Origin of the sequence: Thermodesulfovibrio sp. Kuro-1 (assembly GCF_006538445.1) — a bacterium.
In the GTDB taxonomy this organism is placed as follows: domain Bacteria; phylum Nitrospirota; class Thermodesulfovibrionia; order Thermodesulfovibrionales; family Thermodesulfovibrionaceae; genus Thermodesulfovibrio; species Thermodesulfovibrio yellowstonii.
Window position 1 is genome coordinate 17,501 of the sequence record NZ_BJKS01000004.1, and the last position, 57,671, is coordinate 75,171.

Genomic DNA, 57,671 nt, shown 5'->3' on the forward strand with positions numbered 1-57,671 from the left:
TTTAAAACTGCCAATTAGATCTCCCATATACTGAATTCCTCAATGAGCCTGATACCCATATAATAACAGCACATTTCATGGTCAAGATTATTAATAAAAGATCTTTCTATACCATCCTCAAAAAGAATTCTTACAAGACATAGACCTCCTGGTAGATGTGAATTCTTCTCTTCAATAACCTCTCCTATGCCCCAATAAGCATAGTTTAAATGTCTTACTCTATCACCTATTTTTAAATAAGTCCGTATACGCATTTTTTAATTATACCATTTGCAACACAGAGGCAAATAGACTTAAAATACAGTAATGGAAAATATTCTTATTCGTGGTGTTAACTGGCTTGGCGATGCTGTGATGAGCCTGCCTGCAGTAAGGGCTATCAGAAAACTTCATCCAACATCAAATATTTCCATTCTTATTAAAGAAAAAATTGCCGATTTATTTAGATGGGAGAATACTATTGATGAAGTGATTATTTATAGTGAAGGATTTACAGGAAAAATAAAAACAATTAAAGAATTAAAAAATAAAAAATTTAAAAGAGCTTATCTGCTTCAGAATGCTTTGGATGCTGCTTTAATAACAACTGTTGCAGGAATTCCTGAAAGAGTTGGATGGAATAGAGACTGTAGAAGAATTTTTCTGACTCATCCTGTGCCATATCATGGTGAAGATAGAAAAATTCATCATATTGACTATTTTTTTGAAATTCCAAAAAGATTTAATCCTTCCCTGTTACCTGACTATCCATGGATAAATCCTTCTTTAAAGGAACGATTATCTGCAAGAAAAGAACTAAAAAACCTTAAAAGACCTATCCTTGCACTCTCTCCCGGAGCAAAGTATGGAGATACAAAAAAATGGGAAGCTGAAAAATTTATTGAAGTATCTAAAAAATTTATTGGGGAATATGGTTCAGTTGTACTTTTTGGGAGCCAAGGAGAAGATTTAGAAATCAAAGATTCCGGTATTTATAATTTTATTGGCAAAACTTCTTTAAGAGAATTAATTTGTCTTCTTGCAGAATGCGATATCTTATTATGTAATGATTCAGGCATCATGCATCTTGGTTATGCTTTAGGAGTACCCTTAGTTGCAATTTTTGGGTCAACTTCTCCAGAACTTACAGGACCTCCAAAATTTGCAGGCAAGGTAATAAGGGCTCAGGTAGAATGTAGTCCATGTTTTAAAAATAGATGTCCTGATATAAAATGCATGAAATCAATTGAGGTTGAAGATGTATGGAGTGCTTTAAATGAAATTATTCCTTCAAAAAAAGCTGTTTTTTTTGATAGAGACGGTACTCTCTGTAAAGATGCGAACTATTTAAGTAAATGGGAAGATTTTGAAGTTTTTCCCTTTATTGAAACATTGAAAGAGTTAAAAAATCTTGGATTTCTCCTCATTGGAATTTCTAATCAGTCTGGGATTGCAAGAGGAATTATAAGGGAAGATTTTGTAAAGGAAGTCAATCAATTTTTTATTGATAAATACGGATTTGATGACTTCTTTTATTGCCCCCATCATCCTGATGAAAGATGTTTCTGCAGAAAACCAAACCCTGGAATGCCTTTGATAGCTCGCTACAAATATGGTATTGATTTTAGGAATTCTTATGTGGTTGGAGACAAAGATATAGACATGCAATTAGCCCAAATGATTGGTGCAAAAGGTATTTTAATTAGCAAAGATGCTAAAAATTTAAAAGAAGTTGTGGAAATTATAAAAAGGGATATAAATGCTTAAGGGCAATGAGAAAATTCTTATTGTCAAACCGAGTTCTCTTGGTGATATTGTTCTATCACTTCCTTTTTTGAATGTATTAAAAGAGAATTTTCCTTATATTCAAATTCACTGGATTGTTGCTAAAGAATTTGAGAAGCTTTTGAACAAACATCCGATGATAGAGAAAGTTTTTGTAATTGATAAAAACAAATGGAAATCAATTAAACATTTTCCCGAGACTATAAAAGAATTTTGTAATATAGGTAAAGAATTAAAAAATGAGAAATATGACTTAGTTGTTGACCTTCAAGGACTATTAAGAAGTGGAATTATTACATGGCTAAGCAAAGCACCTATTAAAGTCGGATTTAAAGAGGCAAGAGAATTTAGCTCATTTTTTTACAATAAAAAATTTTCTGTTCCAATTGATAAACATGCAATTTTAAGATATCTTGAGATAGCTAAGGAACTGGGATGTAAAATTAATTCAATAAAATTTCCTCTACCAGACCCAGAGGAACCCTCATGGCTCAGAGATTTTAAAGATTTTGTTGTAATAATTCCGTCGGCAAGATGGCAGTCAAAAAACTGGACTATACCATACTTTGTTGAACTTATAAAAATGTTGCCCTACAATTTCTTAGTTGTAGGTTCAAAGTCTGACAAAGCTGATGCCCTTAAAATTGAAGAGTACGCAAAAGGCAAAGCTATTTCAGTAGCGGGAAAAACAACTCTCATAGAATTAATTGAAGTTTTTAAAAAATCTCTTTTTGTTATAACTCCTGATACAGGAACAATGCATCTTGCTGTAGCGTGTGGTAAAAAAGTTGTTGCTATATTTGGACCTACTGATCCTGCAAGAACAGGTCCGTTCGGCAATGGACACCTTGTAATAAAATCAAATTTATCCTGTAGTCCCTGTTTTAGAAAATTCTGTCATGAGCAGAAATGCATGAGAGATATTTCTCCTGAAATGGTATATGATAAGATAAAAAATTTTAAAATTATTTAGGAGGGCAATAAAATGAAATATCAAACTGGAAAAACTGGTAGAATATTTGTAGCAAAATTTGAAGATGGAGAAGATCCTTTGATTGAGCTTACAGAGCTTGCGAAAAAAGAAAATATTCATTCTGCAGTTTTCTGGCTAATAGGCGGACTTAAAGAAGGAAAATTCGTTGTTGGACCAGAAGATGACAGTCTTCCACCTCGTCCAATATGGCGAGAAATAAAGGGAAACAATGAAATATTAGGAACTGGAACAATTTTCTGGCATAATGATGAACCAAAGGTGCATCTACACGGTGTTTATGGTAGAGAAGATTCTGTTAAAATGGGATGTTTAAGGGAAAACCCAGAAGTATTTCTTGTTCTTGAATCAATAATAATGGAAATTACTGATGTTAAAGTAACTCGAGAAATTGATGATAAATCAAAGATGATATTAATGAAAGTTTAATGATAAGAGTCAAGATTTGTGGTATTACAAATATTGATGATGCTTTATGGGCTACTGAATGCGGGGCTGATGCATTAGGTTTTATTTTTTATAAAAAAAGTCAGAGATATATAGACCCTCAAAAGGCAAAAGAAATAATCAAAGCTCTCCCACCATTTGTGAATTTAGTTGGAGTATTTGTAAACGAAACAGTAGAAAATATTAAAGAAATAATGGCAATCACTGGTATTGATACAGTGCAGTTACATGGAGATGAAACATCAGAATTTTGTTTGAATTTCAGGAAAGTTATAAAAGCTTTCAGGGTTGACAACAGAGGATATCTTCCAAATGGTAAATCTTTAAAAGATATTTTACCCAAGTATAAAGTTTCAGCTTTTTTACTTGACAGTTTCAGTGAAAATGAATATGGTGGAACAGGAAAAACATTTAACTGGGATGTGGCTTTAAAAGCAAAAGAATACGGCACGATTATTCTTTCAGGTGGATTAAATGTATTCAACATAGATGAAGCTATAAAAAAAGTATTTCCATATGCTGTTGATGTCAGTAGCGGAGTTGAACTTTATAAAGGGAAAAAAGACCCTGAACTTGTAAAAAAATTTATTGAAAAGGCAAAATTAAAAAAAATTAAAGGAGAACACGATGATTAAATGGTTACCTTACAACAAAGAATCTTTCCAAAAAGCAGAACTTGAAAACAAACCAATTTTTTTACATATTTTTGCAAAGTGGAGTAGTTACTGCAAAAAAATAAAAGAAGATTTTTTTGATGATCCTGAAATAGGTGAAATTATTAATGAAAATTTTATTCCAATTTTGGTTAACCGAGATGAAAGACCAGATATAGATTCAATTTATCAGAAGGCTTCCTATATTATTGGACAAGGAAGTGGTTGGCCATTAAATCTTTTTTTGAATACAGAGGGAAAACCTTTTGCCGGAATTACTTATAAAATGAATGAGGGAAAGGATTATTTTAAGACAATGATAGATAAAGCTATTGAACTTTATAAAACTAACTATGAAAAAGTTTTATCTCGATCTCAAGTAATCATTGATGCAATAAAACCAGTTGAAGTCGTCCCTTCAGAGATTAGGGAAGAGTTACTGCAAAATCCTGAAGAGGACATCGTAAAAGAAATAGATTTTGAATATGGAGGTTTTAAAAAAACACCAAAGTTTCCTCCTTTTGCTCATATTGACCTTCTTTTATGGAAATACTGGATAAGACCAAAACCTTGGGTTTTGAATGCAATAGAAAAAACGCTAAAAGGAATGATATATGGAGGACTTTACGATAATATTGAAGGCGGATTTCACAGATATTGTATAGATAACGCATGGATGATTCCTCATTTTGAAAAACTTGCTGTAGATAATGCATGGCATATTATCAATTTTCTTGATGCCTATATTATATTGAAGGATCCATTCTATAGAGAGATAGCAATTGAAACCATTGATTATATAAGAAAAAATCTCTTTTCAGAAGAAGGTTTCTTTTGTCCGAGTCAATTTGCCGATAGTTTTTACTATACATGGGAAGAGAATGAACTTCAAGAAATTTCTCCTATGACCATAGCTCTTGTAGACGGAAAATCAATGGTAGATGGAAGATTTATTCTGATTGGTAGAGACAGAGAATTAATTAAGCAATTAAGAGATAAATTTTTATTAAAAAGAAAGCAAAAATCATACCCTGAAATAGATAAAACCCTTTATTCTTATGTAAATGGCATATGTGCAGAAGCATTTATTAAAGCATGGAGAGTAATAAAAGATAAAGACTTATTAAATAAAGCTATTATGGCTATTGATAAAACTCTTTCATATTTATTTGCTGGTGAAAATTTCTATAGAACTAAAGAAAATAGCCCTGCTTTGATAGATGATTATGCTTACATAATTTCAGCATTGATTTCTGCTTATGAAGTTTCAGGAGAACAAAAATATATTGATAAAGCAGTTAATTTAATGGATTTAGCTTTGGAAAATCTCTGGGATGGAGAAAACGGTGGTTTTTATGAGTCTCCAGAGGCAATTCTTTCAATAAAACAGAAAAATATTCATGATACTCCCTATCCTTCCTCAAATTCAATAATGATAATCAATTTATTAAAGCTTTATGCGATAACAGGAAGTGAAAGATTTATAAATCTTTCATCTGTCGCATTAAAAGCCTTCTCCAATCTGTCTTCAGCCTACCTTTCTCCTTACTATGTAAAGGCTTTACTCAGTTATTTTGATTTACTTACTTTAAATTTATATACATCAATAGATTCTTCAATCGGCAAAGCAGCAATTCACCAAATAACACCATTTACAGTTATTGCCCATAGAACAATAGAAGGTGAATACATAATCCCTTCTGTCGGAACCAAAATGTTTGATCCAATAAAAACTCCTGAGGACTTGTCAAAATTTCTGAGATTATGATATTTTAAATAAAAAAATTTTTATGGGAGGTTTTTATGGATATAAAAATTCTTGGTCCTGGCTGTGCTAATTGTTACAAGGTTGAAGAAACAGTTAAAAAAGTCGTGTCTCAACTTGGAATTCAGGCTGAGATAAGCCATATAAAAGATATGAAAGAGATCTTCAAATACACGCAGGTTACTCCTGGAATTCTTATTAATGGAAAGCTTAAACATTCAGGCTTTCCTCTTCCATCAGAAGACAAAATAAGAAACATTTTAATTGAAGAACTTAGTTCAAAATAATTTTATCTATAAATAAAAAATTTTAATTTGCAATTGGTTGGAAAATCAGATAAAATGGGTCAATGTTTGATTTTCTTACATATACATTCCCTATTTCTGGAGTTACAACAAATATCCTTATACCTCCACTTGTAGCTTTTATTGTTTCTTTTTTTACATCAATGGGTGGTGTATCGGGTGCTTTTTTACTTTTACCATTTCAGGTGAGCGCCCTTAACTATACATCTCCAGGAGTAAGTGGAACAAACTTTATCTTTAATGTAGTTGCTATTCCTTCAGGTGTTTATAGATATCATAAGGAAAAACGAATCCCTTGGCCACTTGCATGGGTTATTATGATCGGAACAGTCCCAGGCATAATCATTGGCTATTATATAAGAATAAAAATTCTTCCAGATCCAAAATCTTTCAAATTTTTTGTTGGACTTGTATTACTTTATATTGGAGTAAGGCTTTTCTTTGATGTTTTGAAAAAGAAAAAAGCAACTGCACAGAAAAAGTTTGACCAGAAACTTACAAAAGAAGCTACTGTTAAAACAATATCTTTTTCATTGAAAAAAACTGTGTATGAATTCTGGGGTGAGAGATTTTCATTTAGCACAATTTGGGTATTCCTTCTTGCTTTTGTGATAGGAGTTATAGGTGGTGCTTATGGTATAGGCGGTGGCGCAATTATGTCGCCATTTTTAGTAACATTTTTTAAACTTCCTGTTCACAGCATAGCAGGAGCATGTCTTATGGGGACAGCTACAGCTTCTGTTTTCGGGGTTCTTTATTACGCAATACTGCCTTCGCCTGAGGGAATGCAGACAAGTCCTGATTGGTTACTTGGCTTACTTTTTGGATTGGGTGGTGCCTTTGGAATATATTTAGGTGCAAGAGTACAAAAACATGTTCCACAAAAATATATAAAGCTTATTTTAAGTATTTTAATAGTTTATGTTGCCTTAAGATATATAATTCAATTCTTTTATTAAATTGCTCTTGCCAGTGTTATGGCATGAACTTCTTTTATTCCTGCTTTTTTTAATGTTTTTGCACATTCCATTAAAGTTGCTCCAGTTGTTACAACATCATCCACAAGCCCTACTTTTATTCCTTTCATCAAGCCTGTTACCTTATAAGCATTTTTTACATTACTGTGTCTATCTCTTGCTTCCAGTGAAGCCTGATCCTTTGTCTCTTTAACTTTAATAAGCAACGTAAGTGATAAAGGAATTTTCCATGCATCTGCACACTGTTTTGCAAGAATCGCTGATTGATTAAACTCTCTTTTACGAAGCTTATTTATATGTAGTGGAACAGGAATTAAGAGGTCAATTTTTGGTGGTGTAATTGAAGCAAGTAATTTACCAAGTTCTCTGCCAACTCTTTTGATTCCACCGTATTTAAAACAGTGTATAGCTTCTTTAAGTAATCCTTCATATGCTCCAAATGAATTTAATGAAACTATATAGTTCCAGAAATCATTATAAAACTTTCCTCTAACAATCCTGTGTGAGCTGAAAGCTTCTATTTTATTCCAGCAGAACTCACAAAAAGGGGAATATTTAAAATGTGAATCTCCATTACAAACAGGACATTTTTCATGAAAAACTAAATCATAAAGGAGACTCCTTAATGATAATTTCATCTCTCTTTTGACCTGTTGATATTATTTGTATTTTAACTTTTAAGGAATCTTCAATAAATTTAAGATATTTTTTTGCATTATCTGGAAGTTTTTCATAATTCTTTATTCCTGCAGTGCTTTCCTTCCAGCCCTGAAATTCTTCATATACAGGCATGCAGTCTTCAAGAATCTGAATTTCCTTAGGAAAATCCTCTAAGATTGAGTTTCCATATTTATATCCAACACAAACTTTTAATTTTTCTATGCCATCAAGAATGTCAAGTTTTGTTATTGCAAGCCCTGTAAAACCATTAACTCTAACAGCATGTCTAAGCCCAACAAGATCAAGCCATCCACATCTACGAGGTCTTCCTGTAGTCGCCCCGTATTCTCCGCCTCTTTTTCTAATTTCTTCGCCGAGGGAGTCTTTTATCTCTGTAGGAAAAGGTCCTTCTCCAACTCTTGTAGTATAAGCTTTTACAATACCTATTATATTATCAATTTTTCTTGGACTTACACCTGCTCCTGTGCAGGCACCACCAGCTATAGTATTTGAAGAAGTAACATAAGGATATGTTCCATGATCAATATCAAGAAGCGTACCCTGAGCACCCTCAAAAAGAACTTTTTTACCACTGTCTATAGCCTTATTTATTAAAATATCAGCATCAGCAATATATTTTTTAAGTTTCTCAGCATAATTTAAATACTGAGTAAGTATCTCAGTCTCATCTAATGTTTCTGCATTATATAAATTTTTGAGTAAAAAATTGATTATTTCAAGATTTGCTCTAATTTTATTTTTGAGAACATCAGGATAAAGCAGATCAATCATTCTAACTCCGTTTCTCGCAATTTTATCTGTGTAACACGGACCTATACCCTTTTTAGTTGTCCCTATTTTTTTCTTTTTTTCAGACTGCTCTTCTATGGCAATATGATAAGGCATTATAAGATGGCAGTGTTTTGCAATATAAAGATTGTTGTCTATTTCTACACCCTTTTGTGTAAGTGTCTCAATTTCCTTTAATAAACCCGAAGGGTCTAAGACTACTCCATTACCTATAATGCATTTTTTATTCTTATGCAAAATTCCTGAAGGGATAAGGTGAAGTATATACTTTTCCTCTCCTACTACAACAGTGTGACCTGCGTTACAACCTCCTTGAAATCTCACTACATAATCACATTTTTCTGTTAAAAAATCAACTATTTTACCTTTTCCTTCATCTCCCCATTGCGCTCCTATAATAACAACTGTGGACATAATTAGCCTCTCCTTTTAACTGATTTAATGAACAGAAATATAAACTGGTCTTACTTCCAGAACATTAGGAAGTTGTTTAATTTTTTCAATAATATCATCTGTAAGTGTAGCATCAACGCTTATAACAGAAAAAGCTATACCACCTGCTTCCTTTCTCCCAAAATGCATATGTCCAATATTGATATTATTCTGTCCAAGAAGTGTTCCTATATTGCCAATGACACCTGGGCGATCATGATTTCTTAAGAAAATCATATTCCCCTCAGGTATAATTTCCATAGAAATATCATTAATCTGAACTATTCGTGGATCTTTTCTGCTTAGAAGTGTCCCAGCTATAACCGCCCTATCATCCTTAGATATCAATGTTATTCTAACAAGGCTCTGGTAATCCCCAGCTTCTTTACCTTTTATCTCTCTAACTTCTATACCTCTTTCTTTTGCAATGAATGAAGCATTAACATAGTTGACAGGTTCCCCAAGTATTGGATCTAAAATCCCCTTTAATGCTGCAGCAGTTAAGGCTTGAGTATTAAGATTTGAAATTTCACCAAGATATTCAATTTGAACTTGCTTTATGCTCTTAGTGAATATCTGCGATACAAAGCTTCCCATTCTTTCAAGAAGTACAAGATAAGGGCGAATAAGCGGTACCTGATCAAAAGGAATTGATGGGAAGTTTACAGCGTTTCTAATAGTTCCATTGATTAAATAGTCTACAACTTGTTCTGCGATGGCAACAGCAACATTTTCCTGAGCTTCTAATGTAGAAGCACCAAGATGAGGCGTACATATTACCCTCTCGTCTGTAATAAGTGCATAGCCTTCTTCAGGTGGTTCTTTTTCAAAAACATCAAGGGCTGCACCGGCTACTTTTCCTGACTGAATTGCGTCATAAAGGTCTTTTTCATTAACTATTCCGCCACGTGCACAGTTAATTATATAAACTCCTTTTTTCATCTTTTCAATTGTATTTTTGTTTATCAAATATTTTGTTTCAGAAGTTAATGGAGTATGAATTGTTATAAAATCAGCTTCAGCAAATATCTTGTCAAGGTCTGTTTTTGTTATTCCAAGCTCTTCTGCTCTTTCATCACTTAGAAAAGGGTCATAAGCTAAAACATTCATTCCCATGCACTGAGTTCTTTTTGCAACTTCAGAACCTATTCTTCCGAGTCCGATGATTCCTATGGTTTTATTATAAAGTTCAACTCCCATAAATTTTTTCTTTTCCCATTTGCCTGATTTCATAGATGCTGTAGCCTGAGGAATTCTTCGTGCAAGAGAAAAGAGCATCGCAATAGCATGTTCAGCAGTTGTAATAGTATTTCCACCTGGAGTGTTCATTACAACAATTCCTTTTTTAGTGGCAGCAATTTTATCTACATTATCAACACCTGTCCCAGCTCTACCAATGACTTTAAGTTTATCTGCAGCATCTATGATTTCAGCTGTTACTTTTGTTGCACTCCTAATAATTAAAGCATCATATTCACCTATGATGGATTTTAGCTCTTCTGGTTTAAGTCCTGTTTTGACATCAACTTCAAAGCCTGCTTTTTTTAAAATTTCCACTCCTTTAGAAGAAATGCTGTCGCTAACAAGAACTTTCACTTTTTATCCTCCTTAGAGAAAATTTCTTCTGCCTTTGCAACTCCTTTACCAAAAGTAACAGGATATCCGAGTTCGTTTAATGTCATTTCAAGAGCTGAAATACCCACAATTACATCAAATTTATCAGCATATCCAAGATGAGCAAAACGAAAAACTTTACCTTTAAGTTTATCCTGTCCTCCAGCTGCTGTAATACCATGTTTTTCCCTTAAAGTTTTATATATAACCTGTCCATCAATTCCTTGTGGTGCTTCTATAGCAGTAACAGCATTGCTTGGAACTCCTTTTGGAAATAGTTTTAATCCAATTTCTTTTACAGCTTCTCTTGTTGCATGAGCCAAAATAGAATGTCTACGGAATATGTTTTCAAGTCCTTCTTTCTGCATAAGTTTTAATGCTTCATTAAGACCAATAATTAGAGATACAGCTGATGTAAAGTTTGTTTGATTTTTAGCAAGATTTTCTCTTTCTTTTTTTAGATTGAAATAAAATCTTGGAGTTTTTGATTTCTCATTTCTTTTCCATGCCTTGTCACTTACACTTATAAAAGCAAGCCCCGGAGGTAACATAAATCCTTTCTGTGAACCACTTACCATTACATCAATTGCCCACTCATCAGTTTTTATATCATGGGCAACGAGAGCAGATATAGAGTCTACTATAAAGAGTGTGTCCTCATAATTTTTGACTATTTTTCCAACAGATTCAATATCATGATAAACTCCTGTGGAAGTTTCGCTTGCCTGAATCAAAACACCCTTAATATCAGAATGTTTTTTTAATTCCTCTTCAACCTTATTAACATCAACAGAGTATCCCCATTCTACAGGTATTTCTATAACTTCTAATCCATAAGCCTGAGCAATCTTAACCCATCTTTCGCCAAATTTACCACCATTTATTACAAGAACCTTTTCGCCAGGAGAAAAAAAGTTATTTACAGCAGCAACCATTGCACCTGTACCGGTGGAACAGAGAATTAAAACATCATTTTTTGTTTGATAAATCCACTGTAGCCCTCTTTTAGCTGAATCAAGAATAGGTAAAAAATCAGGGCTACGATGGTGAATAACTGGCATTGCCATACTGAGAAGAACTTCTGGTGGAACTGGTGTGGGTCCGGGTGCAAGTAAATATCTTTTCAAAATCATTTTCGCCTCCTTTTATGTAAATAGTTTGGTAATAAAATATATTACCATAAGTCAGGCTTTTTAAAATACTGAAAAAACTTCATGTAATTCGCTACGAGAAAAATATAATATTTTTAAAAATATTATGCTTGAAAATAGATTTCAAAAAAGCTTAAAATTTACAACATGAAAATCTTAAACACCAAAAATTCCATAAGGAATTTGACATCTGGAGAGTATATTATTGGAGTAGAAAATACAGGTTCGCATGCATGTTATATGATCTATGGAGTCTTAAAATCTGAAGACAAACCAAGACTTATTAAACCAGGGAAAGGACATGAAGAAATAGTTCTGATACTAAGTGGTAGAGTAAAATTTAATGATAAAATTCTTGAAGCAGGAGATTCATTTCATATTGTAGAAGAAGAATCCTGCTTTATTGAAAATATTGGCGACTCAGAAGTTATATACATTATTTCAGGTGGTCATTCAGAAAAGGGACATCACTTTTCCAGCACATAAAAGAAATATTTTTTAATAAACAGAACTTTTTCAGACAGGGAAAATTATTTAGCTTCTTTTTAAATTACTTTTATTATTGCTTCATCAATGCTTTTAATTTTCTTTGGATAAGGAGTTTCATCAGGATAACCTATGCCAATGCAGGCAACAACTCTAAGATTCTCTGGAATATCAATTAGACTTCTCACATAGTTTTCTCTATCTCTATTTTCTGGATTATAAATCGCACCCCAACAGGCTCCTAATCCTAATGAATGAGCTTCAAGTAAAAATGCCATTAATGCACATCCCATATCCTCAAGCCAATGATTACTCTTTTTATCGTCTGCAATCGCTACAACTACATAAGGAGCAGCTTCAAGAAACTTTGTAAATGGTTGAGCTTTTGCAAGTTCTTTAATTTTTTCTCTATCTTTAATAAGCATAAAATACCACGGTTGTGAATTTTTTGCTGAAGGAGCATAAAGTGCTGCTTCAATGCATTTTTTAATTAAATCCTCTGGAGGAATTTCTTTTTTATATTTTCTGATGCTTCTACGAGTTTTTATTATTTCAAAAATATCTTGCATAAAAAATTATATCATTTCTTCACATATTTTATGAATATTTAAAAACTTATGTTATAATTTCATAAAAACTTTCAAGGAGGAGCAAAATGTTTAAAGGTTCAATGGTAGCAATTGTGACTCCCTTTAAAAAAGGAAAAATTGATGAGAAAGCCTTTGAAAAACTCATAGAATGGCATATTAAAGAAGGAACTCATGGAATTGTTCCTTGTGGTACAACAGGTGAGGCTTCTACTCTTGACTATGAAGAACATTATAAGGTTATTGAAATTACTGTAAAAGTTGTTAACAAACGAATTCCTGTTATTGCAGGCACAGGTTCAAACTCAACTGATGAAGCAATAATGATTACAAAAAAAGCAGAAAAACTTGGTGCAGATGCTGCTTTACTTGTAACACCTTACTATAATAAGCCAACTCAGGAAGGGCTCTATCGTCATTACAAAGAAATCGCTGATAAAACAGGAATTCCACTTATTCTTTACAATGTTCCTGGAAGAACTTCAGTCAATATACTGCCTCAAACAGTAGCACGACTTGCTGAACATCCAAGAATTGTCGGAATAAAAGAAGCTACAGGAGATATGAAACAGGTAAGTGAACTTATAAGACTATGTGGTGATAAAATTACAGTTCTTAGCGGAGATGATTTTACAAATCTCACACTTCTTGCACTTGGTGGCAAAGGTGCTATTTCTGTTACAGCAAATATCTGCCCTAAGGACATGGCAGAACTCTTTAATGCATGGGAAAAAGGAGACATTGAACATGCAAGAAAGCTTCATTACAAACTTGAACCATTAAATAAAGCTATGTTCATTGAGACAAATCCTATTCCAGTTAAAACAGCTCTCGCAATGATGGGTAAAATAAAAGAAGAATTTAGACTTCCTCTCTGTGAAATGTCTCAGACAAATAAAGAAAAACTTGCAGAGGTTCTGCGTAGCGCTGGTTTAATTAAATAATTTTTAAACAAAGTTGAATAACTATAATTTTGATGATTGAAGAACTGAGAATCAAAAATTTTGCAATAATTGATAGTCTTGTAGTTCCGTTAAGTAAAGGTTTTAATGTCATTACTGGTGAAACAGGAGCAGGAAAGTCAATTATTGTAGATGCCATTGGTATTTTACTAAAGGAAAAAGTTCCTGCAGTTGATTTTATTAAACATGGTAAAAATGAGGCAAATATTGAAGTTATTATTTATGATACAAATGAAAAAGAATCGGTATTTGAAGATGAAGCCTTAATTTTAAAAAAGATTCTCAGCATTCAGGGCAAAACAAAAACATACATAAATGATTCTGCTTTTACAGTTAATGAATTTGTAAAAATTGCTTCCAGACTGATAAACATTCATGGACAACATGAGCATACTCATCTTTTAAAAAAAGAAAATCACATACTATTCTTTGATACTATTGCTAAGTTAAAACAAGAAGTGGAAAGATTTAATCAACTTTACATGGATGTTCAATCACTCAAACAGGAATTGGAAAAAATAAGTAAAGAGATTGCATTAAAAAAGCAAAGAATAGAACTTTTGCAGTTTCAGGTTGCAGAAATAAAAAATGCAAAGTTAAAAGAAGGAGAGGAAGAAGAACTTATAGAACAAAGACAGATTCTTAAAAATGTTCTAAAACTTAAAGAACTCGCAGAATCAAGCTTTAGCCTTCTTTACGAAGATAGAAATTCAGTGCATACTAATCTATCAAAAATTTTAAATCTTCTTAAGGAGTTATCAAAATTTGATTCAAAAGCAGAGGAAGTAAAAAGTTTGATTGAATCAGCTCTGACACAAAGCGAAGAAGCAGTCTATATGTTAAGAAAACTTAAAGAAACTTATGAGCCAGACCCTGCAACATTAGAGAACATTGAAGAAAGACTTACACTGATCAACAAACTCAAAATAAAATATGGTTCAACGATTAAAGAAATCATAGAATATGCGAAAGAAGCTGAAAAGGAGTTAAATATTATCTCAGTTTCTGAAGAAGACTTAAAAACAAAGGAAAATAAATTAGAAAAACTTTTAGATGAAATGATTTCACAAGCAAATAAACTTTCTGCTAAAAGAAAATCTGTCAAAAATAAAATTGAAGAAGAAATCATTAATGAGCTTAAATTTCTCGGCTTTTTACATCCATTATTTGAAATAAAAATTAGTGAAAAAGAACTATCTCTAAATGGAAAAGATGATGTAGAATTTTATTTTTCTTCAAATCCTGGCGAACCCCCAAAACCTTTAATTAAAATTGCCTCTGGAGGTGAACTTTCAAGGCTTATGCTTGCCCTTAAATGCGTTGAACTTAAACTGGCAAAAAATTCTCTAAAATCAATGACCCTTATATTTGATGAAATTGATGCAGGAATTGGTGGAACAGTTGCAGAAAATATTGGTAGAAGACTTAAAGAACTTTCAAATCATCATCAAGTAATTTGTGTAACTCATCTTCCTCAGATAGCTGCTCAAGCTCAGCACCATTTAAAAGTAGAAAAAGTTATTCTTGATAATAAAACATTGGTAAAGATAGATGTGCTTACGGGCATAAAAAGAAAAGAAGAAATTGCCAGAATGTTAAGTGGACGTATTACAGAAAGCTCAATTTTTCATGCAGAGGAACTCCTTGAGAGTAAATAAAATTTTTTCTATAAAATTTATATGTAGGAGATTAAATGGAGTTTTTTAATGACATACTAAATAACTTGAAGGGTGATTATGTAGATATATTTTTTGAAGAAAAAACTACAAATCAGCTTCAGATGGAAGAAAATAAAATTCAGAAATGCTCTGCTATTATTGATAAAGGTTTGGGAGTTAGATTAATTATAGGTGAAAAAATATTTTATGCATATACAAATGATATTACAAAAAATGGGATTGCTGAATTAATATCATCCTTGAAAAATTACAAACATGCAGGAAGTTGTATCAATTTAAAAAAATTTTCTTCTCCAAATCAATTTTTCATAAAAAGGAATCCGCAGGATGTCAACATTTTAGAAAAAATTAAATTTGTTAAAAAAGCAAATGATACATCATGGATACAGAACAAAAAAATAACACAGGTAAAAGTTTTCTACTCTGACATGATACAAAAAATAAAAGTTGCAAACTCTGAAGGATATTTTGCTGAAGAAGAGAGGATTTATACACTATTCCTGGTACATGCCATTGCATCAGAAAATGAAACTATTCAGACAGGTTATGAAGCAGTTGGAGGATTAAAAGGAATAGAACTTTTTGAAGAAATATCACCTGAAGAAATTGCAATTAAAGCTACTAAACGAGCTATTATGATGTTAAAAGCAAAGAGAATTAAAGGTGGACGCATGCCTGTTGTAATATCTTCAGAGGCTGGAGGAACAATGATACATGAAGCAGTCGGGCATGGTCTGGAAGCAGACCTTGTTCAAGAGGGAATTTCTGTATATAGCGGAAAACTTGGTGATAAGGTTGCCTCGGAATTTATAACAGTTATAGATGATCCTACTCTTCCTAATATGAGAGGCTCATATATTTTTGATGATGAAGGAACTCCATCTCAAAGAACTATTTTAGTTGAAAATGGAGTTCTGGTTAACTATCTTTATGATAAATATACATCAATGAAAGAAGGGAAAGCCTCTACAGGAAATGGTAGAAGACAATCATATGAACATTATCCAATTCCAAGAATGAGTAATACATTTATTGCACCAGGGAATCATTCTCCTGAGGAAATAGTCCGTTCAGTTGATAAAGGACTTTTTGTTAAAAAAATGGGCGGGGGTCAGGTAAATACCGTAACAGGAGAATTTGTTTTTGAAGTTCAGGAAGGATATTTAATTGAAAAAGGGTTAATTGGAGAACCTATAAGGGGAGCATTATTAATTGGCACAGGACAAGAAATTTTAAAGAATATTGATATGGTAGGAAGCGACTTAGGATTTTCAATCGGGACATGTGGAAAAAATGCTCAAGGAGTTCCTGTCACTGATGGCATGCCAACAATAAGAATTCCTGAGATTGTTGTTGGAGGACAAGCATAACAAATGTTTTCTTTTTTCTATAAATGTAGTATCTTTGCCACAGCAAAAATATCATAAATCTATAAAATATAACATATAAATGTTGGCATCTTTTTTGTTTACAATTCCTTGATGCCATTTCAGAAAACTATAAAATCAGAAATTTCATTAACAGGGATAGGAATACACACAGGGAAGAAAATTAATCTCAATCTCATTCCAGCTCAAAGAGATACAGGGATAGTATTCTACAGGAAAGACAGAAACTTTCCAATTAAAGCAAAGCTTCCATTTGTTGTTGATACATCTTTTGCAACTACATTGGGAGTTGATGGAATAAAAATAAGAACTGTGGAGCATTTACTTGCTACCCTTCATGTCTTTGGAATAACAAATGTTTTTATAGAAATTGATAGTTCAGAAATTCCTGTAATGGATGGAAGTGCAATTGATTTTACAAAAGCAATTCTGAAAGCAGGCATTGCAAAACAAGGTAAAACTGTATCTTTATTTAAAATTACAAAACCTGTATATTATGAAGAGTCGCATTCAAAAATATTTGCGAAACCTTATAGAGGTTTTAAAATAACTTATAAAATCTTCTATGAACATCCATTGATTATGGAACAGTCACTGAGTATAGAAATTAATGAACAAAATTTCCTCAATGATATAGCACCTGCAAGAACATTCGGATTTTTAAAAGATATTAATTATTTACTTAAAAATGGTTTTGCAAAAGGTGGCTCTCTTGATAATGCTCTTGTGCTTGATGAAAAAGGAGTTGTTGGAGGAAACCTGAGATTTAAAGACGAGTTTGTAAGACATAAAATTCTTGATGCAATTGGCGATTTATCTTTAATTGGGTATCCTATTCAAGGACACTTCATAATTGAAAAAGGTGGACATACATCACATATTAACTTTTTAAGAAAACTTATTGAAACTGGTTGCTATGAGTTAGCAGAAGAGCCTTATTTTAATTTTCAACTTTCAGCACAAGCTGTATAATTCTTTAAAGAATTTAATCCTCTGCCCAGTGTTTTGGATCAATAGCGTCTCTTAAAGCTTCACCAAGAAGATTAAAAGATAATACCGTTAAAAATATGGCAACTCCTGGAAACAGACTCAGCCACCATGCAACAGTTATATAATCTTTCCCAACACTTAAAATTCCGCCCCAACTTGGCTCAGGTGGTTGAATTCCAAGTCCAAGAAAACTAAGTCCGCTTTCAATCAATATCGCTCCTCCTACTGAAAAAGTTGCAGCAACAATAACAGGATATATTGCATTAGGGAGAATATGCTTAAAAATAATTCTACCTGCACTTGCTCCAATTGCTCGTGCTGCAAGAACAAACTCTCTTTCCTTCAAGGACAGAACTTCAGCCCTTACAAGCCTCGCAACATCCATCCATCCTGTAAGTCCAATTACTACCATAATTATATAAATGCTTGGCTCCAGAACAGCTACCACAGCTAAAATTAAAAATAAAGTTGGAAATGCAAGCATCACATCAACAAGTCTCATTATAATTGTATCAATCCATCCTCCATAGTATCCTGCAATTGCACCGAGTATTGTCCCTGTAAATATAGCAATACCCATTGCAAGGAAGCCTACTTCAAGTGAAACCCTTGCTCCATAAACAACCCTTGAAAAAACATCCCTACCAAGCTCATCTGTTCCAAATGGATGTTCCTTTGAAGGCGGAGTAAGAACTTTGTAAACATTAATTTTATATGGGTCATATGGCGCAACATAAGAAGAAAAAATAGCAACAAAAAAAATAAAAAATATAAATGTTAATCCAGATAATGCAAGTTTATTTTTTAAAATCCTTTTCAAAACTATTTTAAACATCCCGTTTTACCCTGATTCTTGGATCAACAATAAAATAGGCAATGTCTGCAATAAGATTACCAATTAATGTCAATAATGCACCGATTATTAATATCCCCATTATTGTTGGATAATCCCTTGCCATAGCAGACGAATAAAAAAGTTGCCCCATCCCAGGAATAGAAAAAATACTTTCAAAAATAACACTTCCTCCAATAAGTCCAGGAATTGCAAGTCCTAAAAGTGTTACAACAGGTAAAAGAGCGTTTCTTAACGCATACCTGATAATAACAACTCTCTCAGGAAGCCCTTTAGACCTCGCTGTTCGAATATAATCCTGTCGCAACACTTCAAGCATACTTGAACGAGTATATCTTGACATCCCTGCAAGTCCTGCAAAAGACATGATTGTAACAGGCAAGATAAGATGTTTTATCCAGTCAACTAATCTTTCATGAAATGGCATTGTTTCTGCACCAATACTCTGAATTCCAGATATTGGAAGCCATCCAAGATTTACACCAAAAACAATCATTGCAAGCAAAGCAAGCCAGAAAGTGGGAACAGAAAACCCTGTAAAAACAAAAACAGTTAATGCCCTGTCAAAAAGACTTCCTTGTTTCAATGCTGAGTAAACTCCAATAGGAATTGCTATGATAAGAATAAGTAAAAGGGAAAATAAATTAAGAGTTACTGTAATGGGCAGTCTCTCTTTTATCTTATCTTTTACATTTCTTCCATCAACAAAACTTTTACCAAGATCTAATGTAACAACCATTTTAAGCCAGTTGAGATATCTTTCATGAATTGGTTTATCCAGTCCATAAAGCTTTTTAAGAGCTTCCACAGCTTCTGGAGAGGCTTTTGGAGACAATTCTTCCTGAAATGTAGCAGGTGAACCAGGTGCAAGATTTATCACAATGAAACATATAAGAGTGATACCAAAAAGAATCGGTATCATAAGAAGGAATCTTTTTATTAAATATGAAAGCATAGTTAAAATTTTACAACAAATGAAGTTTTAATAGAAACAGTTTACTAAATTTCATATATCTTTTTCATTTCATCTGTATATGTTCCATCATCATTATAAATAAACAAAGGAGGTTCAACTTTTAATGCTACCCTGCCCCCTTTTACTGCTTCAATAAGAACCATTTTAGCAGGAGAATCTTTTTTAGAGTGAACAAATCGAACTCTTTTTATTTCAAGATAATGTTTGCTCATTATCCTTACAATTTCTGTGAATCTTTCTGGCAGATGAATTATATAAAGACGACCATGATGTTTCAAAAGTTTCTGAGAAATTTTTGCAATATCAGTCACAGTAAGGCTTAGTTCATGTCTTGCAACAGCTTTTTTTTCTTGATTGCTAATTCTTCCAGTGCCCGGTTTTCTAAAAGGAGGATTTGATATAACAACATCAAATTCATGAAGAAAAGACTCTGAAGAAATTAAGTCCTTTGCATCCATACATGTAATTGTTATATTATTATTGACATTGTTTAGCTTTGCACTTTCCTGAGCAAGTTTTGCAAGCTCTGACTGTATCTCAATCATTGTAATATGAGATTCACTGTATTTTTTTGCAAGAATAATTCCAATTATTCCTGTTCCTGCACCAATATCAATAGCTTTATTAACTCTTTTTAAATTAACAAAATGAGCAAGAATTAAGGCATCTACACTAAAACGGTAACCTTCTTTAGGCTGGCAAATCTTGATACTTCCTATGGAGTCAACTGTATAATCCATATTTTAGAAAATTCTTTGGTATTTCTATTTCCGTTGATTATACCACAAAAATAAAAATTTTAACTTGAGGATTTTTTAATAACTCACAAAAAATCAATATAAACCTTAACAAGTGGATTTTATGCAAAAATTTGATTTTTTTGATATACTTTAAAATAATGAGACTATTTAGTAAAGAAAGAATTTCAAGTTGTTATTTCTTATCTTCAAGTAGAGTTGTATCTGAAAATCACGTCCAATATCTCCTTAAGAAGAATCTAAACTTGGAAAGTCATTATAAAAAAATGGATGATAAACTGAAATAATTGGAAATAAATAGGCTTACAATCTTTCAGTTGTCAAGGGATTGTAATTTTTTAAATGGTCTTAAAAAATAGTCAGGAGGAGTAAAAATGATTAACAGAGAAAAAATTGAAGAAGAAATAAGACAGGTTGCCTATGAACTTTATGTAAAAAGTGGATGCATTCCAGGAAGAGACCTTGATAACTGGCTTGAGGCAGAGAGAATTGTTTTAGCAAAATATGAAAGTGAAGAAATATCCGGGTGTTGTGAACCTGAGGCAGAAGAAAAACCCAAAAGAAAAAGAGGAAGTAAAAAAGGAGCTAAACCTAAATCTAAAGGTAGGAGTAAAAAATCGTGAAAGAAGCTTTATTTTATGAAAAGCTTTCTGATGGTAAACTAAAATGCGGTTTATGTAATCATCATTGCATAATCTCTCCTGATGCTCGGGGAATTTGTGGAGTAAGAGAAAATAGAGAAGGAATACTTTATAGTCTTGTTTACGGGAAAATAATTGCTTATCACATTGACCCAATTGAAAAGAAACCTCTTTTCCATTTCTATCCTGGTTCAGTTTCTTATTCAATCTCCACTGTAGGATGCAATTTTCGGTGTCTGCATTGCCAAAACTACGCAATTTCACAATATCCAAAGCTTTATAAAGACATTCCAGGTGAAGATTTTACTCCAGAAGATGTTGTAAAGGAAGCAAGAGCAAGTGGATGTAAGAGTATATCCTATACTTATACTGAACCCACGATATTCATTGAGTTTGCCTATGATTGTATGGTTCTTGCTCACAAAGAAGGAATAAAAAATGTTTTTGTAAGCAACGGTTATATGTCAAAGGAGGCTTTAAGATTCATTGCACCATATCTTGATGCAATCAATGTTGATTTAAAAGGGGATGATGATTTTTACAAAAAAATATGTGGAGCAAGAGTTGAGCCTGTAATGGAAAATATCAAACTATTAAAAGAACTTGGTGTTTGGGTTGAGGTGACTACTTTAATTATTCCAGAATTAAATGATTCTGAAGATTTTTTAAGAAAAACAGCTCAGTTTCTTGTATCAATTGATCCTGCAATTCCATGGCATGTAACTCAGTTTTATCCAACATATCAGCTTTTAGACAAACCAAGAACTCCTGTTGAAACTTTAAGAAAAGCGAGAGAAATAGGACTCAAGGAAGGATTAAAATTTGTTTATACAGGAAATATTCCAGGAGAAGGAGGAGAAAACAGTTACTGCCCAAATTGTAAAAATATTGTTATTGAAAGATTTGGATTTTTCATTAATAAAATAAACATAAAGGAATCTCGCTGTTTAAACTGCGGGACTCCTTTAGAGGGGATGGGACTACCTTAAAGTTTATAGTTAATTTTTCTAAGAAACTCTTTTCTATGCTGACGGTCTTCTTCTTTTTCAACTCCTTTAGGTGAAAAACCGTCAATTACTCCTAAAATTCCCCTGCCAAGCTCAGTTTCTGCTACTATTACTTCAAGAGGATTTGCTGTGGCGCAATAAATGTTACATACTTCCTGACACATTTTGATGGCATTCAATACACTTATGGGAAATGCTCCTTTCATGAGAATGCAGAAAACATGCCCTGCACCTATGTTTTGAAGGTTTTTAATGCATATTTGCCTTAACTCTTCATCATTTCCTTCAGAACGAATAAGGCATGGTCCTGAAGCCTCTGTAAAGGCAATTGCAAACTTTGCATGTGGTATATGAGTTGCTAAAATCTCATAAAGATCTTCAGCAGTCTTTATGAAATGAGTTTGCCCAAGTATTATATTGCATCCTTCAGGAATTTCAACTTTTATTGCTTTAAGTTCCATAAAATACCTCCCTTAACAGTCTTTTAATCAAATTATATCACAAATATTTTTTTCTTGAAAGCCAGTTTTGAAGTCTATCCATATAAAGATAAAAAACTGGCGTTACAAAAAGTGTAAGCATTTGTGAAAATAGCAAACCACCTACAACTGCAAGTCCAAGTGGTTGACGAACCTCTCCACCTGCTCCGATTCCAAGAGCAATTGGTAAAGCTCCAAAAAGTGCTGCCATTGTTGTCATCATAATAGGACGAAATCTTATAAGACAGGCATTATAAATTGCTTCATGAGCTTTCATATTTTCATTTCGCTGGGCATGAAGCGCGAAATCTATCATCATAATACCATTTTTCTTTACAAGTCCAATGAGCATTATTATTCCTACAAAGGAATAAATATTTAATTCAACTCCAAATACCAGTAAAGTCACCAATGCTCCAAAACCAGCAAAAGGAAGCGCTGAAAGAATTGTTATAGGATGAATAAAACTTTCATAAAGAATTCCTAAAACTATATAAACAACAAAAACTGCTACAATAAGTAAAAACCACAATCCCTGAAAAGACTCTTTAAAAGCCTGAGCTGCGCCCTGAAAGCTTGTCATTATAGTGTCCGGTAAAGTTGCTTTTGCAACTTTTTGAATCTCACTTAAAGCTTCACCAAGAGAAATATCAGGTTTAAGATTGAAAGATATTGTAACAGAAGGAAGTTGCCCTGTATGATTTACAGTTAATGGACCGATACTTTGTAATACTGTTGCAACAGAATTAAGAGGAACAAGCTCTCCCTTTGAAGAACGTATATAAAGCATTGAAAGCGCTGAAGGGTCTTTTTGATATTCTGGCTTAAGCTCAAGAATAACTTCGTACTGATTGTTAGGAGCATAAATTGTTGAAATCCATTTGCTTCCGAAAGCACCCCATAGAGCATTTTCTATCTGCTCTGCTGTAACTCCAATAGATTCAGCTTTGGCTCTGTCAATTTCTATATTTAACTGTGGAGTCTTTATCTGTAGATTTGATGAAACATCTTGAATTATAGGAATCTGTTTCATTTTACTTTCTAAGACCTGTGCATAGTAATAAAGCTCTTCAAGATTGCTTCCTGAAAGAGTAAACTGATAAAGAGCTTTTGTAAGTGTTCCACCTATTCTAATTGTAGGAGGATTTTGAGGATATACTTTAAGTCCTGGTATGGAATTCAGCTTTGGTCTAAGCTGATTAATCAATTTATCTACATGTGGCCTTTCAGAAATAGGTTTTAAATGCATGAACATTCTTGCAACATTTGGAGCAGGAGAAGCTGTACTAGGACCAACAGAAGTCATAAAGTCCTTAACAGCTGATTCCTTTAATATAAGATCTGCCAGCTGAAGTTGATGTCTTACCATCTCATCAAAAGATATGTCTTCCGATGCTTCTGTCATAACAAAAATTTGACTTTTATCTTCACTTGGTAGAAAACCTGCTGGTATTTTTACAAATATGTAAGCTGTAATTATTAAAATTACACCAGAACCGATCATCATTAACTTATGATGCTTCAAAGACCAGCTCAAGCTAATTTTATAAACATTTATCATCCATTCAAATCCTTTTTCTAAAGCCATATAAAGCTTACCATGTTTTTGATTTTGAACTCTCAGAAATCTGCTACACATCATTGGAGTAAGCGTAAGAGAGACTAATCCTGAAATAAGTATAGCAACAGATATTGTTACAGCAAACTCTTTAAAAAGTCTTCCCACAATTCCACCCATGAAAAGCACAGGGATGAAAACAGCAACAAGTGAAAGAGTCATGGAAAGAATCGTAAACCATATTTCCTTTGAACCATTTAAAGCTGCTTGAAAAGGTTTTTCTCCTTTTTCAATATGTCGGACAATATTTTCAAGCATAACAATAGCATCGTCAACCAGAAAACCAATTGAAAGAGTAAGTGCCATAAGAGAGAGATTGTCAAGACTATATCCAAGAAGATACATAACAGCAAATGTTCCAATTATTGAGATTGGTAAAGCAACAGAAGGAATCACTGTGGCTGAAAGTCTTCTTAAAAAGAGAAAAATAACAAGCACTACCAGAAAAACTGTAAATAACAATGTAAACTGTACATCTCTTACAGACTCTCTTATTGATTGGGAACGGTCATAAAGAAGATTCAAAGAAACACTTGCCGGTATCTGTCTTTTAAGTTCATCTACTTTCTTTTTAACATTATCTGCTACTTCAACAGTATTTGTTCCAGGTTGTCTGTATATTGCAAGAACCATTGCTCTTTGAAGTTTTCCACCACTTCCATACCATGCAGCAAGTTTATCATTTTCAACGCTATCAACAGCCTCTCCAATATCTTTAATTTTTACAGGAGAGCCTTCTTTACTTGCTATAATAAGTTCATTATAATGAGATGCATTAAAAAGTTGTCCTGTTGCTTCTATAGTAAATGCCTGATAATTACCATAAAGTGTACCTGTGGGAAGTTCTACATTTCCTTTTTTAATTGCCTGCTCAACTTCATCAATCCCAATCCCTTTACTTGCTATCAAATTAGGGTCAATTCTCACTCTAACAGCATATTTTTGAGCTCCGAATATCTGAACCTGTGCTACTCCATTTACCATAGAGATATTCTGCGCTAAAAGTGTATCAGCATATTCATGAAGTCTGTAAAGAGGCATCGTTGGAGAAGTAATTGCAAAATAGAGAATTGGCATATCAGCAGGATTAACTTTGTTATAAGTAGGAGGAGTTGGCATGTTTGAAGGTAGCTGTCTTGATGCTCTTGAAATAGCGGTTTGAACATCTTGCGCTGCTGCATCTATATCTCTGTTTAAGTCAAACTCAAGAGTTATCTGAGTTACTCCCTTTGCATTAATAGAGTTCATTGATTTTAATCCTGAAATTGTTGAAAACTCCCTTTCAAGCGGAGTTGCAACAGCTGATGCCATTGTTTCTGGTGAAGCACCAGGTAAATTTGCTGTAACAAGTATGGTCGGAAAATCAACATTTGGAAGTTCTGCAATAGGCAGATAACGGTATCCTACTAATCCGAAAACAATTATAGCCAACATTAAAAGAGTTGTCATTACAGGACGTTGGATAAAAATCTGGGAGAAGTTCATTTTACTTTTTAATCTCCACCCTTGCTCCAGGAATGAGTCTTAGTTGACCATCAACAACAATTGTTTCTCCAGAATTTAATCCTTTTTCTATTGTAACTTCATCACCAAACCTTAATCCTGGCTGAACTTCTCTTATCTCAGCGGTTTTGTCTTCTTTAACTACATAAACATACTGACCTTTCTGTCCTGTCTGAAGAGCTCTATAGGGAATTACTATTGCCTTATCTTTAATTCCAAGAGTTAAAACAACATTCACAAACTGCCCTGGCCAGAGAATTTTATCCCTATTTGCAAATTCAGCTTTAAGCTTAACTGTACCAGTTGCTGTGTCAACAGCATTGTCAATAAATACAACTCTACCCTCTTTAGAATAGTTTGCATCAACTCCCTTTACAATTGCTTCAGTTTTAAGCGATCCCTGGGACATTGCTTTTTTAATTCTGAAAAGCTCTTGCTCAGGCACTGAAAAACGAACATATATTGGAATTATCTGATTTATTGTCGCAATCTGAGTGTCATTTGCCTTTATCATATTACCTGGATGTACAAGTAAAGAACCAATTTTACCATCAATTGGTGAATAAATATAACAATAATTTAATTGAAGTCTTGCATTGTTAAGTATTGCTTCATCAGCTTTAACAGTAGCTTTTAGAGATTCATAGGTGGTTCTAATTTTCTCATACTGTTGTCTTGAAACAAGTTCTTCCTTTACAAGTTCATCATATCTTTCAAGGTCAGCTTTTGCAAACTCAAGTTGAGCTTTGTCTCTTAAAAGATTCGCCTCAGCCTGCCTTACTGCTTCTTCAAATGGTCTGGGATCAATCACAAAAAGAAGTTGACCTTTTTTAACCTCATCACCTTCTTTAAAATTTGTTCTGATTAGTTGTCCCTCAACCCTTGATTTAATTACAACTGAAGAGTATGCCTCTACATTTCCGATTGCTGTAATCTGAATTGGCACATCCTTAACCACTGATTGAGTAACAACAACTGGCACAGGAGGTGGCTGTTTTTGTTGAGATGATTTAGAACAAGAACAAAGCAAGAAAAAACATATAAATAATAAAAAAGCTTTAAATATATTCATTTTACCCCCTGTTAAATTGTCAGCATGTAAGCACTTACTAAAATAATAAAAAAAGAAAGAATTTGTCAATAATTTAGCATTTAAATCAAAAACAATGGAAGGATACCCAAGAAGGTAACACCTATAGTGCAAATTAAAATAGCAACTTCAAGTTCTCTTGAATAAATTGGTTCAGGTAATTTCACAGGCTCTTTCATATACATATACATTACGATTCTCAAATAGTAGTAAGCAGATATAACAGTAAAAATCACAGCAATAACTACAAGCCATGTAAAGCCTGCTTTAACTGCCTGAAGGAATATGTTGAATTTAACAATAAATCCTGCTGTGGGTGGAACGCCTGTAAGAGAAAACATAAATATTAACATCGCTATAGCAAGGGCAGGATGAAATTTATGAAGTCCTTTGTAATTTTCAATACTCTCTTCATTAAAAGCAATAACCATTGCAAAGGCGCCGATATTCATTAATGTATAAATAAACATATAAGCAACTACTGAATTAAAACCTGACTGGGTTCCTACGATCACTCCAATTATTATATAGCCTGCATGGGCTATGCTTGAATAGGCAAGCATTCTTTTTATGTTTTTCTGTATAAGAGCGAAGAAATTTCCAGTTGCCATTGTAGCAATAGAAAGCACGATAAGAAAATTGCTCCAGTCAATATAGTAATCTCTAAAAATTTCAACTAAAACCCTACCAAAAGCACCGAGAATTGCCACTTTTGGCAAAGTAGATATGAAAGCAGTTACAGGCGTTGGTGCTCCCTCATACACATCAGGAGCCCACATATGAAATGGTACAAGAGCTATTTTGAAACAAAGTCCAACTATAAAAAGTCCAAGTCCTATAAGAATCAATGGATTGTAATTTGAAATAACTTTTAAAATTAAAGAAAGTTCTGTTGTATTTGTTGCTCCATAAATAAAAGCAATTCCAAAAAGCATAATTGCTGAAGAAAATCCACCGAGCATGAAATATTTAACTGCGGCTTCATTTGACTTTACGTCATATCTTCTAATTCCGACTAACACATATATACTTAAAGACATGAGTTCAAATGATAAAAAAAAGCTAATTAACTCTCTTGCGGAGACAAGTAGCATCATACCAAGTGCAGAAAAGAGAATAAAAGCTATACTTTCATTAAACCGGATTAATTTTTCTTTCAAATATGAAGTTAAAACAAGCAAAGATATGATAGTTCCGATAATTATAATAAGTTTCAGATATATTGTTAAGAAGTCATTCAAAAACATTCCATTGAAAGCCTCACCTTCAAAAGAAGGAATAAAAAATGCAAAAATGACTAAAAATAAAACAGAACTCCATACTAAAACTTCATTTTTTAGTTTCAATAATCCAGCAAGCAAAATCAATGATGCAAAACCTGTAAGAGTTATCTCAGGTATTAGAGCTTCAACTTGCAAAGGAATCTGAGATATATTCATTTCATTGCCCCCACAGACTGTGTTACATGGTTAATAAGCTCTTTCACAGAGACATCCATAAAGCTTAATAAAGCATTTGGATAAAAACCGATCCAGAGCACAACCAAAACAAGAGGAAGCAGTGTAACAATCTCTCTTGAATTCAAATCACTATATCCATGTATATGCTGTAAAAATTCTGGATTTGTTTTTTCAAAGAAAACTCTCTGATATAGCCATAACATGTAAGCTGCTCCAATTATTAAGGCAGTAGCTGCCAGAATGCACATAAGTTTCCATGCTTTAAAAGTGCCAAGAAGTATCAAAAACTCACCAATAAATCCATTTGTTCCAGGAAGCCCAATTGAAGCAAGTGTAAAAATCATAAAGAATGCTGAATATGCAGGCATAACTGTAGCTACTCCTCCATAATGAGCAATCTGGCGCGTATGGGTTCTCTGATAAACAATTCCAATACATAAAAATAACGCCCCTGTAACAACTCCATGATTAAGCATCTGAATAATCCCACCCTGTATTCCCTGCTGGTTTAAAGCAAAAATTCCAAGTGTTACAAATCCCATATGGCTTACAGAGCTATAGGCAATAAGACGCTTAAGATCTTTCTGTATCAAACATATTAAAGCACCATATATAATTGCTATAACTGAAAGAATCATCATAAAAGGCTTCATTGCAAGAGTTGCTTCTGGAAACATTGGAAGATTAAATCTCAAAAATCCATAGGCTCCCATTTTAATGAGAACTCCTGCAAGTATTACACTTCCTGCTGTTGGAGCTTCAGTGTGTGCATCTGGAAGCCAGGTGTGCACAGGCCACATAGGCACTTTAACTGCAAAGGCTGCAAAGAAAGCCCAAAATAGCCAAAGTTGCATTTTATAAGGGTATGAATTTTTCATAAGTGATAGAATATCTGATGTTCCTGTATGAAAATAAAGAACCAGAATTCCAACAAGCATGAGAACGCTACCAATAAAAGTATATAAAAAGAACTTTATAGCTGAATAAATTCTTCTTGGACCACCCCATATTCCAATAATTAAATACATGGGAATAAGCATTGCCTCCCAAAAAATATAAAAGAGGAAAATATCAAGGCTCATAAATACGCCAATCATTGCAGAATGGGTAATAAGTAAAGCAGCATAAAACTCTTTAATCTTCCTATCTATCTCTTTCCATGAAACCGTTACACAGAGAATTGTAAGAAGACTACTTAACAGAATAAAAAGAATGCTTATTCCATCAACTCCAAGATAATATTTTATTCCCCACTCTGGAATCCACAGATGTTCTTCTTTAAACTGCATTTGTGATGTAGTTTTATTAAAAGATATATAAAGAGGAATGCTAAAAATGAACTCTACGATTGAAATTATAAGTGCTGAAAATTTTATTAACTCTTCTTTATCTCTTGGAATTATAGCAATCAGAGTTGCACCAGCTACAGGAAAGAAAATAAGAGTTGAAAGAATCGGAAACGACAAATTATTTGCAGCGATACCAGATACTAAAATAACACTGCCTACAAGAATAATAAGTAAAAACGAAATCAGAAGATACTTTTTAAGCTCAAAATTATTACTATTTCGGGCTATTACTTCCTCATGCATTTTTTAACCTCATATGTTGAGAATTATTAAAACAAAAATAATTATTCCAGCTATCATAAAAATTGCATACTGTTGAAGCTGACCTGTCTGGATAGGTCTTATCAATAAACCTGTTTTGTAAATAAGTTTAGGAATTCCGTTAACAATACCCTCTATTATTTTTATGTCTGCAAATCTCTCTATGAATTTTTCAGCAATCCATAAGGTTGGTTTTACAAAGAGAAAACTGTAAAGCTCATCTACATAGTATTTATTCCATAAAACTTTATAAACTCCTGAGAAAGTTTTTGCAAGTCTTGCAGAAACTGTAGATTTTACAATATATATATATCCGGCAATCAGTATTCCAGTTACACCAGCAATAATTGACATTGTCATTACAACTCTTTCCTGTTCATGAGGTGCGGCAAACACAGGTTTAGGAATAACTGGTTCAAGAAAATGAGGAATAGAAAAGTATCCAACAATAACTGAGCCAATTGCAAGGACTATTAGTGGAACTGTCATTATTGGAGGTGACTCATGAACATGTTTAAACTCCTCTGGTGTTCCTCTAAACTTCCCATGAAATGCAACAAATAAAATTCTAAATGTATAAAAAGCAGTCAAAGCTGCTGTAATTGTTCCAAGAAGCCAGATAAACTTTCCATAGGGTTTAGCAGAAGCAAAAGCAGCCCATAAAATCTCATCTTTACTAAAAAATCCTGAAAATCCAGGAATTCCTGCAATAGTAAGAGAGGCTATCAAAAAAGTAATATAGGTAATAGGCATTTTTTTTCTTAGTCCACCCATCTTGTATATATCAAGTTCACCAGCCATTGCGTGCATTACACTACCTGCTCCCATAAACAAAAGAGCCTTAAAGAAAGCATGAGTATACAAATGAAATATGCCTGCACCATATGCAGCCATTCCACAACCAATAAACATATATCCAATCTGGCTTATTGTTGAGTATGCGATAATTCTCTTCATATCTCTTTGTACAAGTGCTATGGTTGCAGCAAAAAAACTTGTCACAGCACCTGTTATTGCAACCACTGCGAGTGCTATCTCTGACATTCCATAAATAGGATTAAGCCTTGCAACCATAAACACCCCAGCAGTAACCATTGTAGCTGCATGAATAAGAGCACTCACAGGTGTTGGCCCTTCCATTGCATCAGGAAGCCAGACATGTAGAGGAATTTGAGCGGATTTTCCAACAGCGCCGCAGAACAGTAAAAGCGCTATAAGAGTTATTAAATCAATATTCCAGCCAAATATATTTAGTGTATGCCCCTGAAGTCCTGGAATTTTAGGAAAGATATCAGTATAGTTTAAAGCATATACATTTATAAACAGAAGGAATATTCCAAGTGCAAAACCAAAATCTCCTATTCTATTAACAATAAAAGCTTTTTTGCCTGCATCAGATGCTGTCTTTTTATGATACCAGAAGCCAATCAAAAAATAAGAGCAAAGTCCAACTGCTTCCCATCCGAAATAAAGCATGACAAGATTATTACCCATAACAAGCATAAGCATTGAAAATACAAAAAGATTAAGATAAGCAAAGTATCTTGGATATCCCGGATCTCCATGCATATATCCAACAGAGTAAATATGAATAAGCCATCCAACAAAACATACGACAAAAAGCATTACAGCAGTAAGCTGGTCAATAAGATATCCAAAACTTACTTTTAAATCATCAGACAGAATCCATGTATAGATGTTGTATTCAATAGTCTTTCCAGAGAAAACCTGAGCAATAGCAAACAACGCTACAACCAGTGAGCCCAGAATTGACAGCACACCAGCCCAACTTACTACCTTAGGTGATATAAATCTACCTATAAGAATGTTAAAAAGAAATCCTGCTAAAGGGAAAAGAAGTATTAATATATAGTACTTTTCCATCTTAACCCCTCAAATTAACAATCTCATCAGAGTGATTGATACCTGTATTTCTAACAAGCGCGAGAACAATTGCAAGTCCTATAACAGCTTCGCATGCAGCAACTGCTATTGAAAATAAAACAAAAATCTGTCCAGTAAGATTAGCATTATAATAACTAAATGAAGCAAAAGCAATATTAACAGCATTAAACATTATTTCAAGACACATAAGCATTACAAACAAATCTCTTCTTATTACAAAACCAATTAAACCTATACTGAACAAAGTAGCGCTCAATAATAAATACCAGCTAAGAGGTATCATTTCCCCTCCCTATCAAATGGGGTCTTTTTTGCAATAATAATTCCACCTATCATAGCAATCAGTAACACTAAGGAAAGTATTTCAAATGGCAAAAAATAATAAGAATATAAAAGCTTACCTAATGAATTTACATCAGATTTAATTAAAACATTCTCTGGTGATTTTACAGTTCCTAAGAAAATATATAAACCTGCCAGAAATAGAAAACCTGTAATCAATCCTGCAATAGAAAATTTTACAAATCTTTTATGCCTAAATTCTTCTTTTATATTCATAATCATTATGGCAAAAATAAACAGTGCCAAAACTCCTCCTACATAAACAATAATCTGAATAATCATTAAAAACTCAGCATTTAAAAAAAGAAAAATTGCTGCCACATGAAGAAGAAAAATCAGAAGGAAAAAAGCGCTATGAATAATATTCTTAGAAGCAATTACAGCAATACTTAAAATAGTAAGACTTATGAAAAAATATACGTAGAAAACTTGTTCAATTAGCGGATTCATCCGCTACCTCCTTCTTTATCTCAATAACTCTTTTAATTGGAATCGGCTTTTGTTCTCTTTTTGTCTTAGGCCATCTTGATGGATCAATTCCCGGTGGTTGCCAGAATTTATTAAAGTAAACATCACGTGTCCATTTACTGGCAAACTCATCCCAATTTTTGAGCAACTGTTCTTTATTGAAAATCAAATTATTTCTTGTGTACGATGAATATTCAAAATCTTCTGTCAACACCAAAGCGCAAACAGGACAGGCTTCTACACAATATGCACAGAATATACACCTTGAAGCATCAATAATATAATCTGTTACAACCATTTTATTCTCTGTTTTTTCTCTTTTAATATAAATGCATCTTGACGGACAAACTGTTGTACATCTCATACATCCTATGCATTTATCCTTATCTGTAAACGGATCTCTTACAAGAGCATGCCTACCCCTGAAACCATCATGAATTTTTCTTCTTTCAAATGGATACTGAATTGTTACAGGTTTGCTAAAAAGCATTTTCAATGTTAATAAAAGTCCTTTAAATATCTCAATTAGAAAAATCTTATTTATAATTTCGTTTAGTTTCATGCTACCTCACGAATAATACCTGAAAATTGAAGTAACTACTATGTTCAATAATGCTAAAGGAATTAAAATCTTCCATCCAATTGCCATGAGTTGATCATATCTGTATCTTGGAAGAGTTCCCCTGAGCCAAAAAAATAAAAATATATGGAAGTAAACCTTCAAAAGAAACCATACAATACCTGGAATAACTCCAAGTAAGGGTAGAGCCTTTATCAAAATTGGAGGGACTGTCCATCCTCCCCAGAAGCATATTGTTGCAAGTGCAGACATACAAAACATTGCAAGATATTCAGCAAGATAAAAAAGTGAAAATCTTATTCCAGAATACTCAACAAAGTATCCTGCTACAAGTTCTGTTTCTGCTTCAGGAAGGTCAAATGGTAATCTGTTGGTTTCTGCGAGCATGGCAACTACAAAAACAAAATATCCAATAATCTGAGGAAATAAAAACATTCCATACCAAAGTTCTGACTGCCTGTTAACAATCTCTGTTAAGTTAAAAGACTCAGCCATAAGAATAACTCCTACGAGACTTAATCCGAGAGCAACTTCATAGCTTATCATCTGAGCTGCTGAACGAAGACCACCCAAAAAGGCGTACTTTGAGTTTGATGCCCATCCTGAAAAAATAATTCCATATGTTCCAATTCCAGCTATACCAATAACATAAAGCAAGCCTACATTTATATCTGCAATAACCCAGTTTTTATCTACAGGAATCACGGCAAAAGTGCTTAAAGCTGCTGTTAAACTTATAAGCGGAGCTGTTCTGAAAACGATTCTATCCACTTTTATAGGAATAATATCTTCTTTAAAAATGAGTTTTACAACATCTGCAATTGGTTGAAGCAGTCCATGAGGACCAACAACCATAGGACCAAGCCTTAATTGAATATGTCCTATGATCTTTCTCTCTGCATAAGTAGCATAAGCAACATGAAGCATAAGAATTCCAAAATAAACCGCTGTTTTGACGATTGCTACAGCTATAACATAAATCGTGTCCATCACCTATCACATTCTCCTAAAACTATGTCAATTGAGCCAATATTTGCTATTACATCTGCAACTAATGAACCTTCGCAAAGTTTTGGCAATACTCCTGCATGAACAAAAGACGGAGCACGCACTCTCATTCTGTAAGGCTTTGAAGAATTATCACAAACAATATAAAACCCAAGTTCTCCACGAGGTGCTTCAACAGAAGCATAAACCTCGGTAAATTTCTGAATAAATTCCTGAATTTGCTTATCTTCAATGTACACATCAAAAATAATATCTTTTTTATCAATCTTTAGAGGAGACTCTGGCATTCTTATTCTTAAAGCATTTTCAGCAAGAATAGAACCATCAGGAAGTCTTTCAATACATTGTTTTATAATTTTTGCAGACTGTCTGAACTCAAGCATTCTGCATTTATATCTATCGTAAATATCCCCATTTTTACCAAGTGGGACTTCAAAATCTACTTTATCATAGGCATCATAAGGAAAAAACTTACGAACATCGTAGTAAACTCCTGAACCTCTGAGGGTTGGTCCTGTAAGTCCCCAGTTAATAGCTTCTTCAGCACTAATCACTCCAACCCCTTTTGTTCTTTTCAACCATACTCTATTACGGTCTATTAATGTTTCATACTCTTCAACTTTTCTGGGAAATTCCTCAATGAATTTATAAGTTTTATCAAGAAATTCATTATTTACATCACATCTCACTCCTCCAACTCTTGGATAACTAACTGTTAATCTTGCACCTGTTACCATTTCAAATAATTCAAGCAAATATTCTCTATCTCGCATAGCATAAAGGAAAACAGTCATCGCTCCTATATCAAGAGCATGTGTAGCAATCCAGACAAGATGGCTGCATATTCTTGCCATCTCTCCCATTATGGTTCTTATAAATTTTGCTCTTTCAGGAATTTGAATTCCCATAAGTTTTTCAACTGCCACGCAAAATCCTACATTGTTTACCATACTTGAAAGATAATCCATTCTGTCAGTAATAGGAAGAGATTGAACATAAGTTAAATCTTCAGAAAGTTTTTCTACTCCTCTATGTAAATAACCTATATAGGGAATGCATTTTTTTATTACTTCTCCTTCAAGTTCAAGAACAAGACGAAGAACTCCATGCGTTGCTGGATGCTGTGGTCCCATATTGACAGTGAGTTCTTTTACTGTTTTAATCTTATTTTGCATTTTCCTTCCAAGCTTTTGCACTCTCTTTTAGTTCCTTGTATATCCCCCATTCTTTATCTGCAAGTTCGCTTTTAACTGGATAGTCCTTTCTTAAAGGAAAACCATTCCAATCTTCAGGCATAAGGATTCTTCTAAGGTCTGGATGTCCTGTAAATTCTATTCCAAACATATCATAACACTCTCTTTCAAACCAGTTAGCTGTTGCCCATAAATCTGCTACTGAGTCTATACAACATCCCTGCTCTGGCACTTGTGCCTTTATTCTTATTCTGTGTTTATGTTTAATTGACATCAAATAATAAACAACATCAAAACGAGGTTCTCTAAAACCAAGATAATCAACTGCTGTAAGGTCAATAAGATAGTCAAACTCCAATTCTGGTGTATTTTTTAAATGTGAAAGAATATCTTTTATTTTTTCTTTTTTTACAACAATTGAACATTCGTCTCTAAAGCATATGAACCATAAAACTTCGTCAGAAAATTTGTCTCTAATCCTTTTTATTATCTCTACAGGATTCATAACTACACCTTCTCTGAGATTTATCAATTAAACAAACGCCTGAAAGACAGCCTGTTTTTTTATGAGGTTCAGTTTTTATTTTTTCTTGCAATTTTAATAATCCCTCTATTAAAGCTTCAGGTCTTGGTGGGCATCCCGGGATATAAACATCTACAGGTAAAATCTCATCTACTCCTTGAACAGTGCTGTAAGTATTAAAAATTCCACCGCTACAGGCGCAACTTCCCATTGCAATTACATATCTTGGCTCAGGCATTTGATGATAAAGATTAACTATAACAGGAGCCATCTTTTTTGTCACTGTTCCTGCAATTATCATTACATCTGCCTGTCTCGGAGTAGCTCTCATAATAATTCCAAATCTATCAAGGTCATAATGAGATGCAGCTGTTGCCATCATTTCAATTGCACAGCAGGCAAGTCCGAAAGTAAGGGGCCATAGAGAAGAACATCTTCCCCAACTTGCTATTTTATCAAGTTTTGTAATAATCGTATTTGCTGCTGGAACTATTTTAATCCCCTGTTCTATCTCTACAGGTTCTGTAACAGTATCAACAACATGAATCATTCCTTTCTCCAATTAAAAACATTTTTACCAATTGCGTAGAAATAACCGATGAGCAGAATAAAAATGAAAAGATACATTTCTATTAAACCATAAAGTCCAATTTTTTTATATACAACTGCCCAAGGATAAAGAAAAATAGTTTCAACATCAAAAATAACAAAAACTAATGCAACAATATAAAATTTAACATTAAATCTTTCCCATGTATCTTCCATAGAAGGAATTCCGCATTCATATGGCGTTAGCTTTAATGTGTAAGTTCTTTTTGGACGGAGTAATTTACTAAGAAAAAGCATGGAAAGCCCAATAATAATTGAAACAATTATTACTATCAAAACAGGCAGATATCTGTGTATTAAAGCATCTGATTCCATTTACCACCCTTAAAAGTGATAGCTGATATTATAACAAAAATAGATAAAAAAAAGAATGGCTCTCTGTAGAGACTACAGAGAGCCAGAAAGATTCTATTTGGCTTCCTTAGGAGCGAACAGTTCTTCTTCTTTTAAAAGTCTTTCCCAGTTTCTATCAATCATCTGCTGAATTTGATCAATAAGATGTTCTTTACCAGGTTCAAATAGGTGTTTAAATCTTCCCTGCGCCTTTAAGAAATCAACAATAGGTTTTTTTTCTTTTGGTTTGACTGTTATTTTTATAACTCCATTTTCCACTTCATAGAGTGGCCAGAAACAGGTTTCAACTGCTAATCGGCTAAGCAGAATAGCATCATCTGTTCTGGTTCTCCAACCTCTATTGCATGGTGTAAATACATTGATAAATTTAGGACCTGGTATCTCAAGTGCTTTCCTCACCTTTTTCATTAAATCGGGCCAATGGCTTGGTGATGCCTGCGCCACATAAGGCAGTCCATGAGCTGCCATAATTCTTGTTAAATCTTTCCTTTGTTGAGGTTTTCCGGGGATAACAGAACCTGCTGGACAGGTTGTTGTATCTGCAAAAGTTGGAGTAGCCCCAGAACGTTGAATTCCAGTGTTCATATATGCTTCATTGTCATAACATACATAAAGCATGTCATGTCCCCGTTCCATAGCACCTGAAAGGCTTTGAAATCCTATGTCATAAGTTCCACCATCACCAGATATAGCAATAAATTTAATATCTTTATCAATTTTCCCCTGCTTTTTTAAAGCTCTGTACATTGTCTCAACACCAGAAAGTGTTGCAGCAGCATTTTCAAAGGCATTATGTATCCAAGGAATCTTCCATGCAGTATATGTTGATATGCAAGATGAAACTTCAAGGCATCCTGTAGCAGATGCGGCAATAACAGGATAATCACAGGCTGCAAGAAGAATCATCTTGACAACTGTCGGTGCTGCACATCCTGCACAGAGACGATGACCTGATGTAAATCTTAATTCTTTTTTAGATAGTTCCTTTAAATTAAGTGGTGTTGCCATTTTACTCCCTCACTCCAATGTATTCTTTTAAAATTTTTATTTTTCCTGTTTTTGCAATCTTCTTTAACTCTTCAATTACCTCTGAAGCATGCTCTGGCATATAGTCTCTTCCACCAAGACCGTATATTCTGTTTATAAGTAAGGGCTTTTCAGAATAATTACATAAACTGGCTGCAATATCAAGATAAAGAGGTCCAAAAGAACCACCGAAAGCATCTGCTCTGTCAAGAACACATACTGCTTTTAAATGTTTAAGGGCTTTACCTACTTCTTCATATGGGAAGGGTCTAAAAAGTCTTGGTTTAAGAAGTCCAACCTTTATACCTCTATCTCTGTATTCATCTATTACATCTTTGGTGGTTCCTGCTGCGGAATTTAAAATAACAATTCCTATCTCCGCATCATCAAGCCTGTATGTTTCAAAAAGTCCATATTTTCTACCTGATATCTTTTCAAACTCCTTTGCAACTTTAAGTACAACTTTTGGAACATTTTTATAAACCTCTGAATGAGCTTTTCTTACCTCATGATATAAATCAGTAAGAATAAGCGGTCCGTAGCTTTTTGGATTATCAATATCTAAGAGAGGATAAAGAGGTTTATATTCTCCAACAAATTTTTTAACAGTTTCATCATCAAGATATTCAATTCTTTCTATTGAATGGCTTATTATAAAACCGTCATAACAAACCATTACTGGAAGTCTTATATCCATATCTTCAGCAATTCTGAATGCCTGAATTGTGTTATCATAGGCTTCTTGGGCATTTTCACTCCAAAGCTGAATCCATCCACTATCTCTTGCTCCCATTGCATCAGAATGATCACAGTGAATATTTATCGGTGCAGAAAGTGCCCTATTTACAACAGGCATAACAATTGGAAGCCTTAACCCAGAGGCAATAAAAAGAATCTCCCACATGAGTGCCAATCCTTGAGAAGATGTAGCTGTTGCAACTCTTCCACCTGCTGCAGCAGCTCCAACGCATGCACTCATAGCAGAATGTTCACTTTCAACAAGAATAAGCTCTGTTTTCACTTTTCCATCAGATACAAATGCAGCAAATCTCTGCATAAGCTCAGTCTGCGGTGTTATTGGATAGGCTGCGCATACATCAGGTTCTATCTGACGAAAGGCATTCGCAACTGCTTCATTTCCTGTAACTGCAACCACCTTTGTCATTATTTCACCTCCTCTTCCATTACAATTGCCTTATTACCTTTTTTACCAGGACACTCAAGAGCGCAGATTCCACATCCTTTGCAATAATCAAAATCAAAATCCTCTCTCTTTCCATCTTTAACCTTTACTGCATTATCAGGGCAATAAAGCCAGCAAAGAAGACATTGAATACAATTTTCCTCTATCCATCTTGGCTTAAAAGCTCTCCATGAACCTGTTTTAAATTTTAGAGCACTCCCTGGCTCAAGTATTACCATTCCTGGTGGTATTTTTTTCCATCCTATCATCCTTCTTTCACCTCCTCGTAACCTCTCTTTACTGCAAGAAGGTTACCATCAATTATTTTCTGTGAAAATTTTTTGCCGAAGCTCTTTTTCACATCCTCAAGCAGTGTTTCAAGATTAACCAAACCTGTTACTTTATTCAAAGCTCCTACCATGGGTGAGTTAGGCATAGGTCTACCAAAACAGTCAATAGCAATTTTTGTCGCATCAAGCACATAAAGTTTCTGTGTTGGTTTTAAATTAAGTTTTTTTCTTAATTCAGCAGCCTCTTTAGAAGAATTGATTATAAATTTAGCATCATCCTTTGCACCTTCTGTAACATCAATGCTTTCTATAAGAGTTGGATCAACAACAACTACTACATCTGGATTAGAGACAGGACAGTGCATTCTTAATTCTTTAGAACTTACTCTGTTGTATGCCCTAAGGGGTGCACCTGCTCTTTCAGGCCCATATTCAGGGAAAGCCTGAACATATCTACCACCACTCAGGCAGGCATCTGCAAAAACTTTTGCAGCAGTTACAGTTCCCTGCCCTCCCCTTCCATGCCATCTTATTTCTACCTTTTCCATAAAACACCTCTCAAAAAAGAGTTTTGCTTATTTTAACAAAAAAAAAAGAATTTTATCACGATGTATGGTTATTTGATTTTGTCATGTATTTATAAGACAAATAAATTATAATCAAAATAATAGCAACCACAATTAAAAAACCAACGATATATTCCATATACAACATACCTTTTTGCACACTTTCTAAAAATTTACCTCCGAGATATCCTGCGGTAATCATGATGGAAAGAACAACTGCTGAACCAAATGAATCAATCACTAAAAATTTTGTCATTGAAACCTTAGTAATTCCAGAAAGTAAAAAAACCTGAGTTCTAAAACCAATTAAAAGTCTTCCAAGTAACATTATAAGTGTGCTATGTCTTCTAAATTTCTTTTCAATTATCAAAAATTTGGCAGGAGATAAAATTTTTTCAAATCTCTGATTAGTCACTATTTTTCTACCAAATTTTCTTCCCGCCCAATAAAGCATAAAATCAGATAAAATAAGACCTGCATAGGAAATTAAAATTGCTGGAACAGGTTTGATAATACCAACTGATATTAATACTCCACAGGCAATGAGAATTAAGTCTTCAGGGAAGAAAGGAACACCAAGTCCACCAAGAATTAATAAAAAAAATAAGCCAAGATAAGAAAATTGCTCTATAATTGAGTAAGAATTCATTCTTATATAAAAAAACGGAGAGGCAGGGATTCGAACCCTGGGTGGAGCTTTTGACCCCACAACCGCTTAGCAGGCGGCTGCCTTCGACCGACTCGGCCACCTCTCCAAACTTTTTTAATAATAGCATTCTTTAGCTTATTCTTGCAAGATAACCATTCTTTAGCTGCTCTAATATTCTGTTAAGCTTTTCACTGTTCTTTTCCATTTCTCCTAATAATTTTTTCACTTTTTCATGATCACCTGAATTATGAGCAATTACTATATCTCTACCAATTGTATGACACAATCTGTGAACATCTTCAAACTCTGTAAATCCTGGTAAATCTTTAAATTTCTGCCCTTCCTCTCCATAATACCACTTACCCACTCCGCAAGAATGATAATCTGCAAGTCTCTCAGGATCAAGCTTGTCTATACCTCTTATATGAGCAAATATTCTCACCATTAACCGTTCATGATCTCCTTTGAATATGTCAAAAAGCATCTCCTGTGTTTTCTTTGTCTTTACAATAGAGGCAGTGTGTCTCAAATCAGATGAAATATGGAGAATATCATAAGAATCCTTTACAATCAGCCCAGCAAGTTTTTCAATCTCAGAAGCTATCTTTGCACTTTCTTCAATATTTCTTGTAACTTCCTCACTGGCAGCAGACTGTTCTTCTACTGCTGTAGCAATTTGAGTTATCTGATCTTTGACTTTTATCACCGATGATACAATTTCTCCTAATGCTTTGCCAATTCTGTTAACAGACTCAGTAACTTCTTTAACCTCTTTAAGTTCTCTATTCATTGACTGAGCAGTTTCATTGGTTTCTTTTTGAATCACTCCTATCTTGTTTGCTATTTCTTCTGTTGCCTTAATTGTTCTCTCTGCAAGTTTTCTTACCTCATCAGCAACAACTGCAAAGCCTCTACCCTGTTCTCCTGCCCTTGCTGCCTCAATAGCTGCATTCAATGCAAGAAGATTTGTCTGATCTGCTATGTCTTTTATAACTGTAACAATCTCTCCAATCTCAGAGGCGCTCCTGTTTAATTTATCAATCATTTGACCAAGCTCATTTGTTGTTTCATAAACAAGATTAACCTTTTGGACAGCCATCTGAGCATTATCCTGTCCTTTTTTCGCTATATCCATTGCTTCAGTTGCTGTTTCAGATGCTTTTGATGCATTGTTTGCAATATCTGTAATTGTTTGAGTCATCTCTTCAGCAGCGGTTGCTATCTGATTTGCCTGTTGAGACTGTCTTTTAGCTCCTTCAATTGTATCATCTATTACCTTATTACATTTATCCACTGTAGCAGCAAGTCTTTGTGAATATTCAAGTGATTTATCTGTGAGATTAATAAAAGTCTGTAAAACCTTGTCTATACTTTTTGCAAGCCTTCCAATTACATCAACTCTGTCTTTAAAACCCACACTTACAGTTAGGTCTCCTTCTGATATTCTATGAAGAGTCCTGTCAAGAATATTAAGAGGTTTATGCGTAACCATATAAGTTATATATACAATAGCTGATGCAGAAACTATCCCCAATAATCCTAAAACAGCAAAAACTAACTGCAATGTTTTTACTTCTTTCATTATCTCCTGAGGAACTTCTTTTGCACCATAATGAATTGATGCATCATAGGCAATCTTGTATGCACCATATCCGGTAACAAACACAGTTGCAATAACACCGAAAGCAATTGCAATGGCAAGAGGAATTATCATTTTCCAGCGAAGCTTTACTTTTTTGTCTAATTCTTTTAAAAACCCCATATTCCCCTCCTTATACTTTAAATCTAAATGTTATTACATCTCCATCTTTTACTTCATATTCTTTTCCTTCAAGTCTGAAAACACCTTTCTGTCTGGCAAGATTAATGTCACCGTTAACTGAAATAAAATCCTCATAAGATAAAACTTCTGCTCTTATAAAACCCCTTTGAATATCTGAATGAATTTTGCCTGCTGCTTGCGCAGCCTTTGTGCCTTTTTTAATGCTCCATGCTCTCACTTCCTGAGGTCCTGCTGTGAAAAAGGATATATAATTTAAAACTTCATAGGCTTTTCTGATTATCTTTTTACTAACAGGTTCATCTATGCCCATAGCATTAAGAAAATTAGAAATTTCTTCTTGAGGAAGTTGTATAATTTCATTCTCTAAGGAGCCGCATATTGTTAAAAAACCTGTATCCCTGAATTTCCCCTCATTAAATGAATTTTCATCTGCATTTATAACAGCGAAAGCAGGCTTAAGACTTAAAAAATTTAAATGTTTTGTCTCTTTCATCTGTTCTTCTGTTAGGACAATTTTTCTTAAAGGTTGACTATTTTCTAAGTGCTCTCTCAAAAATTCTAAAACTTCCATTTCTTTATCATTTATCTTCTGTCCCTTTTTTTTCTGTTCAACCATTCTTTCAATTCGTTTAATGACAAGATCTAAATCAATCATAATAAACTCGTATTCAAGTTCATTAAAGTCTCTTTGAGGATCAACCATATTAAATTGATAAGGAACAGATAAATCTTCAAAGCCACGTAAAATATATATCAGAGCATCAGCATCCATTATTTCTCTTATAACCTTTGCATTATGTGAAGGATTGTCTTTTATTAATCCTGCTGTATCAAAACATTCAACCTGAGCAAATGTTGTCTTTTGGGGCTTTACAATTTCACTTATTTTTCTTAATCTCGGATCATCAACCTGAAGAACTCCTCTATGAACTATATCAGCAGGAGTGGGATATGAAGAAGTTTCAATTTTCTGAGAGGTTATTGCATTGAAAATAGTTGTCTTACCTGAATTAAAAAACCCTGTTAGAGCAATCTTCATACTTTTCCTTCCATAAAATTTTTAATAACCACAATAGCCTGATGAATTCTTTGAAGTTTAATATTTCTTTTTCTTATAAGTAAAGGTTCATTAAATGGAAAAGGCTCTGTTCTTATCTGTCTTTGTTTTTTTATCAATACATCATGAAGCTCTTTAAGGTCTCTTTCTGGAAATTTTTTTAAAAATAAAGGATTTACTGTAATAAATCCTTCTGCGATGTCAGAAGCGATAGCTAAAAGTGACTTAGTTCTGCCCTCCACTGTTTTTCCCTTTTTTATTTAGCAGTATAGAAACCCATATCCCAAGCTCATAAAGTATAATCATCGGAACTGCCATGAGCGTCTGATTGAAAGCATCCGGTGTAGGTGTTATAATTGCTGCAACTACAAAAGCAAGAACTATAGCAAGTCTTCTATATTTTTTCAATGTTTGAGGAGTTATAAGCCCCATCCTTGTTGTAATTACGATTAAAATTGGCAATTCAAAAACTAATCCAAAGGCAAGAAGAAATTTTAATAAAAAATCTATGTAAAGCCCAACGGAAAGCATCGGCATTAAAAAATCTCCAACTTTATAATTAAGTAAAAATCCCATTGCGAAAGGAAGCACTATAAAATAACAAAAAGCAACGCCAGTTAAAAAAAGACCTGTGGCAGTTAAAACAAATGGTAATACATATTTTTTTTCATGAGCGTAAAGTCCTGGAGAAACAAATCGCCAGAGTTGATAAAAAATTATAGGAATTGTAAGAATAAATCCTGTTACAAGAGCAATCTTCATATTCATCCAGAATGCCTCGGCAGGACCTAAAAAGACAAGCTTTGTATTTTGAAGCTTCTGGTCAGGAACAAAAACCATTCCTTCTTTTAGTGAAAATTGAGGGGTATAATTAAGAGGAAAAAGCAAAAGTTTAAAAATATATTCAGAGTAGCTAAATGTAAATATAAAAGCTATTATTAGGGCTATAAGACATACTAAGATTCTCTTTCTTAGTTCTGAAAGATGTTCTATTAAAGACATCTTCTGTTCTTCCATCCATTATTACTCCTTTTTTTCAATCTCTTTTCTGGCAATGTTCTCAATGTGTTTATCTATTCTTAAATCTTCAAGAGAAGGTATATCCTTGAAAAGTTCATTTTTGAGTTGAAGCGGGTCTTTTATATCCTTTTTAGCTTCCTCTACAGTTTCTTTAACTTCGTTTATTTCTTTTTCCATCTCAGATTTTGCTCCCTGAAAAGCCTTTTTGATTTCATTCAGGGTTTTACCAAGTGTATAACCAAGTTCAGGTAATCTTTTTGGACCGAACACTAAGAGAGCAACAATAAATATTACAATAAGTTCTTGAAAGCCTAAATCAAACATGAAATCATTATAACATTAATCAATATCTTTTACAATTCTTTTTAAAGTATGCTTTTCACCTGGTAATACCAGACTAATACCGAACATAAATCTCACATCAGGAGTTCTGTTTTTTATATCAAAGCCTGTACTGACAGTGGTATAAGAGAAATTTGTCACTCTCACTCTATAGCCAAGTCTCCATTCTAAAAGGTCTATTTTATTTTTATCAATTGCTTTTCTTCCTATTATTTCAAAAAGAATAGAGGAGTTATAACTTACTTTAAGTTCTGAACCAATATTAAGATTCCATGTTTCTTTTAATCCTTCTTTTTCTGGTTTAAAATAGATTAAATTTCCATGGGCTTTTACAGGTCCTAACTTCTTTGTCACAATTAATCCTCCACCACGTCCGCCTTCTGTGGAAAAATCTTCATTGCCGAAATCTCCTGAAACATAAAGCATGTATGCAAAAGCAGGTAAATATGTTGTTTCATCAATTACTCTATGTTTAAAACCAAAATTAATATCTTCTGCACCATTTCCATTGATAGAATTATGATAAGAAATATTGTATGGAAGGTTAGCTATAACTTCAACCTTATCAGTCAATCCATAGGAAAGATTCAAATTCGTTCTTTTTATATCTGGGTCATTTGTAAGTTCAAAATTAAAATCAATTGCCACTTGATTTTGCTTTGGGGATTCTGCAGAAAAAGTAGAAATTACTGAGAATGGAGCGGTTGGTGAAAATCCTTTTCTATCAAATGCGTAAACATTAGAACTAAAAGCTAAAATAAAAATTAAAAAAAATATTAATTTTTTCATTAAAAAAAGGATATCAAAAAAATCAAAATCTGTCAAATTTATTATAGATTTTGTTAAAATGTTGTCTATGGATATTCATCAACTTAAAATTTTCATTTCTGTATTTAAAAATAAAAGTTTTTCAAAGGCTGCCAAAGAATTGTTTTTAACACAACCCACAATAAGTGAACATATAAAAACCCTTGAGGAAGAATTAGACTGTAAATTGTTTGATAGATTTGGTAAAGTTATCATACCTACAACAGAAGCAGAAATACTTTATGAAAATGCACAGGGAGTTGTAGAAAAGGTTGAAAATCTAAAAGAAGTTTTACAAAAAATAAAATCTACACCATCGGGAAATCTATACATTGCAGCAAGCAGTATTCCCGGAACATATATTTTGCCCAAATTGATGTCATCTTTTAAAAACATTTATCCTCAGATCTCAATTCAAATAGATATCTCAGATTCAAAATCAGTTATAGAAAGTTTGCTTTCAGGACAAATTTTGTTAGGTATTGTAGGAACAAAACTTCGTAAATCAAAAATTGATTATTTTCCCTTTATGGATGATGAACTTGTAATTGTCAGCCCTAATCTTATAAAAGAATCCTTTATAGAACCTGAGGAAATACTGAAATATCCTTTTATAACGAGGGAAGAAGGTTCAGGAACAAGAAAAGAAATGGAAAAATGGCTTGGAGAGATGGGAATAGATATAGAGAAACTAAATATAGTCTGCACATTAAGCAGCACAGATGCTGTAAAAGAGGCAATAAAAAATGGTTTGGGAATTTCCATCCTTTCAATCCATTCAATTAAAGATGAATTGGAATACAAAAAACTAAAAATAGTAAAAATAAAAAACTACAAAATGAATAGAATTTTCTATATAGCTACTCATACAACACGGAGTTTACCGTATATATACAAACTTTTCTATGAATTTCTAAAAGAAAATGCATTTAGTTTATGATAGCATCAAGTCCTTCAGGTGAAAACCCCACTATTCGCTTACCATTAAAAGAAATAAAAGAAGGCGTTCCATTTACATTAATCTTTTTCATCAAAGCAATTGAATCTTGTATTTTTTTAGTTCCATCATTGCATAGCTGCCCTACCCATTTTGAATTCAAGTAGTCATCATATTTCATTCCTGCGCAGACTGCTCTTATAGCCTTGTCTTTTGCATGAGGATGAAGAGTTTCAAGAGGTAAAAATATAACCTTTATCTCAACCTTTTTTAAATCCGCCCACTGTTTCACTTCTTGTTTTGCCTTTTCACAGAATGGACAATCTGGATCAGTAATCATATAGATATACTTATTAGCACCTTCTGGTTTATAAGAAAAAACAACCACTTTATCAATCTCTGTTTGAAAATTCTTGAAAGCCTTTTCCTGTATTCTTTCCAATGTTGCTTTGCTTAAAAATATACCATTTTTATAGATATCTCCGAATATAAAAGTCTTTCCATCGGGATATGCATAAAAAATATTGAATACACCATTTCTTTGAATTACAATCTGACAGAGATTCGTTCCTTTAATTTCATTTTTTTCAACTATGCTATCAAAATCAATTTTTAAAGTTTCTTTTAGTTCCTTTTCCTTTATATTTGTGCATGGATTGGTAGTTAAATTACAAGATAACAAACTGATAATTAAAAATATCCCTAAAAAGCTTGTCCTTTTCATTTCTCCTCCAGTTTATTTTCAGAGACTGTTTAAAAACTTGCAATTTACTTAAAATCAATAAACTACAAGTCCTATTCATTTAACTGTCATCCTTGATTTCTGTTATTCCTCGATCGGAATGACCGTTACTAATTGAACAGCCTCATTTTCAATTAGTTTAAAAATAAATGTTTCAAAAAAATCAAGAAAATAATTTGTAAAGACACTTCTACATAATTAAAAATCTGTTAAAATTAATAAATGGATATAATTAAAAAAGTAAAAAAAACAATTGAAAAATATAACATGCTTTCAGTTGGAGACCATGTTCTTGTGGGTTTATCAGGCGGACCTGATTCTGTCTGTCTTCTTCAGATTTTAAACATACTTAAATCTTCATACAAGCTAAAAATCTCAGCAGCATATATAGACCACGAATTAAGACCTGATGATGTTCCAAAAGAAATTGAATTTTGTAAAAAATTATGCGAATCTCTTAATATCCCTTTTTATGTTCAATCAATAAATGTAAAAGATTTTGCAAAAAAAGAAAAAATAAGCATTCAAGAAGCAGCAAGGATTCTAAGATATGCAGCATTAGACCAGATAAGCATTAACATTAATGCTCACAAAATTGCAGTTGCCCATAATGCTGATGATCAAGCTGAAACGGTTATAATGAGACTTCTTAGAGGTGCTGGACCTGCTGGATTAAGCGGAATTCCTCCTGTAAGAAAAAAAATAATAAGACCCCTTATTGAAATTGAAAGAACAGAAATAGAAAGATTCCTCTCAGAAAAAAATATTTCTTATATCATTGATCCATCAAACGAGAGCATGAAATACTTAAGAAATAAAATTCGAAAAACATTAATGCCTGTTATAAAAACTGTGTCTCCAAAGGCTACAAAAATTATTTCAAAGACTGCTGATATCATAAGAGAAGAAAATGATTATATAAATGTAGCAGTAACAAAGGCTTTAATGCGACTTATGAGCAGAAAAACTGATAAAACAGTTGAACTTTTCTGTAATCCAATGGAAGTATTGAATATTGTCATTTTGAGAAGAGCTTTGAGATTCGCAATTGACAGCGTTAAAGGCTTAAAGGGTTTAACTTTTGACCATATAGAAGACATTATAAACCTTATAAAAACTGGTAAAACAGGTGATAGAGTATATCTTCCAAAAGGCATCAGAGCTATAAAAGGATATTCAACTTTAATAATAACATCAGAACCTCCCAAAAAACTCTCCACATATGAAATAACAGAACCGCAGGATATTTATCTTAAAGAATCTTCCATTGTTTTAAACCTGAAAGAAATAAAAAAGGAAGAACTTCAAAATTTTGGCGATGGTAAAAATGTAATTTACATTGATATGGATAAAATTAAATTTCCTTTGATTGTAAGAGCAAGAAAATCAGGAGATTACTTTTATCCTTTCGGTTTTGGTAAAAAGAAAAAGCTTCAGGATTTCTTTGTTGATGAAAAAATTCCAAGAGATGAAAGAGATACTGTGCCAATAATTGAAAGTGACGGAAATATTGTTTGCATAGCAGGTTACAGACTTGACGACAGATTTAAAATTGATGATAATACAAAGAGATGTTTACAAATAAAAATTATTCCAAAGTTATAATTAAAATTTTATTTATAATCTCGTTTATTTTATTTTCATTCAATCAATCTAATTGTGAAGAAAATTTTTCCACATTAATTAAAAGTAAAGTTGATACAATCTATCAAAAGTTTTCAGATTCTTTAATATCCCTTCAAGAAGGAATAGCTGTTGCAATAGATAAAAATTATGCCATACTTCCAGCAAAAATTGTCGAAAAAGTCCCAAATATCTCAATAGTTGCCATAGATTCAAAGTTAAATCTTGCAGTAGTAAAACTCAATAAAGAGTTTAAGCCTGTGGTTTTTGAACTTTCCCAAACAAAAGATGAACTATTTTTTCTTTTAACAATTTTTGAAGAACCTTCTGTACTGATAGTCAAAGGAAAATTCAAAGACAATAAAATAGAGATTCAAGGCAAACAAATTGCAGGTTCGCTTCTACTTTCTCTTGATTTAACACCGCTGGGAATTGTCACAGAAAGTAGCAGTATTTCAGAAGTATTATTGATCAAACCATTTTATTCAGAAATTAACAAATTGATAAAAAGAAAACCTGGGTGGTTGGGACTTCAGGGACAAACAATTACTGCTGAACTTGGGAAAATAATGTCTGTTTCTGAAGGAGTTGTAATTACAAATATATATGAAGGAGGACCAGCAGATAAAGCTAAGTTAAGAAGAGGAGATGTAATAGTTGCAGCAGATAGTTTCAAAATTACAGAATTGAAAGATCTGCAAAATATTCTCTCAACAAAATTTGCAGGAGAAACTATAAACTTAGAAATAATGAAGGATGGAATAAAAAAAGACTACTCAATAATTCTTGAAGAACCCCCAGAAAATTTTTTACAAACAAAAGCATCTCCCACATTGTCTATAAAAGGCGTTGAGATTACAGAAATTCCTGAAAATTTAAAAAAGAGCCTGAAAAAATCTATAAAAGGGGTATTTGTTAAAAAAATCAGTGAGGATAGTCCAGCATTAGGAATATTAAAAAATGAAGATATAATTATTGAAATCAATAAAAAATCTATAAATAGTTATAAAGAGTTCAATGAAATTCTTCAACAGTCAGGAAATAATGATCTGCTCATTCTTGTTTACAGACAGGACAATTTTCAATATGTAATAATACCCGGGCAAAAATCTCGTTAGAAAGAATCATCCCTTTATCAGTCAGCCTAACTTTATTACCTGACAGAGTGAGTAATTTTTCTTTTTCAAAATTTTTTAAAAAATTAAGTAGGCAGGCTTTTTTTAAAATAATTCCCTCTTTCATCCTCAAACCAAGAAAAATATTTTCTTTTAATCCTTCAACTTTGTCAACAGAATAGTCATATATCCATGCAAAATTACCATTCAATAAATTCTCTGCATAAGAAAATAAATCTGAAGGATTGTGAAATCTTTTATTATCAATAAATGAATGCGATGAAGGACCTATTCCAAGATATGGCTTTCTTAGCCAATATGAAATGTTATGACTGCATTGAAATCCTTTTTTGGCAAAATTTGATATTTCATATTTTTTGAATCCTTTATCTTTAAGAAAATCATTTGCAAGCTCATACATGTATGTTACATCATCTTCAGAAAGAAGAGAAAATTTTTTAGAATTAAACTCCTTTGCAAGTTGTGTATTATGTTCAATTGATAGCTCATACAGCGAAATATGTCGGATATCCATGTTTACTGCTTTATTCAAAGTTTCCTCCCAGCTTCTTAGTGTCTGACAGGGAATTCCATAAATTAAATCAATTGAAATATTTCTGAATCCTTTATTTAGACTTAGTTTAACTGTATTAATCGCATCTTCTGAGTTATGAATCCTTCCTAAAAATAAAAGTTCTTTATCATTAAATGACTGCACTCCAATGCTTAATCTATTAATTCCAAAATCTCTCATTAAATCAAGCTTTTGCATATCAACGGTTTTAGGATTTATCTCAATTGAAAACTCTATATTATGAGTTGTTTTAAAATTTTTTCTTAAATTTAAAAGAAGCTTTTCTAAATTGTGAATATCTAAACAAGAAGGGGTGCCTCCACCTATATATATTGTTTTAAGAAGATGTGGAATCTCTCTCATAATCTCTATTTCTTTTAATATTGCCTTAATATAAAGCTTCTCTAAATCCCTATCATATGGCAATGAATAGAAACTACAATATTTGCACTTTCTAATACAGAAAGGCACATGAACATAAAGATATGAAAAAAACATAGCCATACTTTATAATAACCTACATGGGATTTATTGAAAAATTTTTAATGCCTTATCTTGATTGGATTCAGATTGAAGTCTCGGGACTCTGTAATGCCTCCTGCTTTTACTGCCCGCATACAACACATAAAAAAGCATGGAAAGGAAAAAATTTAAGCTTTTTTGAATTTTCTTCCATTATACCCTATCTTAAAAAAGTCAAACTTGTTTATCTTCAAGGATGGGGTGAACCTTTCTGTAATCCAGATTTTTTTAAATTTGTAGATGTTGCTAAAAAATCTGGATGTAAAGTTGGAACAACCACAAATGGGATGCTAATAGAACAATCTCATATAGAAAAAATCATTGATACCCAAATGGACATAATTGCTTTTTCACTTACAGGAATAAAGAGAAATGATATATTACGGGCAGGAACAAAAATTGATAAAGTTTTTAAAGTAATTGAAAAATTAAATGAAGCGAAAAGAAAAAAAGGAGTCTTCAATCCGAAAATTCACATTGCATACATGCTCCTTAAATCAAATCTGGATGAATTAAAAGAAATCCCAGAAATTTTCAGTAAAATAGGAATACAACATGTAATAATAAGCATACTTGACTTTATCCCGCATAAATCAATTGAACATGAATCTCTTATTCCGAAAACAGAAGAAGAATTCAATAACTTAAAAAATATAGCTCTCAATGTTATAAATGAAGGGAAAAAACTTAATTTACCAATATCCTTTAATCTCTCTCATCCATTTAAGAAAGGGGAAATATGTTCTGAAAATCCTAAACGAGCAATTTTTATAAACTCCCTTGGATATGTTTCTCCCTGTGTATTTACGGGAATTCCAGCAGAAGGAGTTAAAAATCTGTATTTTGGCAACATAATTGAAAAACCTCTACCATTAATTTTAAAAAATCGCACTTTTAAAGAATTCAGAAAAAACTTTCTTTCAGACAATTCTTCTTTACCTTGCATTAATTGTCCAAAAATTAGAATAGTAGAACTATAAAAAAATCAGGGGAGGTTCGAATCCTCCCCTTAATTAAAAAACTTATTCAGTAGATTTTTGAGCAAGATATTTGATGAACGAAGATGTAGTTGAACCACTTCTTCCTACAAGTGTTCTTAATACAGAACCCCAGAATGCCACAGACTCTGATATTCTCGGATTCTCTGCAAGTTTGTAGACCTTTGGTGAATCCTTGAGAGCAAATACTACACCCAATCCACCAAGATCTGTCTCTCCATAAAGCTTAAAGCCCTTTGCCTTTGCCTCTTTTATCAATGCATCTCTGTCTCCATATTTAATTGCTCCTGTTGGACAGGTCTTTGCACAGGCAGGTGTAAGTCCAGCCTTTACTCTGTCTATGCAAAGATGACATTTTGCTATCTTACCCTTTCCACCGTCATCATATCTTGGTACATCAAAGGGGCAGGCAGACTTACAGGCATGACAGGCTATGCATTTGTTTTTGTCATAATAAACAATTCCTGTTTCCTTATCTTTCATCAATGCTCCAACAGGACATATCTGAACACAAGCAGGCTCTCCACAATGCATGCAGCGTTGACTTACAAAAAGCCAGCGAAATCCCTTAGGGTCCTTATGCTCTATAAATCTGATTTTGTTGTATGTATTTCCATCCAGGTCAGGTGGATTTTCATAAGTTCCGTAATTTTTTGTCTTACTTGCAGGAAGCTGATTCCATTCTTTGCATGCAACCTGACAGGCTCTACATCCTATGCATATATCTGGTGTTATTAATAATCCTTTACGTGCCATGTTTCACCTCCTATGCCTTCTCTATGTTTACCATGAATGCCTTTGTTTCAGGTATCATGGTATTTGCATCACCAATTGTCGGGGTAAGCAGATTTGCACTATCTCCACCTGAACCATCTTTCGGGAATCTCCAGCCATAATGCCATGGCAGTCCTACCATGTGTATGGTTTGTCCCATTACTTTAAATGGTTGCAATCTGTCTGTAACTATAGCTATAGCCCAGAGTTTTCCTCTTGCAGAAGATACAATTACTTTGTCTCCGCTCTTTATTCCCTTTTCCTTTGCAAGTACAGGGTCTATTTCTGCAAATATCTGGGGTTGAAGTTCAAGCAACCACTCCTGATGTCTTGTCATTGCACCAGTCTGCCAGTGTTCTGTTACTCTGTATGTAGTACCTACATAAGGATATCTTGTATCACAATATACAAAGGTATCTGCATCTGTACCAAATATCTTAACTGTCGGATTAATTCTTGTTTTCTTGTAAAGTGGATTTTCCTGGAAAGGACATTCCAGCGGCTCATAATGTGTTGGGAATGGACCATCTGCAAGTCCTGGTCCAAATATGGCTCCAACTCCAAGAGGTTTCATAATGAATGGAAGTTTTCCACCTTCCATTGCAAGTGGTGGAGCTGGTCCGTCAGGCACATCTCCTACCCACTTCTTGTTTGTTGCATCCCACTTAAGTATTGCTCTCTTTGGATCCCATGGATTGCCCTGTGGGTCACAGCTTGCACGGTTGTAAATTATTCTTCTATTTACGGGCCAGCACCATGCCCAGTTTGGATAAAGCCCAAGCCCTGTTGGGTCTTCCTTACCTCTTCTTGCCATCATATTGCCAGCATCTGTATAACTGCCTGAATATATCCAGCAACCACAGGCTGTACTTCCGTCATCCCTAAGTAAAATAAAGCTCGGCACCTGCTGACCTTTCTTGTATGATTTTTTGTCAATTGGATGTTCCTGTATATCTGTTGTAAAGTATCCATTTATTGCTTTTGCTACTTTGTGAACATCAATATGTTTAACCTTACCATCTTGGTCTTTTTCTCCATAATCCCACGTAAGATGTATAATTGGCTCAGGAAAGGCTCCTTTTTCTTTTTGATAGAGTTTCTTTACTCTCCAATAAAGCTCATTCATTATCTCTTCATCGGATTTGCATTTTCCAATAGGTTTTACAGCTTGATATAACCACTGTCCTAATCTGCTTGAGTTTGTTCTGCTACCTTCTTTTTCCAGTGATGAAGCAGCTGGAAGCAAGAATACTTCTGTTTTTATCTTCTTAGGATCCATTCCTGGACCTTTCCAGAAGGAAGAAGTTTCTGTGTCCCATAGATTCACGCATACAAGCCATTCAAGCTTTGCAAGGGACTTTCTTACCTTTCCTGCATTTGAAGAACCACAGGCTGGATTCTGTCCCCAGGCAAAGAAGCCTTTTATATTTCCTTTATACATTTCATCAAAAAGTACTAACCATGAGCAGTTTTGTGTATCATCTCTCTTTGGAAGATAACTGTAACAGAAATCATTCTCCTTTGTAGCTTTATCTCCATAAAGCTCTTTAAGGTAACTGATTACATATTTTGGCCTATTAGCCCACCAGTTAACACTCTTTGGCTCTTTTGTCTTAGGGGTATATTTTTCAATATAAGTCTTTAAATCAACATCACTTGCTACAGGTGCAGGATTATAACCAGGCCACAGATGGAAAAGCAAAGCATGGTCAGTTGAACCCTGAACATTTGGTTCACCTCTCTGAGCATTGATTCCACCACCAGCCATTCCCATATTGCCGAGTAAGAGTTGAACAATTGAAAATGCTCTTATATTCTGTGTTCCTACAGTATGCTGGGTCCAGCCCATTGCATAAGAGACTGTGCATGTTCTGTCAGGTTTTCCTGTAGAACCAATAATTTTGTATGCTTCTTCAATTTTATCTTTTGGTGCTCCTGTGATATTAGAAACTGTATCTATTGTATATCTTGAGTATTGTTTCTTTAAAAGCTGAAATACACAGTTTGGATTCTGAAGCGTTGGATCTTTCTTTGGTATACCATTTTCATCAAGCTGATATTTCCATGTGGATTTGTCATAAGTTCTCTTCTTCTCATCATAGCCAGAAAATAATCCATCAAGGTCTTCAGCTGTTTTAAAGTTTGGATCAACAAGGAATGACGCATCCGTATAATTTAATACATAATCTTTAAAGTAAAGGTTATTGTCAATTATGTATTTTATTAAACCACCAAGAAATACAATATCTGTTCCTGGACGAATCGGAACATAGAGGTCTGCTTTTGATGCTGTTTGTGTAAAACGAGGATCAACTACAACAAGTTTAGCACCTCTTTGTTCTTTGGCTTTCATTATCCATTTCATTGACATGGGATGATTTGATGCTGTATTACCACCCATGTTTAAAATTACATCTGCATTTCTAAAATCAATCCAGTGATTTGTCATTGCTCCTCTACCAAACGACTCTGCCAGAGCCGCTACAGTAGGAGAGTGTCATATACGAGCCTGATGCTCAATATAAACAAGTCCCCATGAACGCATTAATTTTTGCAATAAATAGCATTCTTCATTTTCAAGGGCAGCAGAGCCAACATGCGCGATAGCATCTACTCTGTTTACAACCTGCCCTTTAGCATTTTTGGTAATAAAATACTTATCTCTTGTTTTCTTGACCAGTCTTGCAATTTTGTTTAATGCTTCCTCCCATGAAATCTTCTTCCATTCTGTTGCACCTGGTGCACGATACATCGGTTCAGTAATTCTGTTAGGATTGTTTACGAGTTGATAAACTGCAGCTCCTTTTGGACAAAGAGAACCTTCATTAAGAGGACTATCAGGATCGCCTTCTGCATTAATCACCTTTCCTTCTTTGGAATAAACGATAATACTACATCCATATCCACAGTAAGGACAGATATGCGTTGTCTCCTTAGCACCCTTTATTCTCAGCTCAGCAGCATAAGCCTTTGCAGGCTCAAGATTAAGTCCCAGCGAGCTAAGAAGAAGAGCACCTGTGGAGATTTTCAAAAAACTTCGTCTTGTAATCTCCATATGACCTCCTCCTTGTTTAATTTTTTAAATAAAAAAGGATGCCTTGAAGTTACACACCTCAAAAGCATCCCCTGTCTCCCGATTAAACTTCTCAGGGGGCTGTATGGAAGATTTAATCGGTTCATCTATTTTATAGATTATCAATTCTCATGCCATAGAATTTTTTAATATTATTCAATTAATTAGCAATATAAATGGGTGCAACTTTTTTTGCTTAATCTAAAATATAGAAAAAATTTTTTCAGGGGGTTGTTTTTTTGTGTAGTCTTTTGTTGAGTGCCTGTCTTGTTATACCAAGCATGGAAGCTGCTATACCCTGATTTCCTTTTGATCTTCTTAAAGCTTCGGTAACAAGTATTTCTTCCATCTCTTTTAAGGTTGGAAGCCTTTCTGGAAACCTCATCTGAATATAAAACTTTACTATCTCACTTTTAAGTTCCTTATCAATTGTATTGCTTATATCTATCATATCTTTAAAAATCTCCAAGGATAAAAAATTAGATTTACATCTTGCTACCGCATCATAAACTATCATTTTTAATTCTCTTATGTTGCCAGGAAAAGGATAATTCATCAAAAGTATTATCAATTCTTCAGGATATTTAGGAGGTTTTTTTGAAAGAGAAAAAGCAGCCTCTTCAATAAAATGTTCAATTAAAACAGGAATATCGTCCTTTCTTTCCCTTAAAGGTGGTAAATGAACATGATGAGCTTTAAGTCTATAAAATAAATCTTTTCTAAATTTTCCACTATTAACCATTTCCTGTATATCCTGATTGGTTGCAACGATTAGTCTTGCATCAGTATTTTTGGGAAGGTCAGACCCCAAAGGATAATAGACCTTTTCCTGAATAACCCTTAAAAGCTTAAGCTGAGAAGCTTCTGATAAATCTCCAATTTCATCAAGAAACAGGGTCCCTCCCTTTGCTCTTGAAATCAATCCCTCCCTATTAGAAAAAGCTCCAGTAAATGCCCCTTTTCTATGACCGAATAAAGTATCTGAAAACATGGTATCATCAAGACCTGCAACATTTACTGCTACAAATTCTCCCTTTTTTTCACTTATCTTATGTATTGCTCTTGCAACGAGTTCTTTTCCTGTTCCTGTTTCTCCTGTAACTAAAACAGGTTGTTCAGTTTTTGATATTACTTCAATATATTTAAAAATTCCTCTCATTTTCTGATTAACAGTTATGATCTCTGAAAAAGCGTTTTCTTGTTCCAGTTTATCTTCAATCAATCTATGTTTTAATCCTAAAATTTCTTCTTTTAACCTATTCATTTCTAATGCTTTTTTTATAGATGATATTAACTTATTTTTTTCAATAGGCTTTACGAGATAATCGCATGCACCAATTTTCATACACTCAACTGCAGTTTCTATGTCTTTTATTGCTGTTATTATAATAACTGGAATTTCTGGATACTCTACTGAAAGATACTTTAGCAAATCAAAACCTGATATATACGGCATTGAAAGGTCAAGAAGCAAAATAGAAAAAGTTCTTTCTTTTAAAATAATAGGAATTTCACGGGAATCTTGAATTAAAACAACATCTTTAAGCCCTGCCTGTTTTAAAATAAGAGAATAAGAGTATAGTGCCTCCTTTTCATCATCTACAATAGCAACACTGTAATTAAAATTTTCCATTTTCTAAAACATAGGGAAGATAAATTGTTACTTTTGTTCCTTTGTTTTCCTCAGACTGAATGGTAATTTCACCACCAAAATCTTCTATAATGGATTTGGAGAGATAAAGTCCAAGCCCTGAACCACCTGATGAATATTTAGTAGAGAAAAAAGGTTCATATATATGAGGCATAATATTCTTTGGAATTCCTACTCCCTCATCATTAATTTCAATATATACTTTATCTGATATCATACCTGTAGAAATAAAAACTCCTCTCTGTCTATTTGGTAATGACTGTAATGCATTCATTAGTAAATTTATTATTAGTTGCTCTAA

59 protein-coding genes and 1 tRNA gene (2 of these 60 running past the window's edge) are annotated in these 57,671 nt (G+C 33.4%); 18 read left to right on the top strand and 42 right to left on the bottom strand.

Annotated elements, in window-relative coordinates; genetic code table 11:
* Together FLY87_RS05955 and FLY87_RS05960 are read right to left on the bottom strand one after the other, a co-directional pair.
* On the bottom strand, positions 1–14 hold the 5' end (the start) of the coding sequence (locus FLY87_RS05955; RefSeq protein WP_012544920.1) for an ABC transporter ATP-binding protein. It extends 919 nt beyond the left edge of the window; only the first 14 of its 933 coding nucleotides appear in the window; it begins with the start codon at positions 12–14; the stop codon falls past the left edge of the window.
* Complete coding sequence (locus FLY87_RS05960; RefSeq protein ID WP_012546403.1) at positions 15–254, bottom strand: hypothetical protein; 240 nt, start codon at positions 252–254, stop codon at positions 15–17.
* A gap of 52 nt (positions 255–306) precedes the next feature.
* On the opposite strand from FLY87_RS05960, the gene waaF reads away from it, so the two are divergent.
* The 7 genes from waaF to FLY87_RS05995 all read left to right on the top strand — a co-directional run bounded on the left by waaF (position 307) and on the right by FLY87_RS05995 (position 6,884).
* Complete coding sequence (gene waaF, locus FLY87_RS05965; protein WP_012544960.1) at positions 307–1,746, top strand: lipopolysaccharide heptosyltransferase II; 1,440 nt, start codon at positions 307–309, stop codon at positions 1,744–1,746.
* Positions 1,739–2,737 (top strand): lipopolysaccharide heptosyltransferase I, encoded by a 999-nt coding sequence (gene waaC / locus FLY87_RS05970; protein ID WP_012546021.1) that lies wholly within the window; start codon positions 1,739–1,741, stop codon positions 2,735–2,737. The genes waaF and waaC overlap by 8 nt, the downstream gene beginning before the upstream one ends.
* 12 nt (positions 2,738–2,749) lie before the next feature.
* Positions 2,750–3,184, top strand: a complete 435-nt coding sequence (locus FLY87_RS05975) for a PPC domain-containing DNA-binding protein (protein ID WP_012545112.1) — start codon at positions 2,750–2,752, stop codon at positions 3,182–3,184.
* The gene (locus tag FLY87_RS05980) at positions 3,184–3,837 is read left to right on the top strand and encodes a phosphoribosylanthranilate isomerase (RefSeq protein WP_012545776.1); all 654 of its coding nucleotides are present in this window, start codon (positions 3,184–3,186) and stop codon (positions 3,835–3,837) included. The genes FLY87_RS05975 and FLY87_RS05980 overlap by 1 nt, the downstream gene beginning before the upstream one ends.
* A complete protein-coding gene (locus FLY87_RS05985; RefSeq protein ID WP_028842570.1) occupies positions 3,830–5,623 on the top strand; it encodes a thioredoxin domain-containing protein in 1,794 nt (597 codons plus the stop codon). Before FLY87_RS05980 ends, FLY87_RS05985 begins: the two co-directional genes overlap by 8 nt.
* Positions 5,624–5,658: 35 nt before the next feature.
* The gene (locus tag FLY87_RS05990) at positions 5,659–5,907 is read left to right on the top strand and encodes a thioredoxin family protein (RefSeq protein WP_012545531.1); all 249 of its coding nucleotides are present in this window, start codon (positions 5,659–5,661) and stop codon (positions 5,905–5,907) included.
* A 62-nt stretch (positions 5,908–5,969) separates the two neighbouring features.
* Positions 5,970–6,884 (top strand): sulfite exporter TauE/SafE family protein, encoded by a 915-nt coding sequence (locus tag FLY87_RS05995; protein WP_012546038.1) that lies wholly within the window; start codon positions 5,970–5,972, stop codon positions 6,882–6,884.
* Here the strand turns inward: FLY87_RS05995 and FLY87_RS06000 are convergent.
* The 4 genes from FLY87_RS06000 to FLY87_RS06015 are packed head-to-tail and all read right to left on the bottom strand — an operon-like array spanning position 6,881 to position 11,551.
* Positions 6,881–7,540, bottom strand: a complete 660-nt coding sequence (locus tag FLY87_RS06000; RefSeq protein ID WP_051345856.1) for a ComF family protein — start codon at positions 7,538–7,540, stop codon at positions 6,881–6,883. The two genes, FLY87_RS05995 and FLY87_RS06000, sit on opposite strands and share 4 nt — an antisense overlap.
* A complete protein-coding gene (locus FLY87_RS06005) occupies positions 7,509–8,786 on the bottom strand; it encodes an adenylosuccinate synthase (RefSeq protein WP_028842569.1) in 1,278 nt (425 codons plus the stop codon). Before FLY87_RS06005 ends, FLY87_RS06000 begins: the two co-directional genes overlap by 32 nt.
* Positions 8,787–8,810: 24 nt before the next feature.
* Positions 8,811–10,400: a phosphoglycerate dehydrogenase gene (serA, locus tag FLY87_RS06010; protein ID WP_012546680.1), complete on the bottom strand. Its 1,590-nt coding sequence runs from the start codon at positions 10,398–10,400 to the stop codon at positions 8,811–8,813.
* Positions 10,397–11,551: an alanine--glyoxylate aminotransferase family protein gene (locus FLY87_RS06015; protein WP_028842568.1), complete on the bottom strand. Its 1,155-nt coding sequence runs from the start codon at positions 11,549–11,551 to the stop codon at positions 10,397–10,399. The genes serA and FLY87_RS06015 overlap by 4 nt, the downstream gene beginning before the upstream one ends.
* Positions 11,552–11,752: 201 nt before the next feature.
* Here FLY87_RS06015 and FLY87_RS06020 point away from each other — a divergent pair, with 201 nt between their 5' ends.
* Positions 11,753–12,055 carry a hypothetical protein gene (locus FLY87_RS06020; protein WP_028842567.1) on the top strand — a complete coding sequence of 101 codons (303 nt, stop codon included), beginning with the start codon at positions 11,753–11,755 and terminating at the stop codon, positions 12,053–12,055.
* A 59-nt stretch (positions 12,056–12,114) separates the two neighbouring features.
* Here the strand turns inward: FLY87_RS06020 and FLY87_RS06025 are convergent, their stop codons facing one another.
* Complete coding sequence (locus tag FLY87_RS06025; protein ID WP_012545794.1) at positions 12,115–12,624, bottom strand: nitroreductase family protein; 510 nt, start codon at positions 12,622–12,624, stop codon at positions 12,115–12,117.
* Between the two features lie 86 nt (positions 12,625–12,710).
* On the opposite strand from FLY87_RS06025, the gene dapA reads away from it, so the two are divergent.
* The 4 genes from dapA to lpxC all read left to right on the top strand — a co-directional run bounded on the left by dapA (position 12,711) and on the right by lpxC (position 17,643).
* Positions 12,711–13,586, top strand: a complete 876-nt coding sequence (gene dapA, locus FLY87_RS06030; protein ID WP_012545135.1) for a 4-hydroxy-tetrahydrodipicolinate synthase — start codon at positions 12,711–12,713, stop codon at positions 13,584–13,586.
* A gap of 32 nt (positions 13,587–13,618) precedes the next feature.
* Positions 13,619–15,262 (top strand): DNA repair protein RecN, encoded by a 1,644-nt coding sequence (gene recN, locus FLY87_RS06035; protein ID WP_012546310.1) that lies wholly within the window; start codon positions 13,619–13,621, stop codon positions 15,260–15,262.
* 35 nt (positions 15,263–15,297) lie between these two features.
* Positions 15,298–16,653 carry a TldD/PmbA family protein gene (locus FLY87_RS06040; protein WP_012545210.1) on the top strand — a complete coding sequence of 452 codons (1,356 nt, stop codon included), beginning with the start codon at positions 15,298–15,300 and terminating at the stop codon, positions 16,651–16,653.
* Between the two features lie 111 nt (positions 16,654–16,764).
* Complete coding sequence (gene lpxC / locus FLY87_RS06045; RefSeq protein ID WP_012546610.1) at positions 16,765–17,643, top strand: UDP-3-O-acyl-N-acetylglucosamine deacetylase; 879 nt, start codon at positions 16,765–16,767, stop codon at positions 17,641–17,643.
* A gap of 13 nt (positions 17,644–17,656) precedes the next feature.
* Here the strand turns inward: lpxC and opp4C are convergent, their stop codons facing one another.
* The 3 genes from opp4C to FLY87_RS06060 are packed head-to-tail and all read right to left on the bottom strand — an operon-like array spanning position 17,657 to position 20,230.
* Positions 17,657–18,496, bottom strand: a complete 840-nt coding sequence (gene opp4C, locus FLY87_RS06050; protein WP_012545272.1) for an oligopeptide ABC transporter permease — start codon at positions 18,494–18,496, stop codon at positions 17,657–17,659.
* Positions 18,489–19,469, bottom strand: coding sequence for an ABC transporter permease (locus FLY87_RS06055; RefSeq protein ID WP_012546375.1), 981 nt, complete (start codon positions 19,467–19,469; stop codon positions 18,489–18,491). The genes opp4C and FLY87_RS06055 overlap by 8 nt, the downstream gene beginning before the upstream one ends.
* Positions 19,470–19,513: 44 nt before the next feature.
* Positions 19,514–20,230: a tRNA1(Val) (adenine(37)-N6)-methyltransferase gene (locus FLY87_RS06060; RefSeq protein WP_012544975.1), complete on the bottom strand. Its 717-nt coding sequence runs from the start codon at positions 20,228–20,230 to the stop codon at positions 19,514–19,516.
* A 392-nt stretch (positions 20,231–20,622) separates the two neighbouring features.
* Here FLY87_RS06060 and FLY87_RS06065 point away from each other — a divergent pair, with 392 nt between their 5' ends.
* Complete coding sequence (locus FLY87_RS06065) at positions 20,623–20,871, top strand: DUF2934 domain-containing protein (protein ID WP_012545990.1); 249 nt, start codon at positions 20,623–20,625, stop codon at positions 20,869–20,871.
* Complete coding sequence (gene amrS / locus FLY87_RS06070) at positions 20,868–21,878, top strand: AmmeMemoRadiSam system radical SAM enzyme (RefSeq protein ID WP_028842566.1); 1,011 nt, start codon at positions 20,868–20,870, stop codon at positions 21,876–21,878. The genes FLY87_RS06065 and amrS overlap by 4 nt, the downstream gene beginning before the upstream one ends.
* Here amrS and FLY87_RS06075 read toward each other — a convergent pair.
* The 26 genes from FLY87_RS06075 to FLY87_RS06200 form a co-directional block, all read right to left on the bottom strand.
* On the bottom strand, positions 21,875–22,357 hold the full coding sequence (locus tag FLY87_RS06075) for an adenosine-specific kinase (protein ID WP_012545207.1): 483 nt from the start codon (positions 22,355–22,357) through the stop codon (positions 21,875–21,877). The two genes, amrS and FLY87_RS06075, sit on opposite strands and share 4 nt — an antisense overlap.
* Positions 22,358–22,394: 37 nt before the next feature.
* Positions 22,395–25,478, bottom strand: coding sequence for an efflux RND transporter permease subunit (locus tag FLY87_RS06080; RefSeq protein ID WP_028842565.1), 3,084 nt, complete (start codon positions 25,476–25,478; stop codon positions 22,395–22,397).
* Between the two features lies 1 nt (position 25,479).
* Positions 25,480–26,568, bottom strand: coding sequence for an efflux RND transporter periplasmic adaptor subunit (locus FLY87_RS06085; protein ID WP_028842564.1), 1,089 nt, complete (start codon positions 26,566–26,568; stop codon positions 25,480–25,482).
* A gap of 80 nt (positions 26,569–26,648) precedes the next feature.
* Positions 26,649–28,025: an NADH-quinone oxidoreductase subunit N gene (locus FLY87_RS06090; RefSeq protein ID WP_012545829.1), complete on the bottom strand. Its 1,377-nt coding sequence runs from the start codon at positions 28,023–28,025 to the stop codon at positions 26,649–26,651.
* Positions 28,022–29,638 (bottom strand): NADH-quinone oxidoreductase subunit M, encoded by a 1,617-nt coding sequence (locus FLY87_RS06095; RefSeq protein WP_141266589.1) that lies wholly within the window; start codon positions 29,636–29,638, stop codon positions 28,022–28,024. Before FLY87_RS06095 ends, FLY87_RS06090 begins: the two co-directional genes overlap by 4 nt.
* Before the next feature lie 9 nt (positions 29,639–29,647).
* Positions 29,648–31,540 (bottom strand): NADH-quinone oxidoreductase subunit L, encoded by a 1,893-nt coding sequence (gene nuoL / locus FLY87_RS06100; protein ID WP_012546379.1) that lies wholly within the window; start codon positions 31,538–31,540, stop codon positions 29,648–29,650.
* Between the two features lies 1 nt (position 31,541).
* A complete protein-coding gene (nuoK, locus tag FLY87_RS06105) occupies positions 31,542–31,844 on the bottom strand; it encodes an NADH-quinone oxidoreductase subunit NuoK (protein ID WP_141266591.1) in 303 nt (100 codons plus the stop codon).
* The gene (locus FLY87_RS06110) at positions 31,841–32,353 is read right to left on the bottom strand and encodes an NADH-quinone oxidoreductase subunit J (RefSeq protein ID WP_141266593.1); all 513 of its coding nucleotides are present in this window, start codon (positions 32,351–32,353) and stop codon (positions 31,841–31,843) included. Before FLY87_RS06110 ends, nuoK begins: the two co-directional genes overlap by 4 nt.
* Positions 32,337–32,933 (bottom strand): NADH-quinone oxidoreductase subunit I, encoded by a 597-nt coding sequence (locus FLY87_RS06115; RefSeq protein ID WP_012545900.1) that lies wholly within the window; start codon positions 32,931–32,933, stop codon positions 32,337–32,339. The genes FLY87_RS06110 and FLY87_RS06115 overlap by 17 nt, the downstream gene beginning before the upstream one ends.
* Before the next feature lie 6 nt (positions 32,934–32,939).
* Positions 32,940–33,941, bottom strand: a complete 1,002-nt coding sequence (nuoH, locus tag FLY87_RS06120) for an NADH-quinone oxidoreductase subunit NuoH (protein WP_141266595.1) — start codon at positions 33,939–33,941, stop codon at positions 32,940–32,942.
* Positions 33,941–35,134, bottom strand: a complete 1,194-nt coding sequence (gene nuoD, locus FLY87_RS06125; protein WP_012545955.1) for an NADH dehydrogenase (quinone) subunit D — start codon at positions 35,132–35,134, stop codon at positions 33,941–33,943. Before nuoD ends, nuoH begins: the two co-directional genes overlap by 1 nt.
* Positions 35,124–35,657 (bottom strand): NADH-quinone oxidoreductase subunit C, encoded by a 534-nt coding sequence (locus tag FLY87_RS06130; protein WP_028842563.1) that lies wholly within the window; start codon positions 35,655–35,657, stop codon positions 35,124–35,126. Before FLY87_RS06130 ends, nuoD begins: the two co-directional genes overlap by 11 nt.
* Entirely contained in the window at positions 35,626–36,225 is a 600-nt protein-coding gene (locus FLY87_RS06135; protein ID WP_028842562.1) for an NADH-quinone oxidoreductase subunit B, read from the bottom strand. Before FLY87_RS06135 ends, FLY87_RS06130 begins: the two co-directional genes overlap by 32 nt.
* On the bottom strand, positions 36,222–36,599 hold the full coding sequence (locus FLY87_RS06140) for an NADH-quinone oxidoreductase subunit A (protein ID WP_012545945.1): 378 nt from the start codon (positions 36,597–36,599) through the stop codon (positions 36,222–36,224). Before FLY87_RS06140 ends, FLY87_RS06135 begins: the two co-directional genes overlap by 4 nt.
* A gap of 93 nt (positions 36,600–36,692) precedes the next feature.
* Positions 36,693–37,646, bottom strand: a complete 954-nt coding sequence (locus tag FLY87_RS06145; RefSeq protein ID WP_012545618.1) for a thiamine pyrophosphate-dependent enzyme — start codon at positions 37,644–37,646, stop codon at positions 36,693–36,695.
* Position 37,647: 1 nt separating this feature from the next.
* Positions 37,648–38,829: a pyruvate ferredoxin oxidoreductase gene (gene porA, locus FLY87_RS06150; protein WP_028842561.1), complete on the bottom strand. Its 1,182-nt coding sequence runs from the start codon at positions 38,827–38,829 to the stop codon at positions 37,648–37,650.
* Positions 38,829–39,116, bottom strand: a complete 288-nt coding sequence (locus tag FLY87_RS06155; protein ID WP_012546290.1) for a 4Fe-4S binding protein — start codon at positions 39,114–39,116, stop codon at positions 38,829–38,831. Before FLY87_RS06155 ends, porA begins: the two co-directional genes overlap by 1 nt.
* Positions 39,113–39,685 (bottom strand): 2-oxoacid:acceptor oxidoreductase family protein, encoded by a 573-nt coding sequence (locus tag FLY87_RS06160; protein WP_012545865.1) that lies wholly within the window; start codon positions 39,683–39,685, stop codon positions 39,113–39,115. Before FLY87_RS06160 ends, FLY87_RS06155 begins: the two co-directional genes overlap by 4 nt.
* Before the next feature lie 55 nt (positions 39,686–39,740).
* A complete protein-coding gene (locus FLY87_RS06165; RefSeq protein ID WP_141266597.1) occupies positions 39,741–40,352 on the bottom strand; it encodes a DedA family protein in 612 nt (203 codons plus the stop codon).
* Positions 40,353–40,367: 15 nt separating this feature from the next.
* A tRNA-Ser gene (locus FLY87_RS06170) sits at positions 40,368–40,458 on the bottom strand.
* Positions 40,459–40,482: 24 nt separating this feature from the next.
* Entirely contained in the window at positions 40,483–42,114 is a 1,632-nt protein-coding gene (locus FLY87_RS06175) for a methyl-accepting chemotaxis protein (RefSeq protein ID WP_141266599.1), read from the bottom strand.
* Positions 42,115–42,124: 10 nt separating this feature from the next.
* Positions 42,125–43,174, bottom strand: coding sequence for a DUF933 domain-containing protein (locus FLY87_RS06180; RefSeq protein WP_028842559.1), 1,050 nt, complete (start codon positions 43,172–43,174; stop codon positions 42,125–42,127).
* Positions 43,171–43,434 (bottom strand): hypothetical protein, encoded by a 264-nt coding sequence (locus FLY87_RS06185; protein WP_012546054.1) that lies wholly within the window; start codon positions 43,432–43,434, stop codon positions 43,171–43,173. The genes FLY87_RS06180 and FLY87_RS06185 overlap by 4 nt, the downstream gene beginning before the upstream one ends.
* Positions 43,418–44,209 (bottom strand): twin-arginine translocase subunit TatC, encoded by a 792-nt coding sequence (tatC, locus tag FLY87_RS06190; protein WP_012545000.1) that lies wholly within the window; start codon positions 44,207–44,209, stop codon positions 43,418–43,420. The genes FLY87_RS06185 and tatC overlap by 17 nt, the downstream gene beginning before the upstream one ends.
* A 6-nt stretch (positions 44,210–44,215) precedes the next feature.
* Positions 44,216–44,536 (bottom strand): Sec-independent protein translocase protein TatB, encoded by a 321-nt coding sequence (gene tatB, locus FLY87_RS06195; protein WP_028842558.1) that lies wholly within the window; start codon positions 44,534–44,536, stop codon positions 44,216–44,218.
* Positions 44,537–44,551: 15 nt separating this feature from the next.
* Positions 44,552–45,343: a hypothetical protein gene (locus FLY87_RS06200; protein WP_028842557.1), complete on the bottom strand. Its 792-nt coding sequence runs from the start codon at positions 45,341–45,343 to the stop codon at positions 44,552–44,554.
* Between the two features lie 67 nt (positions 45,344–45,410).
* On the opposite strand from FLY87_RS06200, the gene FLY87_RS06205 reads away from it, so the two are divergent.
* Entirely contained in the window at positions 45,411–46,301 is an 891-nt protein-coding gene (locus FLY87_RS06205) for a selenium metabolism-associated LysR family transcriptional regulator (protein WP_012545377.1), read from the top strand.
* Here the strand turns inward: FLY87_RS06205 and FLY87_RS06210 are convergent.
* Positions 46,291–47,022, bottom strand: a complete 732-nt coding sequence (locus FLY87_RS06210; protein WP_012546549.1) for a thioredoxin fold domain-containing protein — start codon at positions 47,020–47,022, stop codon at positions 46,291–46,293. The genes FLY87_RS06205 and FLY87_RS06210 overlap by 11 nt on opposite strands.
* A 240-nt stretch (positions 47,023–47,262) precedes the next feature.
* Between FLY87_RS06210 and tilS the strand changes: the two genes are divergently transcribed.
* Positions 47,263–48,645, top strand: coding sequence for a tRNA lysidine(34) synthetase TilS (gene tilS / locus FLY87_RS06215; RefSeq protein ID WP_028842556.1), 1,383 nt, complete (start codon positions 47,263–47,265; stop codon positions 48,643–48,645).
* Positions 48,612–49,781 (top strand): PDZ domain-containing protein, encoded by a 1,170-nt coding sequence (locus tag FLY87_RS06220; protein ID WP_028842555.1) that lies wholly within the window; start codon positions 48,612–48,614, stop codon positions 49,779–49,781. The genes tilS and FLY87_RS06220 overlap by 34 nt, the downstream gene beginning before the upstream one ends.
* Here FLY87_RS06220 and hemW read toward each other — a convergent pair.
* Complete coding sequence (hemW, locus tag FLY87_RS06225) at positions 49,717–50,856, bottom strand: radical SAM family heme chaperone HemW (RefSeq protein WP_051345855.1); 1,140 nt, start codon at positions 50,854–50,856, stop codon at positions 49,717–49,719. The two genes, FLY87_RS06220 and hemW, sit on opposite strands and share 65 nt — an antisense overlap.
* A 17-nt stretch (positions 50,857–50,873) precedes the next feature.
* On the opposite strand from hemW, the gene FLY87_RS06230 reads away from it, so the two are divergent.
* Positions 50,874–51,854 (top strand): radical SAM protein, encoded by a 981-nt coding sequence (locus FLY87_RS06230; protein ID WP_028842554.1) that lies wholly within the window; start codon positions 50,874–50,876, stop codon positions 51,852–51,854.
* Positions 51,855–51,896: 42 nt separating this feature from the next.
* On the opposite strand, the gene FLY87_RS06235 is transcribed toward FLY87_RS06230, so the two are convergent.
* The 4 genes from FLY87_RS06235 to FLY87_RS06255 form a co-directional block, all read right to left on the bottom strand.
* Positions 51,897–52,628, bottom strand: a complete 732-nt coding sequence (locus FLY87_RS06235) for a 4Fe-4S dicluster domain-containing protein (RefSeq protein ID WP_012545194.1) — start codon at positions 52,626–52,628, stop codon at positions 51,897–51,899.
* Between the two features lie 10 nt (positions 52,629–52,638).
* Positions 52,639–55,701, bottom strand: coding sequence for a formate dehydrogenase-N subunit alpha (gene fdnG / locus FLY87_RS06240; RefSeq protein ID WP_141266601.1), 3,063 nt, complete (start codon positions 55,699–55,701; stop codon positions 52,639–52,641).
* 241 nt (positions 55,702–55,942) lie between these two features.
* Positions 55,943–57,352 (bottom strand): sigma-54 dependent transcriptional regulator, encoded by a 1,410-nt coding sequence (locus tag FLY87_RS06250; protein WP_028842551.1) that lies wholly within the window; start codon positions 57,350–57,352, stop codon positions 55,943–55,945.
* A protein-coding gene (locus tag FLY87_RS06255; protein ID WP_141266603.1) for an ATP-binding protein crosses the window boundary here: on the bottom strand, positions 57,339–57,671 show its end. Its footprint extends 831 nt past the window's final position; 333 of the gene's 1,164 nt are visible here — the last part of the coding sequence; its start codon lies beyond the right edge, outside the window — the gene reads right to left on this strand; it ends in the stop codon at positions 57,339–57,341. Before FLY87_RS06255 ends, FLY87_RS06250 begins: the two co-directional genes overlap by 14 nt.

Coding starts and splice junctions, on each gene's coding strand:
- FLY87_RS05960 (WP_012546403.1), bottom strand. CDS start 254: ATGCGTATACGGACTTATTTAAAAATAGGTGATAGAGTAAGACATTTA.
- waaF (WP_012544960.1), top strand. CDS start 307: ATGGAAAATATTCTTATTCGTGGTGTTAACTGGCTTGGCGATGCTGTG.
- waaC (WP_012546021.1), top strand. CDS start 1,739: ATGCTTAAGGGCAATGAGAAAATTCTTATTGTCAAACCGAGTTCTCTT.
- FLY87_RS05975 (WP_012545112.1), top strand. CDS start 2,750: ATGAAATATCAAACTGGAAAAACTGGTAGAATATTTGTAGCAAAATTT.
- FLY87_RS05980 (WP_012545776.1), top strand. CDS start 3,184: ATGATAAGAGTCAAGATTTGTGGTATTACAAATATTGATGATGCTTTA.
- FLY87_RS05985 (WP_028842570.1), top strand. CDS start 3,830: ATGATTAAATGGTTACCTTACAACAAAGAATCTTTCCAAAAAGCAGAA.
- FLY87_RS05990 (WP_012545531.1), top strand. CDS start 5,659: ATGGATATAAAAATTCTTGGTCCTGGCTGTGCTAATTGTTACAAGGTT.
- FLY87_RS05995 (WP_012546038.1), top strand. CDS start 5,970: ATGTTTGATTTTCTTACATATACATTCCCTATTTCTGGAGTTACAACA.
- FLY87_RS06000 (WP_051345856.1), bottom strand. CDS start 7,540: ATGAAATTATCATTAAGGAGTCTCCTTTATGATTTAGTTTTTCATGAA.
- FLY87_RS06005 (WP_028842569.1), bottom strand. CDS start 8,786: ATGTCCACAGTTGTTATTATAGGAGCGCAATGGGGAGATGAAGGAAAA.
- FLY87_RS06015 (WP_028842568.1), bottom strand. CDS start 11,551: ATGATTTTGAAAAGATATTTACTTGCACCCGGACCCACACCAGTTCCA.
- FLY87_RS06025 (WP_012545794.1), bottom strand. CDS start 12,624: ATGCAAGATATTTTTGAAATAATAAAAACTCGTAGAAGCATCAGAAAA.
- dapA (WP_012545135.1), top strand. CDS start 12,711: ATGTTTAAAGGTTCAATGGTAGCAATTGTGACTCCCTTTAAAAAAGGA.
- recN (WP_012546310.1), top strand. CDS start 13,619: ATGATTGAAGAACTGAGAATCAAAAATTTTGCAATAATTGATAGTCTT.
- FLY87_RS06040 (WP_012545210.1), top strand. CDS start 15,298: ATGGAGTTTTTTAATGACATACTAAATAACTTGAAGGGTGATTATGTA.
- lpxC (WP_012546610.1), top strand. CDS start 16,765: ATGCCATTTCAGAAAACTATAAAATCAGAAATTTCATTAACAGGGATA.
- opp4C (WP_012545272.1), bottom strand. CDS start 18,496: ATGTTTAAAATAGTTTTGAAAAGGATTTTAAAAAATAAACTTGCATTA.
- FLY87_RS06055 (WP_012546375.1), bottom strand. CDS start 19,469: ATGCTTTCATATTTAATAAAAAGATTCCTTCTTATGATACCGATTCTT.
- FLY87_RS06060 (WP_012544975.1), bottom strand. CDS start 20,230: ATGGATTATACAGTTGACTCCATAGGAAGTATCAAGATTTGCCAGCCT.
- FLY87_RS06065 (WP_012545990.1), top strand. CDS start 20,623: ATGATTAACAGAGAAAAAATTGAAGAAGAAATAAGACAGGTTGCCTAT.
- FLY87_RS06075 (WP_012545207.1), bottom strand. CDS start 22,357: ATGGAACTTAAAGCAATAAAAGTTGAAATTCCTGAAGGATGCAATATA.
- FLY87_RS06080 (WP_028842565.1), bottom strand. CDS start 25,478: ATGAACTTCTCCCAGATTTTTATCCAACGTCCTGTAATGACAACTCTT.
- FLY87_RS06085 (WP_028842564.1), bottom strand. CDS start 26,568: ATGAATATATTTAAAGCTTTTTTATTATTTATATGTTTTTTCTTGCTT.
- FLY87_RS06090 (WP_012545829.1), bottom strand. CDS start 28,025: ATGAATATATCTCAGATTCCTTTGCAAGTTGAAGCTCTAATACCTGAG.
- FLY87_RS06095 (WP_141266589.1), bottom strand. CDS start 29,638: ATGCATGAGGAAGTAATAGCCCGAAATAGTAATAATTTTGAGCTTAAA.
- nuoL (WP_012546379.1), bottom strand. CDS start 31,540: ATGGAAAAGTACTATATATTAATACTTCTTTTCCCTTTAGCAGGATTT.
- nuoK (WP_141266591.1), bottom strand. CDS start 31,844: ATGATACCTCTTAGCTGGTATTTATTATTGAGCGCTACTTTGTTCAGT.
- FLY87_RS06110 (WP_141266593.1), bottom strand. CDS start 32,353: ATGAATCCGCTAATTGAACAAGTTTTCTACGTATATTTTTTCATAAGT.
- FLY87_RS06115 (WP_012545900.1), bottom strand. CDS start 32,933: ATGAAACTAAACGAAATTATAAATAAGATTTTTCTAATTGAGATATTT.
- nuoH (WP_141266595.1), bottom strand. CDS start 33,941: ATGGACACGATTTATGTTATAGCTGTAGCAATCGTCAAAACAGCGGTT.
- nuoD (WP_012545955.1), bottom strand. CDS start 35,134: ATGCAAAATAAGATTAAAACAGTAAAAGAACTCACTGTCAATATGGGA.
- FLY87_RS06130 (WP_028842563.1), bottom strand. CDS start 35,657: ATGAATCCTGTAGAGATAATAAAAAGGATTAGAGACAAATTTTCTGAC.
- FLY87_RS06135 (WP_028842562.1), bottom strand. CDS start 36,225: ATGATTCATGTTGTTGATACTGTTACAGAACCTGTAGAGATAGAACAG.
- FLY87_RS06140 (WP_012545945.1), bottom strand. CDS start 36,599: ATGGAATCAGATGCTTTAATACACAGATATCTGCCTGTTTTGATAGTA.
- FLY87_RS06145 (WP_012545618.1), bottom strand. CDS start 37,646: ATGGCAACACCACTTAATTTAAAGGAACTATCTAAAAAAGAATTAAGA.
- porA (WP_028842561.1), bottom strand. CDS start 38,829: ATGACAAAGGTGGTTGCAGTTACAGGAAATGAAGCAGTTGCGAATGCC.
- FLY87_RS06155 (WP_012546290.1), bottom strand. CDS start 39,116: ATGATAGGATGGAAAAAAATACCACCAGGAATGGTAATACTTGAGCCA.
- FLY87_RS06160 (WP_012545865.1), bottom strand. CDS start 39,685: ATGGAAAAGGTAGAAATAAGATGGCATGGAAGGGGAGGGCAGGGAACT.
- FLY87_RS06165 (WP_141266597.1), bottom strand. CDS start 40,352: ATGAATTCTTACTCAATTATAGAGCAATTTTCTTATCTTGGCTTATTT.
- FLY87_RS06175 (WP_141266599.1), bottom strand. CDS start 42,114: ATGGGGTTTTTAAAAGAATTAGACAAAAAAGTAAAGCTTCGCTGGAAA.
- FLY87_RS06180 (WP_028842559.1), bottom strand. CDS start 43,174: ATGAAGATTGCTCTAACAGGGTTTTTTAATTCAGGTAAGACAACTATT.
- tatC (WP_012545000.1), bottom strand. CDS start 44,209: ATGGAAGAACAGAAGATGTCTTTAATAGAACATCTTTCAGAACTAAGA.
- tatB (WP_028842558.1), bottom strand. CDS start 44,536: ATGTTTGATTTAGGCTTTCAAGAACTTATTGTAATATTTATTGTTGCT.
- FLY87_RS06200 (WP_028842557.1), bottom strand. CDS start 45,343: ATGAAAAAATTAATATTTTTTTTAATTTTTATTTTAGCTTTTAGTTCT.
- FLY87_RS06205 (WP_012545377.1), top strand. CDS start 45,411: ATGGATATTCATCAACTTAAAATTTTCATTTCTGTATTTAAAAATAAA.
- FLY87_RS06210 (WP_012546549.1), bottom strand. CDS start 47,022: ATGAAAAGGACAAGCTTTTTAGGGATATTTTTAATTATCAGTTTGTTA.
- tilS (WP_028842556.1), top strand. CDS start 47,263: ATGGATATAATTAAAAAAGTAAAAAAAACAATTGAAAAATATAACATG.
- FLY87_RS06220 (WP_028842555.1), top strand. CDS start 48,612: ATGTTTACAAATAAAAATTATTCCAAAGTTATAATTAAAATTTTATTT.
- hemW (WP_051345855.1), bottom strand. CDS start 50,856: ATGGCTATGTTTTTTTCATATCTTTATGTTCATGTGCCTTTCTGTATT.
- FLY87_RS06230 (WP_028842554.1), top strand. CDS start 50,874: ATGGGATTTATTGAAAAATTTTTAATGCCTTATCTTGATTGGATTCAG.
- FLY87_RS06235 (WP_012545194.1), bottom strand. CDS start 52,628: ATGGCACGTAAAGGATTATTAATAACACCAGATATATGCATAGGATGT.
- FLY87_RS06250 (WP_028842551.1), bottom strand. CDS start 57,352: ATGGAAAATTTTAATTACAGTGTTGCTATTGTAGATGATGAAAAGGAG.